This is a genomic window from Nocardia sp. NPDC050799 (genome assembly GCF_040654015.1).
GTDB lineage: Bacteria > Actinomycetota > Actinomycetes > Mycobacteriales > Mycobacteriaceae > Nocardia.
The window spans coordinates 57,672-115,342 of sequence record NZ_JBFAHF010000008.1 but is presented as its reverse complement, the minus strand read 5'-3'; the positions used below and the strand labels follow the sequence as shown (position 1 = coordinate 115,342).

47 protein-coding genes and 1 pseudogene (2 of these 48 cut by a window edge) are annotated in these 57,671 nt (G+C 67.4%); 24 read left to right on the top strand and 24 right to left on the bottom strand.

The annotated features are described in order from the left end of the window. Nucleotides 1–4 carry the end of an AIM24 family protein gene (locus AB0H42_RS10925; protein WP_357053116.1) on the top strand. The gene continues 689 nt to the left of window position 1, outside the view, so 4 of the gene's 693 nt are visible here — the last part of the coding sequence; the start codon falls outside the window, past its left edge; the stop codon is at nucleotides 2–4. Then, entirely contained in the window at nucleotides 1–765 is a 765-nt protein-coding gene (locus tag AB0H42_RS10920) for an AIM24 family protein (protein ID WP_357053113.1), read from the top strand. Before AB0H42_RS10925 ends, AB0H42_RS10920 begins: the two co-directional genes overlap by 4 nt. An 82-nt stretch (nucleotides 766–847) precedes the next feature. Then, nucleotides 848–1,795, top strand: coding sequence for a DUF389 domain-containing protein (locus AB0H42_RS10915; protein WP_357053110.1), 948 nt, complete (start codon nucleotides 848–850; stop codon nucleotides 1,793–1,795). On the opposite strand, the gene AB0H42_RS10910 is transcribed toward AB0H42_RS10915, so the two are convergent. Genes AB0H42_RS10910 through AB0H42_RS10895 form a run of 4 tightly spaced genes read right to left on the bottom strand, consistent with a single transcriptional unit; the run spans nucleotide 1,792 to nucleotide 7,523 of the window. Beyond that, nucleotides 1,792–2,592 carry an HAD family hydrolase gene (locus AB0H42_RS10910; protein WP_357053370.1) on the bottom strand — a complete coding sequence of 267 codons (801 nt, stop codon included), beginning with the start codon at nucleotides 2,590–2,592 and terminating at the stop codon, nucleotides 1,792–1,794. The genes AB0H42_RS10915 and AB0H42_RS10910 overlap by 4 nt on opposite strands. 48 nt (nucleotides 2,593–2,640) lie before the next feature. Beyond that, nucleotides 2,641–5,085: a phosphoribosyltransferase gene (locus AB0H42_RS10905; RefSeq protein WP_357053107.1), complete on the bottom strand. Its 2,445-nt coding sequence runs from the start codon at nucleotides 5,083–5,085 to the stop codon at nucleotides 2,641–2,643. Next, entirely contained in the window at nucleotides 5,082–6,293 is a 1,212-nt protein-coding gene (locus tag AB0H42_RS10900; protein WP_357053104.1) for an HpcH/HpaI aldolase/citrate lyase family protein, read from the bottom strand. The genes AB0H42_RS10905 and AB0H42_RS10900 overlap by 4 nt, the downstream gene beginning before the upstream one ends. Nucleotides 6,294–6,305: 12 nt before the next feature. Next, nucleotides 6,306–7,523: a hypothetical protein gene (locus AB0H42_RS10895; protein WP_357053101.1), complete on the bottom strand. Its 1,218-nt coding sequence runs from the start codon at nucleotides 7,521–7,523 to the stop codon at nucleotides 6,306–6,308. A 281-nt stretch (nucleotides 7,524–7,804) separates the two neighbouring features. On the opposite strand from AB0H42_RS10895, the gene AB0H42_RS10890 reads away from it, so the two are divergent. Both AB0H42_RS10890 and AB0H42_RS10885 read left to right on the top strand, forming a co-directional pair. Beyond that, on the top strand, nucleotides 7,805–8,380 hold the full coding sequence (locus AB0H42_RS10890) for a TerD family protein (protein WP_357053367.1): 576 nt from the start codon (nucleotides 7,805–7,807) through the stop codon (nucleotides 8,378–8,380). A gap of 200 nt (nucleotides 8,381–8,580) precedes the next feature. Then, nucleotides 8,581–9,693, top strand: a complete 1,113-nt coding sequence (locus AB0H42_RS10885) for a DUF475 domain-containing protein (RefSeq protein ID WP_357053098.1) — start codon at nucleotides 8,581–8,583, stop codon at nucleotides 9,691–9,693. A 141-nt stretch (nucleotides 9,694–9,834) separates the two neighbouring features. Here AB0H42_RS10885 and AB0H42_RS10880 read toward each other — a convergent pair whose 3' ends face one another. Further along, nucleotides 9,835–10,557: a hypothetical protein gene (locus tag AB0H42_RS10880; RefSeq protein WP_357053095.1), complete on the bottom strand. Its 723-nt coding sequence runs from the start codon at nucleotides 10,555–10,557 to the stop codon at nucleotides 9,835–9,837. Nucleotides 10,558–10,821: 264 nt separating this feature from the next. Here AB0H42_RS10880 and AB0H42_RS10875 point away from each other — a divergent pair, with 264 nt between their 5' ends. Next, entirely contained in the window at nucleotides 10,822–11,379 is a 558-nt protein-coding gene (locus AB0H42_RS10875) for a sugar O-acetyltransferase (RefSeq protein ID WP_357053092.1), read from the top strand. A 158-nt stretch (nucleotides 11,380–11,537) separates the two neighbouring features. On the opposite strand, the gene AB0H42_RS10870 is transcribed toward AB0H42_RS10875, so the two are convergent. The 5 genes from AB0H42_RS10870 to rpsF form a co-directional block, all read right to left on the bottom strand. Then, nucleotides 11,538–14,195 (bottom strand): replicative DNA helicase, encoded by a 2,658-nt coding sequence (locus AB0H42_RS10870; RefSeq protein ID WP_357053089.1) that lies wholly within the window; start codon nucleotides 14,193–14,195, stop codon nucleotides 11,538–11,540. 678 nt (nucleotides 14,196–14,873) lie between these two features. Next, nucleotides 14,874–15,329, bottom strand: a complete 456-nt coding sequence (rplI, locus tag AB0H42_RS10865) for a 50S ribosomal protein L9 (RefSeq protein ID WP_357053087.1) — start codon at nucleotides 15,327–15,329, stop codon at nucleotides 14,874–14,876. 18 nt (nucleotides 15,330–15,347) lie between these two features. Beyond that, nucleotides 15,348–15,599 carry a 30S ribosomal protein S18 gene (gene rpsR, locus AB0H42_RS10860; protein ID WP_030524534.1) on the bottom strand — a complete coding sequence of 84 codons (252 nt, stop codon included), beginning with the start codon at nucleotides 15,597–15,599 and terminating at the stop codon, nucleotides 15,348–15,350. A 55-nt stretch (nucleotides 15,600–15,654) separates the two neighbouring features. Continuing rightward, nucleotides 15,655–16,194, bottom strand: coding sequence for a single-stranded DNA-binding protein (locus tag AB0H42_RS10855; RefSeq protein WP_030524533.1), 540 nt, complete (start codon nucleotides 16,192–16,194; stop codon nucleotides 15,655–15,657). A gap of 96 nt (nucleotides 16,195–16,290) precedes the next feature. Next, complete coding sequence (rpsF, locus tag AB0H42_RS10850; protein WP_357053364.1) at nucleotides 16,291–16,578, bottom strand: 30S ribosomal protein S6; 288 nt, start codon at nucleotides 16,576–16,578, stop codon at nucleotides 16,291–16,293. 388 nt (nucleotides 16,579–16,966) lie between these two features. Here rpsF and AB0H42_RS10845 point away from each other — a divergent pair, with 388 nt between their 5' ends. The 3 genes from AB0H42_RS10845 to AB0H42_RS10835 all read left to right on the top strand — a co-directional run bounded on the left by AB0H42_RS10845 (nucleotide 16,967) and on the right by AB0H42_RS10835 (nucleotide 21,617). Continuing rightward, nucleotides 16,967–18,271 (top strand): hypothetical protein, encoded by a 1,305-nt coding sequence (locus AB0H42_RS10845; RefSeq protein WP_357053361.1) that lies wholly within the window; start codon nucleotides 16,967–16,969, stop codon nucleotides 18,269–18,271. A gap of 181 nt (nucleotides 18,272–18,452) precedes the next feature. Further along, nucleotides 18,453–19,580 carry a nitronate monooxygenase family protein gene (locus AB0H42_RS10840; protein ID WP_357053084.1) on the top strand — a complete coding sequence of 376 codons (1,128 nt, stop codon included), beginning with the start codon at nucleotides 18,453–18,455 and terminating at the stop codon, nucleotides 19,578–19,580. Between the two features lie 618 nt (nucleotides 19,581–20,198). Next, nucleotides 20,199–21,617 carry an aminoglycoside phosphotransferase family protein gene (locus AB0H42_RS10835; RefSeq protein ID WP_357053081.1) on the top strand — a complete coding sequence of 473 codons (1,419 nt, stop codon included), beginning with the start codon at nucleotides 20,199–20,201 and terminating at the stop codon, nucleotides 21,615–21,617. 225 nt (nucleotides 21,618–21,842) lie between these two features. Here AB0H42_RS10835 and AB0H42_RS10830 read toward each other — a convergent pair whose 3' ends face one another. Then, complete coding sequence (locus tag AB0H42_RS10830; protein WP_357053078.1) at nucleotides 21,843–22,634, bottom strand: winged helix-turn-helix domain-containing protein; 792 nt, start codon at nucleotides 22,632–22,634, stop codon at nucleotides 21,843–21,845. Between the two features lie 98 nt (nucleotides 22,635–22,732). Here AB0H42_RS10830 and AB0H42_RS10825 point away from each other — a divergent pair, with 98 nt between their 5' ends. Beyond that, nucleotides 22,733–24,106: an AarF/ABC1/UbiB kinase family protein gene (locus AB0H42_RS10825; protein WP_357053076.1), complete on the top strand. Its 1,374-nt coding sequence runs from the start codon at nucleotides 22,733–22,735 to the stop codon at nucleotides 24,104–24,106. A gap of 98 nt (nucleotides 24,107–24,204) precedes the next feature. Here AB0H42_RS10825 and AB0H42_RS10820 read toward each other — a convergent pair whose 3' ends face one another. Next, complete coding sequence (locus AB0H42_RS10820) at nucleotides 24,205–24,804, bottom strand: GDSL-type esterase/lipase family protein (RefSeq protein ID WP_357053073.1); 600 nt, start codon at nucleotides 24,802–24,804, stop codon at nucleotides 24,205–24,207. A 118-nt stretch (nucleotides 24,805–24,922) separates the two neighbouring features. Here AB0H42_RS10820 and AB0H42_RS10815 point away from each other — a divergent pair, with 118 nt between their 5' ends. Next, nucleotides 24,923–27,307: a lysylphosphatidylglycerol synthase transmembrane domain-containing protein gene (locus AB0H42_RS10815; RefSeq protein ID WP_357053070.1), complete on the top strand. Its 2,385-nt coding sequence runs from the start codon at nucleotides 24,923–24,925 to the stop codon at nucleotides 27,305–27,307. A gap of 285 nt (nucleotides 27,308–27,592) precedes the next feature. Here the strand turns inward: AB0H42_RS10815 and AB0H42_RS10810 are convergent, their stop codons facing one another. Next, entirely contained in the window at nucleotides 27,593–28,186 is a 594-nt protein-coding gene (locus AB0H42_RS10810; protein WP_357053067.1) for a cysteine hydrolase, read from the bottom strand. A gap of 142 nt (nucleotides 28,187–28,328) precedes the next feature. Beyond that, entirely contained in the window at nucleotides 28,329–29,897 is a 1,569-nt protein-coding gene (fadD5, locus tag AB0H42_RS10805) for a fatty-acid--CoA ligase FadD5 (protein WP_357053358.1), read from the bottom strand. Nucleotides 29,898–30,228: 331 nt separating this feature from the next. Between fadD5 and AB0H42_RS10800 the strand changes: the two genes are divergently transcribed. Beyond that, nucleotides 30,229–31,206, top strand: a complete 978-nt coding sequence (locus AB0H42_RS10800; protein ID WP_030524523.1) for a nitronate monooxygenase — start codon at nucleotides 30,229–30,231, stop codon at nucleotides 31,204–31,206. A 125-nt stretch (nucleotides 31,207–31,331) separates the two neighbouring features. Here AB0H42_RS10800 and AB0H42_RS10795 read toward each other — a convergent pair whose 3' ends face one another. Next, on the bottom strand, nucleotides 31,332–32,285 hold the full coding sequence (locus tag AB0H42_RS10795; RefSeq protein ID WP_357053064.1) for an MBL fold metallo-hydrolase: 954 nt from the start codon (nucleotides 32,283–32,285) through the stop codon (nucleotides 31,332–31,334). A gap of 526 nt (nucleotides 32,286–32,811) precedes the next feature. Between AB0H42_RS10795 and AB0H42_RS10790 the strand changes: the two genes are divergently transcribed. Further along, entirely contained in the window at nucleotides 32,812–34,812 is a 2,001-nt protein-coding gene (locus AB0H42_RS10790) for an acyltransferase domain-containing protein (protein WP_357053061.1), read from the top strand. A gap of 99 nt (nucleotides 34,813–34,911) precedes the next feature. On the opposite strand, the gene AB0H42_RS10785 is transcribed toward AB0H42_RS10790, so the two are convergent. Continuing rightward, a complete protein-coding gene (locus AB0H42_RS10785) occupies nucleotides 34,912–35,316 on the bottom strand; it encodes an RNA-binding S4 domain-containing protein (protein WP_357053058.1) in 405 nt (134 codons plus the stop codon). A 3-nt stretch (nucleotides 35,317–35,319) separates the two neighbouring features. After that, nucleotides 35,320–35,895, bottom strand: a complete 576-nt coding sequence (locus AB0H42_RS10780) for an NlpC/P60 family protein (protein WP_357053056.1) — start codon at nucleotides 35,893–35,895, stop codon at nucleotides 35,320–35,322. 464 nt (nucleotides 35,896–36,359) lie between these two features. Between AB0H42_RS10780 and AB0H42_RS10775 the strand changes: the two genes are divergently transcribed. From AB0H42_RS10775 to AB0H42_RS10755, 5 genes are all read left to right on the top strand, one after another. Continuing rightward, nucleotides 36,360–37,547: an ATP-binding protein gene (locus AB0H42_RS10775; RefSeq protein WP_357053052.1), complete on the top strand. Its 1,188-nt coding sequence runs from the start codon at nucleotides 36,360–36,362 to the stop codon at nucleotides 37,545–37,547. Between the two features lie 399 nt (nucleotides 37,548–37,946). Next, nucleotides 37,947–38,237, top strand: a complete 291-nt coding sequence (locus AB0H42_RS10770) for a hypothetical protein (RefSeq protein ID WP_357053049.1) — start codon at nucleotides 37,947–37,949, stop codon at nucleotides 38,235–38,237. A 287-nt stretch (nucleotides 38,238–38,524) separates the two neighbouring features. Then, the gene (locus AB0H42_RS10765; RefSeq protein WP_357053046.1) at nucleotides 38,525–39,358 is read left to right on the top strand and encodes a hypothetical protein; all 834 of its coding nucleotides are present in this window, start codon (nucleotides 38,525–38,527) and stop codon (nucleotides 39,356–39,358) included. Nucleotides 39,359–39,373: 15 nt separating this feature from the next. Next, nucleotides 39,374–41,344, top strand: coding sequence for a fumarate reductase/succinate dehydrogenase flavoprotein subunit (locus AB0H42_RS10760; protein WP_357053043.1), 1,971 nt, complete (start codon nucleotides 39,374–39,376; stop codon nucleotides 41,342–41,344). A gap of 4 nt (nucleotides 41,345–41,348) precedes the next feature. Then, complete coding sequence (locus AB0H42_RS10755; protein ID WP_357053040.1) at nucleotides 41,349–42,095, top strand: succinate dehydrogenase/fumarate reductase iron-sulfur subunit; 747 nt, start codon at nucleotides 41,349–41,351, stop codon at nucleotides 42,093–42,095. Between the two features lie 16 nt (nucleotides 42,096–42,111). Here the strand turns inward: AB0H42_RS10755 and AB0H42_RS10750 are convergent, their stop codons facing one another. Both AB0H42_RS10750 and AB0H42_RS10745 read right to left on the bottom strand, forming a co-directional pair. Next, nucleotides 42,112–42,309, bottom strand: coding sequence for a hypothetical protein (locus AB0H42_RS10750; RefSeq protein ID WP_030524513.1), 198 nt, complete (start codon nucleotides 42,307–42,309; stop codon nucleotides 42,112–42,114). A gap of 74 nt (nucleotides 42,310–42,383) precedes the next feature. Next, entirely contained in the window at nucleotides 42,384–42,620 is a 237-nt protein-coding gene (locus tag AB0H42_RS10745) for a DUF397 domain-containing protein (RefSeq protein ID WP_357053037.1), read from the bottom strand. A 281-nt stretch (nucleotides 42,621–42,901) separates the two neighbouring features. Between AB0H42_RS10745 and AB0H42_RS10740 the strand changes: the two genes are divergently transcribed. Beyond that, entirely contained in the window at nucleotides 42,902–43,102 is a 201-nt protein-coding gene (locus AB0H42_RS10740; protein WP_030524511.1) for a hypothetical protein, read from the top strand. A gap of 100 nt (nucleotides 43,103–43,202) precedes the next feature. Here AB0H42_RS10740 and AB0H42_RS10735 read toward each other — a convergent pair whose 3' ends face one another. Continuing rightward, complete coding sequence (locus AB0H42_RS10735) at nucleotides 43,203–44,147, bottom strand: DNA-3-methyladenine glycosylase 2 family protein (protein ID WP_357053034.1); 945 nt, start codon at nucleotides 44,145–44,147, stop codon at nucleotides 43,203–43,205. A gap of 278 nt (nucleotides 44,148–44,425) precedes the next feature. Then, nucleotides 44,426–47,233 carry an FAD-binding and (Fe-S)-binding domain-containing protein gene (locus AB0H42_RS10730; protein WP_357053031.1) on the bottom strand — a complete coding sequence of 936 codons (2,808 nt, stop codon included), beginning with the start codon at nucleotides 47,231–47,233 and terminating at the stop codon, nucleotides 44,426–44,428. Nucleotides 47,234–47,453: 220 nt separating this feature from the next. Between AB0H42_RS10730 and AB0H42_RS10725 the strand changes: the two genes are divergently transcribed. Then, nucleotides 47,454–48,566 carry a DNA polymerase IV gene (locus AB0H42_RS10725; protein WP_357053028.1) on the top strand — a complete coding sequence of 371 codons (1,113 nt, stop codon included), beginning with the start codon at nucleotides 47,454–47,456 and terminating at the stop codon, nucleotides 48,564–48,566. Nucleotides 48,567–48,641: 75 nt separating this feature from the next. Further along, nucleotides 48,642–50,522 carry an ABC transporter ATP-binding protein gene (locus AB0H42_RS10720; RefSeq protein WP_357053025.1) on the top strand — a complete coding sequence of 627 codons (1,881 nt, stop codon included), beginning with the start codon at nucleotides 48,642–48,644 and terminating at the stop codon, nucleotides 50,520–50,522. Between the two features lie 18 nt (nucleotides 50,523–50,540). On the opposite strand, the pseudogene AB0H42_RS10715 reads toward AB0H42_RS10720, so the two are convergent. Both AB0H42_RS10715 and lon read right to left on the bottom strand, forming a co-directional pair. Further along, a pseudogene (locus tag AB0H42_RS10715) lies at nucleotides 50,541–52,071 on the bottom strand (molybdopterin-dependent oxidoreductase). A 523-nt stretch (nucleotides 52,072–52,594) separates the two neighbouring features. Continuing rightward, nucleotides 52,595–55,000, bottom strand: coding sequence for an endopeptidase La (gene lon, locus AB0H42_RS10710; RefSeq protein WP_357053022.1), 2,406 nt, complete (start codon nucleotides 54,998–55,000; stop codon nucleotides 52,595–52,597). A 112-nt stretch (nucleotides 55,001–55,112) separates the two neighbouring features. Between lon and AB0H42_RS10705 the strand changes: the two genes are divergently transcribed. Together AB0H42_RS10705 and AB0H42_RS10700 are read left to right on the top strand one after the other, a co-directional pair. Further along, nucleotides 55,113–55,451: a hypothetical protein gene (locus AB0H42_RS10705; RefSeq protein WP_357053019.1), complete on the top strand. Its 339-nt coding sequence runs from the start codon at nucleotides 55,113–55,115 to the stop codon at nucleotides 55,449–55,451. 83 nt (nucleotides 55,452–55,534) lie between these two features. After that, on the top strand, nucleotides 55,535–56,383 hold the full coding sequence (locus AB0H42_RS10700; protein ID WP_357053016.1) for an alpha/beta hydrolase: 849 nt from the start codon (nucleotides 55,535–55,537) through the stop codon (nucleotides 56,381–56,383). 104 nt (nucleotides 56,384–56,487) lie between these two features. Here the strand turns inward: AB0H42_RS10700 and AB0H42_RS10695 are convergent, their stop codons facing one another. Then, nucleotides 56,488–57,144 (bottom strand): hypothetical protein, encoded by a 657-nt coding sequence (locus tag AB0H42_RS10695; RefSeq protein ID WP_357053013.1) that lies wholly within the window; start codon nucleotides 57,142–57,144, stop codon nucleotides 56,488–56,490. A gap of 485 nt (nucleotides 57,145–57,629) precedes the next feature. Here AB0H42_RS10695 and AB0H42_RS10690 point away from each other — a divergent pair, with 485 nt between their 5' ends. Continuing rightward, nucleotides 57,630–57,671: the beginning of a hypothetical protein gene (locus AB0H42_RS10690; protein WP_357053010.1), read on the top strand. It continues 1,314 nt past the right edge of the window; 42 of the gene's 1,356 nt are visible here — the first part of the coding sequence; the start codon lies at nucleotides 57,630–57,632; the stop codon falls past the right edge of the window.

Here is a 57,671-nt window from a genome sequence, read left to right as displayed (position 1 = left end):
GTGAGCGAGATCCTCAACCCGATGAACCTCGGGGAAAGCGATAACGTCCCCGGCAACAGCTACGCGTACTGCATCGATCTGAACAAGCCGTGGTTCATGCGCAAGGGCGCGATGATCGCCTACTACGGGCAGATGCGGTTCCAGGCGCTCACCCACGGCCTGCAGGGCCAACTCCTGCACATGGTGGCGAATCAGTTCTCGGCCCCGCTGTTCACCGGCGACTACGTGGTGGCCGAGGGGCAGGGCAAACTGCTGATCGGTGACCGCGGCTACGACATCAACTCCTACGATCTCGACGACGGCAACCTCACCATCCGCGCGGCGAACCTGCTGGCCTTCGAGCCCGGGCTGTCGCTGAATCAATCAATCGTGCCCGGTTTCCTGACACTGATCGGCACCGGGAAGTTCCTGGCCTCTTCGAACGGCCCGGTGATCTTCGCCGAACCGCCGCTGCGGGTGGATCCGGAATCACTGGTGGGCTGGGCGGATTGCCCGTCTCCCAGCCATCACTACGATCAGCGGTGGGTATCGGGTTATCTGGCGGCCGGGGCGGCCGCGTTCGGTGTGACCTCCGGTGAGGAACGCCAGTTCGATTTCACCGGCGCGGGAACCGTTCTCATCCAGTCGAGCGAGAAGGTCCTCAGCGATTCCGCCCTCATCCGCACCATCGAGGGGCAGCTGCAGGGCGGGATCACCGCGCCCGGCCTGCAGCGGCTGCAGGGGGTCATCGCCCAGCAGCTCGCCGGTCAGCAGCAGGGTTACTGAGCGGACGGCCGCGACCGGGCCCGTCCGGCTGCGGACCGCTGCACCGCCCGGGCAGACTTGGCACGTGCTGCATGTGCGGATAATGTCGCCGGCCGAACTGACCGACGATGTGGTGGCGATCCTCGAGTCCGACGACGCGGTGAGCGGACTGGCGGTCCTACGCGGGAGCTCGCTACGGCCGAAAGGCGATGTGGTGTTCGCGGATCTGGCCCGCGAAGCCGCCAACGATGTCCTCGAACGCCTGCGTGCGATCGACCTGCACCATCGCGGCAGTATCGAATTGGAGCAGATATCCACCTGGATGTCCCTGTCCGGATATCTGGCCGAGCTGCGGGCTCCGGGCTACAGCGCCGATTCGGTCGTCTGGGCCGATGTCACCCAGCGCTCCTACGAGGAGACCGAATTCAACTGGACCTATGCGAGTTTCATGACGCTGGCGACGGCACTGGCCAGTATCGCCATCGTGGTCGATTCACAGATCCTGGTGATCGGCGCGATGGTGCTCGGTCCGGAGTTCGGGGCCATCGCCGCGCTGGGTGTGGCGCTGGTCCGGCGCCGTGCCGCGCTGTTCGGTCGGGCCGTCGCCACGCTGGCAATGGGTTTCGGTGCCGCCATCGCGATCACGTTCGCGCTCGTCCTGGTCGGCCGGTTGTTCGGCTGGATAACCGTCGACGTCGTCACCGGGGACCGGCCGGAGACCTCGTTCATCTACACACCGGACAAATGGTCGTTCATCGTCGCGTTGATCGCGGCAGCGGCCGGGGTGCTGTCGCTGACCTCCGCCAAATCGGGTGCGCTGGTGGGAGTGTTCATCTCGGTGACCACTGTTCCGGCCGCGGGCAATATCGCGCTCGGCCTGGCCTTCGGCGCGGGTTCGGCCATCTGGGGTAGCGCGTTGCAGCTGGTGGTGAACCTGGCCGGGATGGCGATAGCGGGCTGGGCGACACTGGCGCTGCAGGATGCCGTGTGGTCGCGGATCTCGCTGCGGCGAGCGCGCGCCGAGGCGCGGGCCCGGCGGCGCATGCTCTAACCCACCGTCCCGGCGGCCACCGGACCCGTGAGCGCGGCGGCGAACCAGCCGAGAATTTCTTCCCCCGCCTCGATTCCGGTGGCGGCGGTGACGGTCAGGCCCGGCCGGGTCCAGCCGAGTTCTTCGAGCTCACCGTGCCGTGGCCGGATGGCGTGATCGGCCGCGGCGAGCATTTCGGCGTCCAGCGCGCCGTCGCCGGCGGCCAGCGTCGGCGCCACCGCGTCCAACGCGCCGGACTCGACGAGCCGGGTCCGGACCTCGGCCACCGCCCGGCTCTTGCACACCGCCGTCGGCATCGTGTAGATCTTGCGACCCTGCCGCGACGCCGTCCAGCCACGCTCCCGGCACCAGGCGTCCCAGTCGGCCAGGAAATCCGGGGGAGTCGCGGCGAGGTCCACCACCAGATAGCAGAACAGGCCGTCGGCCTCGCGGAACTTGAGCACCCACGAGTCGTCGATCCGAGCCCGCAGCGCGGTCTCGACCTCGGCGAGACCGGCCCCGCCGGCCCGGACCGCCGCCTCGATCCCCCGGCGCCACCGCGCATCCGGTACCCCGTCGACCAGGATGTTTCCACCGTTGCTCGTGACGGCGTAGGGCCACGGCGCCCCGGGCAGCCGGATCCGGCCGAACTGCTCGATGGTCCGGGTGGTGGTGGGTAGAACCACCGCCGCGACCGCGAGTTCCCGCAGCCGGCCGGCGGCGGCCGCGGTCATATACGACAGCGGAGAGCCGTCGAGATGCTCCACACATACTGTCGCCGCGGCGACGGTGCCGGCGGCCGCGGCGGAGTAGATCATCGTGCGATCGAGATCCGTGGCGACCAGCAGTGGTTTCGGAGACGACATCTACCGCTGCACATCCTTGATCAGACCCATGCACGAATAGGCCAGGTCCGGCACGACCTCCACCGGCACCGCCCGGGCCTGCGCCAGCAGCCGGATATGGGCGTGCTCGGGCGCGTCGGGTTGCCGGACCAGGACCCGCCACGGCAGCCGGCGCAGCAGGACCCGGGTGGTCTCCCCGACGCCCGGCTTCACGAAGTTCACGCTGTCGATCCCGTATTCGGCGCGCACCCGTTCCACCGACGCCCAGCCTGCCCAGGTGGGGGCGCGGTCCCCGGAACGCACCGCCGCGACCTGCGCGCTCACCCGCGGCCGGACCGTCTCGAACGCCCCGGTGACGGTATCGATCAGTCGCGCGGAGACATCCTCGGCGGCCAGGTCGGCGTAGAACTTGGCGCCGTGGAAATCCCCCGGGCCGATGAGGTCCCGGTTGAGCACCGTCCGCGACACCAGCCCGGACACAGTGGAGTTGAGGCAGGCCGAGGCGATCAGGAAATCGTCGCGGGTGCCGTAGGTGCGCACGCAGTGCCCGGGGTCGGCGAGTACGGCGAGGTCGTCGTCGAAGCGGGCGCCACCCGCCGCGTGGTACTCGTCGAGGGCCGCGGTCAGTTCCCGGGCGATCGCACCCTTACCGGTCCAGCCGTCCACGAACACCACGGACTCGGGATCATGATGATGGGCCAGATAGTCCAAGGCCACGGTGTCGATCCCGCGATCGCGCACGATCGACACCGCGTAGTGCGGGATATCCAGCGCGGGGCGCTGCCCGTACCCGGCGGCCAGCCAGCGGCGGATCAGGAGGCCGACGGGGGTACCCGCCCGGGCCAGCGAGGCCAGCACGATATCGGTGCCGCGTTCGGCGGCCACCAGTTCGGCCACCGTACCCACCGCCAGGGCCAGCCGCTCGGCACTGTCGGCCAGTACCCGGTCGAACAGTTCCCGGTAGGCGGCGTCGGGTTGGTATTCGATGGGTAGCGATTCGGCGTAGTGCGCGATTCCGGACTGGATCCGCTGCTCACGGAAGGCGGTATCGGCCTCCAGGTCGGCGCCGGACAGATCCTTCAGCAGCCACGCCACATCGGCCCGGTCGTAGGAACCGAATTCGGGGCCGAACAGCGGTGCGGGTCCGGCGAACCTGCCCGAGCGCGCGGCGGCCAGCGTGCGCGGATCGGCCTCCCGGATGATCGCCACCACCACATCGGAACCGGCGGCGGTGAGGACATCGACCAGCCCGCCCGGGGCATGGAGCCGCTCACCGTCGGCGGGCGAATCGGCCACGAACACCAGCACCGGGTCCGCGCCCGGCTCGTCGGGCCAGCCCGCGTTGTAGAGGTAGCGCGGTGTGTCCTCGCCGGCTTCGGGAGCCGGGAACCGGAACCCGCGGCGCAGCGGATAACCGGGCTCGTCCAGGACGTACGCCGGGGAACGCGTGGTGGTCTGGTACCGCACCGGCACCCCGGACTCGGCGATTCCCACGGCCAGGCACAGCGGCAGGTACATCAGCTCTTCGTGGGCGAGCACGATCACCGGGCGACCGGGGTACTCGGTGACCAGGTGGTCCCGCAGCATTTTCCCCGCGACGGCGGTGGCCTGCTCGAACCCGGCCCGGTCGGCGCGCAGGAACCCGTGCCGGCCGCCCTCGGGCACATCCCGCGGCCAGGGCAGTTCCAGCCGAGCCGGCACACCGCGACGCTCCGCCACCGGATTGAGTTCGGCTGCGGGCAGTTCCGAGACGGTGGCCACCAAGCCCTCGGGCAGCACGGTGGCGCCCGATGCCAGGCACACCGTATCGATTCGCGCGCCCAGCGCCGCGGCCGCCGCGGCGAACCGGTCGCGGTCGGTGTCGGTGCGCATATCGACCAGCGTGGCCAGCACATAGTGTGTCCGCGGCGCGAACTCGTGCAGTGCCTCGATGGCATCCAGCGCGGTCGCACCGGTGGAAATCTCGTCGTCCACCAGTACCAGCGGCAGTCCCGCGGTGAACACGTCCCCGGGCATCGGCTGCAGCAGATGCGAGGTGGCGTGCGAATGTCCTTCCTCGAATCCGGTGAGCATCACGGCGCCCGGCACCACCCGGCGGGTCGAATGCAGGTAGCACGCCGCATCGATCCGCGTGGCCACACAGTGTCCGAGCCCGGTCGCGGTCTCGGCGAACCCGAGTACCACGGCATCCTGTTCGCCGAGTACCGCGCGCACCAGATCACCGAGGCGGTCACCTGCGTCCCGGACCCGGACGGGATCGGTCGGCAGGTGTTTGCCCAGCACCGTGGAGACCAGCAGATGCGCGCGCCGCGGATTCTTGCGCAACCCCGGCTGCACCAGATCGGCGATCTCCGGTTCGGCCGCGAGAGTGTCGGGGGTATCCCCGTGCCGGAACGCTTTCCGATGCCGCAGTTCGATACCGAGAGCGCGGGTCGCCCAATACGACTCGCCGGACCCGTCGCTCATACCTTGACCAGCGCCGATAGCAGATCCACGAAGGACACCCCTTTCTTGGCCACCCCGAAGACCCGGGCCCGGGTCAGGGTGTTGCGCGCCCAATTGCGATGTGGCCGCATCTCGTTCATCTTGTTGCGGTAGCCGGACGCGGCGACCCCACCGACCTCGACCTGCAGAATGTCGAGGGCATCGGAGTATTCCTCATGCGTGACCACCGACAGCGCGTGCACGGCCGCCACATGCGAGGGATGGATAACGGTTTTGCCCTGGATACCGTTGGCACGGTCCAGCGTGATCTCGCGCAGCAGACCGTCCAGATCCCGGCTCACCAGATAGCTGCGGAACGGTACCGCGTCGGATTCCTCGAACGGCGCGGTGCGCAGCAGCGGCCGGAACATCCGTTCGTGGTCGGCGAAGTACTCCCAGACCGGCCCGGTGATCACGAAACCCGTGCCGTCGGCCCGGCCCAGGTAGTTCACGATATCGGCGATCACATCCGCGATGACCCGCACGTCGTAGATGGTCAGGTCACGGTCGCGGCGGATACCGAACGTCGCGCACATATCGGTGGCGCCGATCCGCACGGCCAGGATCCGTTCCCGGACCTCGGCCAGGCAGGCCGCGATCTGGGTGAGTTCGGAATCCCTGGTCTGCCGGTGTACCAGCGCCGCGGATTCGAGCACCGGCATCCCGTAGAGCGGCCGATCCGTACGAGCGGCGGCGGCGGTCAGCGCGGCGAGGTACTTCGGCGCCGAGGAACTGTCGAACTTGGGGAACACGAAACCCGTCAGTACCTGCGCGCCCGCGCCCAGCCGGTCGAGCAGTTCGGGCACGGTATCGGCGTCCCGGACGCGGACGAACAGCATCGGGTTGGGATCCGGGCGAGCGGCGAGTTCGTCGAGCGTGCGCACGGTCTGCTGCTTCGCGAACTCGACCTCGTGGTCGGCGACGGCGTCCTCGAGGTCGATCACCATCGAGCACACTCCGCGGTCGGCCCGGCGCACGATCGTCGCCGTCAGATCAGCCCGGGTGGCCGGTACGTACAGGGTGGCGCCGAGCGCCATCGCCAGTATCTCCCGATCGGCGCAGTCGTCGAACGGCTCCGGTTGCCGGTGGAACAGCGCTCTGGCGTCCGGTCCCTGCAGATATCTGAAGTGTCGGCGCGGTACCTGCTTGTACAGGGAAATTTCCTGCCGGACGGCCGTGCCTGCGGTCATCGAGCCCCCGTCTCATCCTCGTCGTTGTCCCGGTGGTGGTTGTTTCCGCATTCGCTCGACCACCCCGGCAATGAATTCGGTGATGGTGTCGAGTTCGTTCACATACGCCCAATAGTCGGGGTGCCGCCCGGTGAGGGATGCGGCCACCCGGTCGAGGCGCTCGACCTGAGCGTCCAGTACCGAGCCCCATTCGGCGACCAGCCCCCGTGACACCGCCAGCATCTGGGCGTCCCGGAGGCGGAACCGTACGGCCTCGGCGCGTTGGCGCGGATCTTCGCGGACCGCCCGCAACTCGGCCAGCCGCTTGGTCACGGCGTCGACCAGTTGTTCGGCGTCGGCGAGGTGGCCGCGCGCGGTGGTGGTCAGTTCAAGGGCCTGCTCCGGGGTGTTCTCGGCCGCGGCGGCACGGGCCCCGGCCAGGGCTTGTGCCGCGGCGGCGATATGACGCTCGCTGCTTCGCTCATTGTCGGCCAGATCCGCCGAACTCGCAGCATTGAACTCCCGCAGCAGCGCCGAATGCGCGGGTCCGATCCGCTCGGCCCGAGTGCGGACCGCGGCGAGCCGGGTGGTGACCGAGGAGATGGCGTTGCGCGCGGCCGGGGCCCGAGAAGGGGCCTGGGCCAACGATTCCGACAAATCGGCCGTAACGGAAGCCAGCCGGTTCGCCGCCGCCCGTGCCCGGCCGCGTTCGTCCGGCGGCACCGCGGTCAGTGTGAGCATTGCCTCATCCACCGCCGCGGTGCCCGCGCGCACCGAGGAATACTCGGCGTATTCCGATTCGGCCGCCTGCCTGCGCACCCGTGCCGCATCGGCGGCGACCCGCTCGACCAGTTCGGGAACTGCTCGCCGCACCGCGATCGCTTCCTCGAGCGCGGCCCGGTCGTCGTGGTAGAAGCGGTCGACCCGCTGCGCGACGGAGCCCAGCTGCCGGACCACCGCGTCCACCCGCTGTTGCCGGTCCGACCGGCGCGTCCCGGACTGTTCGTCCTGGTCCAGCTCACCGGTGAGCTGCAGATATGCCGCAGCGGCGGTATAGCAGTCTTCACGCACCGAAGCCCAGCGACGGCCCAGCCCCCGTTCCGGGAACATCTCCTCGGCGGCCACGGTGGCCGCCTCCGCGGCCGACTGCCGCCGGTCCATATCCAGAAATGCCGTCGTCAGCGCCGACCGTGCCTGTTCGAACCACGGATCCTCCCCCGCCCGGAACCATCCACGCCTGCGGCCTGCCACAGACCCGATGGTATGAGATCCCACCGCCCGCGCGCCGCCACACCGCGTACCGCCGGGCTCCGCGCGCACACTGTCGAACACCGTGACGGCGACGGAGCGGCGCGGGCCCGCACTCCGAAAGCGTTCGATCTCAAACCATCCGGGCCCGCCGCCCACGCGTGCCGGTGACCGGCTTGCCCGAGTTTGTACGCAAGTTCACCGAAACCCACTACTGTCGTATTCCGTACCCGGCGGTTACCGACATGCTGGGAATCACAGACGACTACGAAAGGGAATCCCGCATGGGTGTCAGTTTGTCCAAGGGCGGCAACGTCTCGCTGAGCAAGGCGGCTCCGGGCCTCACTGCGGTCGCCGTCGGCCTGGGCTGGGATGTGCGCACCACCACGGGCACCGATTTCGATCTGGACGCCAGCGCGATCGCCACCGGAGCCGACAAGAAGGTCGTCTCCGACCAGCACTTCGTGTTCTTCAACAACCTCAAGTCCCCCGACGGCGCCATCGAGCATGTCGGAGACAACACCACCGGTGAGGGCGAAGGCGACGACGAGGTCATCAATGTCGACCTCGCCAACACTCCGGCGAATATCGAGAGCATCTTCTTCCCCGTCTCGATCTACGAGGCGGACGGCCGTTCGCAGTCGTTCGGTCAGGTGCGCAACGCCTACATCCGCGTCGTGAACCGGGCGAACGGCGAGGAGCTGGCCCGCTACGACCTGTCCGAGGACGCCTCCACCGAGACCGCCATGGTCTTCGGTGAGCTGTACCGCAACGGGGCCGAGTGGAAGTTCCGCGCCATCGGCCAGGGTTACGCGTCCGGCCTGGCCGGTATCGCGCGTGACTACGGTGTGAACGTCTGACGATCCACACCTCCGGGTAGCGTGAGGGGGTCCGGTGACGGGCCCCCTCGTTCTCTGTCCCAGAGGCGTCAGGGGACAAATTGGACAAATAGGCGGTAGACGGCAACGCTGGTGACTGGTCGTCGATACCGCCGACCAGGTTTCTCGTACAGGCCGGGATACCGACCGCAGTCCGGCCACCGCACACGAAAGGTCCCAGCGTGGTCCTGCGCATATTCGGTTTATCCTTAGTAGTCACGGTGCTGTCGCTGGGGGTGGCATTCCTCTACGGCGGCCCGACCGCCCTGGCGCTCTGCCTCATCCTCGGCATCCTCGAGGTATCGCTGTCGTTCGACAACGCCGTCATCAACGCCACCATCTTGGAGAAGATGAGTGAGTTCTGGCAGAAGATCTTCCTCACCATCGGCATCCTGATCGCCGTCTTCGGTATGCGGCTGGTCTTCCCGCTGGCCATCGTGTGGGTCACCGCGGGACTGAACCCCGTCGAAGCCTTCGACCTCGCGCTGAACCCACCCCCCGGCGACGCCGCCTTCTTCCCCGACGGCTCCCCCAGCTACGAGACCCTGCTCACCGACGCACACCCGCAGATCGCGGCGTTCGGCGGCATGTTCCTGGCGATGCTGTTCCTGAACTTCATCCTCGCCGACCGCGAAATCACCTGGCTGTCCTGGCTGGAACGCCCCCTGGCCAAGGCCGGCAAGCTGGACATGGCCTCGGTGGTCGTCGCCGGGATCGGCCTGGTGCTGGCCGCGGAGTTCCTCGCCCACGACGATGACCGCTCCACCGTGCTGCTGGCCGGTCTGCTCGGCATGATCATCTACATCGCCGTCGACGGTCTGGGTTCGATGTTCAACGCCGAGGAACGCGCCGAAGAAGCCGCCGGCGGCCCGTCCGGGCTGGCCAAGGCCACCGGTAAGGCCGGGTTCTTCCTGTTCCTCTACCTCGAGGTCCTCGACGCCTCGTTCTCGTTCGACGGTGTGATCGGCGCCTTCGCCATCACCGCCGACCCGATCATCATCGCCCTGGGCCTCGGCCTGATCGGCGCCATGTTCGTCCGGTCGATCACCGTCTACCTGGTGCGCAAGGGCACGCTGAACGAATACGTCTACCTCGAGCACGGCGCCCACTGGGCCATCGGCGCACTGGCCCTGATCCTGCTGATCACGGTGGGCGATATTCACGTCCACGAGCTCGTCACCGGGCTCATCGGTATCGCCTTCATCGGCGCGGCGGTGCTCTCCAGCATCCGGCGCAACCGCAAGGATGACGATACGAAACCCGCCGAGGCCTCGGAGCCGGCCCCGGTGGGCTGACACGACACGCCCCGAACGGCGGTGGGAGCGGACCCGAGGGTCGGCTCCCACTGCCGTTTCATCGGGTAGGAGCGGCAACGCGCTCCTACCCGCGGCCGGCCGGACGGACCTCGCCGCGCGCGACCCGGCCGGCCCGGGCCGTCAAGTTCCCGGTGCCCCCGCCTCGTGCCGCGCAGCGTCGTACTGCTCGAAGTACGCCTTACCCACCGCGAACATGCCGCGCTGCGGCAACCGGAAATCACCGAGCGCTGTCTGCTCGGCCAACGGCCCGGACGGCCCGATATCGACCCCGTCGATCCGGGCCACCGTATGCTCGACCGTCCACAGCATCCGCGGCTCGAGCCGGAACCATTGCCCGTTCGGTGTGGTGCCGCGCAACCGCACCCGTCCCACGCCGAGCGCCGGGCCCGCCACCCGTGACATGACCGACAGCACCGCAGTGTTTCGCCACAGCGCTGCGGGCAGCACGCTGCCCAGCGCCGTCATCGCCGTCGTCGCGGGCGACCGCCCCAGCTCGATATCCCATACCAGCGTGCCGGCCACCTGCACCGTCAACGCGAAGGGGCCCGTCCAGGTCACGGAGATATCCGCGACCCGCGCGTCCACGAGCGCGGCACCGTAGTACCGCACACAACTGGTCTCCGGCGCGACACTGCTGTAGATGACCCATTCCCGATCCGGGTTCCGGTGCCAGACCGATTCGTATCCGGACCCCACCGAGCTGGCGGCGAAATGCCGGAAGGCCAGGTAGTGGCCGCTCGCGAACGGCTGACCCATCACTCCGTACCCGGCGAACCGCTCCGCATCCGCACCCGCGGGCAGCGCCGGTTCGGTTCCGGCGATCGTTCGCGGACTCTCGACCATTGCCGTCCTCCTCGACGAGCGGACGTTACACCCCTAGCTTACGTCCGTGAGCTGGGAAAACACCTACTCCGACAGCGGATCGTCCCCACTGCGCCGCTTCGGGGACGCCAGGTGTGACCCTGCGGCACCGCGCACAACAAAACACCGCGCGCCGGTACTTCGCGCGACCCGGATCGCGCCGCCCACAGCCCTTCCGCTGCACGGCACCGCCGAGCGGCCGGCAGGTCGCGGCACGCACCGCACCGGTCCGGCAGTATCGAGTCCATGGCGACCGATAAGGAACGTATGTTGGGCGGCGATCTCTATCGCGGCAACGACCCGGAACTCGTCGCAGAACGCCGCGCCTGTCACGCGCTGACCGCCCGCTACAACGACACCGCCCCCGATGCGGAGACCGAACGGCAGGAAATCCTCGGCAAACTGCTGGGCGAGTGTGGTGCCGACACCGTGATCATGCCGCCGTTCCGCTGCGACTACGGTTACCTGACCAGAATCGGCAGCAACACCTTCCTCAATTACGACACCGTGGTCCTCGACTGCGCCCCCGTCACCATCGGCAATGATGTGGCGATCGGCCCCCGCGCCCAGATCCTCACCCCGCTACACCCCATGGAGGACCACGAACTCCGGCGGGCCGGCTGGGAATCCGCCGCGCCCATCAGCATCGGCGACAACACCTGGCTGGGCGGCGGCGTCATCGTCTGCGCCGGAGTCACCATCGGCGCGAACTCGGTGATCGGCGCCGGTAGCGTGGTCACCCGCGATATCCCGCCCCGTGTCTTCGCCGCCGGCAACCCCTGCCGCGTCATCCGGAATCTCTAGCCCGAATCCGCGGGAGGCCAGTTGGGCACGGGGATACGGTGCAATGAACCAGGCGCCGGCGAACGGAACCATGCTGCCGCGCTTGTCGTCGAGGCCGGCCAGCGCCGCGTCGACGTCGGAGTCGAGTGTCATGTCGGTTCGTCCGCCTCATCCGGTGTTCAGCCGCGGGCCATATCGACGAAGCGCGACAGATGCAGCTGGTGAGCGACGGTGATGGTTGCCGTGGGCCCGTTACGGTGTTTACCGACGATGAGGTCCGCTTCGCCGCCGCGTGGGTCGTCGCGTTCGAACGCATCCGGCCGGTGTAGCAGGATGACCATATCGGCGTCCTGTTCGAGACTGTTGTGCAGCGATACCCCATTCGCGACGAAATTGTGGGTACCGGGGACTGTGCCGTCGAATACTTCCTGTTCACCGAGGCTGGTGATCTCCACGATCCTGTCCCAGAAGACGTCGTTCGTCGCCAGCATCTCGATATCGGCGTCTTCCAGCACCTCCGCGACGCGGGCGAGTCGAGAGCGGCTGGGCGAGCGCTTCCACATCGTAGATCCGCAGAATCTGGAGTTCATCGCAGCCGCAAATTCACGGTGTGTCATCTCTTTGGTCGCGAGTAACGTGCGGACCTTCGACCAGACCTCCTTGGGCACCGTATCTACGTTGACATTCCCCGCCACGGACGCCAGGTGGCCGAGTGCGATACGGCCGGTCACCCCACGAGTTCCGTGCACGCCGATATCCCGGAGGAAAACGGTCTGGTTCTCGGCACCGTCCACTGTCAGGTGCCAGCACACGCGGTAGCCGGGCTTCCGAGCCGCTTTTATCCGGCCGTGCACCCCGAGGCGCAGGAGGAGTCGATCGAGGTCGTCGATAAGCCGACGGCTGGTGGAGGCGTAATAGATGCGCGCCTGGCGTCCCGAGGAATCCCAGCGGACCGAACCGTCGGTTGCCCACAGGTGCCGGATGAACAACGCGACTTGGTCTGTCGGTAATGCAAATACTTGTCGTGGGATGAACTTCTCATAGCTGCGCAGTCCGAAGAGCCCGAGATCTTCCAACCAGACGGCGATAGGATTCCGCTTTCCTCGGGCGAGGCGGTACGGCGCAGGCAGCCGCAGTGTCGTCACCCGAGCTGCCGGGTACTCGTCTCGGACAGCAGTGATACCGAAATGCCGTGCTGCCTCGGTTACGGCCGCGAGGTTTTCTTCGTCGATACTCGCGTACCGGATCGGCTGCCGACGGACACATGAACCATCGCCGATCATATGAGCCAGCAGCACCACCTCCGCGTCCGGCATTCGCTCGGCGCAGACCGGCTCCGGCATAGTACGCGGGGTCGCAACACGGTCGTCAATGGACAGTCGCTCCAACGGTATCCAGCCGTCGACAGTGAGGAAGGGGTGATTTCCGGTTGCCTCGACCTGACGTCCAGAGGCCAAGCGAACAAGGAAAACCTCTTTGTGGCCGCTGGGGAACACTTTGACCATCGGCCGCGCAACCAGCCGCATACGCTCGTCGAGCGACCAGACCAAGGGCTGTTTTCCACTGGCCAGCAACTCACCGAGAGTCTCCTCTGCGCCGTTGTCCGCCCGAAGTATCCGGGCAGAAGCCGGCAGACATCCCGATTCGCGCAGGTCAGAGACTTGTGGGCGCTTATCGGTGCGCTGTTCCGGACCACGGTTGAGCTGACTGATCGCGATGACGGGAACTTCCAGCTCCTTGGCCAGCAGCTTCAGATTACGGGAGAAGTCCGAAACCTCCTGCTGCCGGGATTCGACCTTCTTACCCGAGGTCATCAGCTGGAGGTAGTCCACCACAACCAGTTTCAGGTCGTGGCGCTGTTTCAGCCGCCGCGCCTTGGCCCGGATCTCCATCATGGTGAGGTTCGGCGAATCGTCCACGAACAGCGGTGCTTCGCTGATCTCGCTCATCCGCCGCGCCAATTTGGTCCAGTCGTCGTCGCTCATCCGGCCGGCCCGCATATCCCCGAGCTTGATCTTCGCCTCGGCCGACAGCAGGCGCATGACGATCTCGGTCCGGCTCATCTCCAGCGAGAAGATCACGCTCGCCAGCCCGTGCCGAATCGAGGCACTGCGCATGAAATCCATTCCCAGAGTCGATTTGCCCACCCCAGGTCTCGCCGCGACGATGATCATCTGGCCCGGGTGCAGGCCGTTGGTGAGTTCGTCGAGTTCGGAGAATCCGGTTGGTACACCGAGGGAGATACCGCCCCGGGAGGCGATGGAGTCGATCTCGTCCATGGTGGGCTGGAGGAGCTCTTCCAGCGGGAGGAAATCTTCGGAGGTCCGGCGTTCGGTGACCTCGTAGACCTCGGCCTGGGCGCGGTCGACCACCTCGGCGACGTCCTGGCCGTCGGCGCCCGCGTAGCCGTACTGCACGATGCGGGTGCCGGCTTCCACCAGGCGGCGCAGGATCGCCTTCTCGGCCACGATCTCTGCGTAGAAACCGGCGTTCGCCGCGGTGGGGACGGTCTGGGTGAGGGTGACCAGGTAGGGGGCACCGCCGATTCTCTTCAGTTCACCGCGGCGGTCCAGGCCGGCGGCGACGGTGACCGGGTCGGCGGGTTCGCCACGCCCGTAGAGATCGAGGATGGCGTCGTATACGGCCTGATGGGCGGGCCGGTAGAAATCACCGGAGCGCAGTACTTCGACCACGTCCGCGATGGCGTCCTTGCTGAGCAGCATGCCGCCGAGCACCGACTGTTCGGCCGCCATATCGTGTGGCGGCTGGCGCCCGAAATCCTCGCCGGGGGGCTCCGGCGGGAAGTCCGTGTGCCCGCGGTCATCGACGACTGCCATCCGACTCGACCGTCCTCTCCTTCTGACCGGACGCACCCTTTGACGACCGGTTCTACCCCACGGGTCCGACAAGTTCGCCGGTATGCCGAGGCGCCGGTGACCAGTGGTCAGGCGTACCAGCTATCACCCAGAGAGAACCGAACCCCCGCATCGTGGCGTGGTGTCACACATGGTGCTGCGATGAACCTAGGCGAGGTTCTATCCACATGCCAACCGCGCCTGTGCACAGACCTGTGGATAACCTGGGGATAGTTCACCTCCGGTTGTGCACAACTTGTGGACAACTTGGGGAAAACGCAGGTCAGCCCGGGAAAATGCCCAGCTAGATCTAGATTTTTCGCGGCCACGCAGTGTGGATAAACAAAGTATCGGCGTGTCGGAGATGTTGAACATCCGGGCGTGTTGAGTTAACGGACAGGCGAACAGATATGAGCTGCGTCACATTACGTCCGGTTGGTTTTGTGATCGATCCACAGGACTCACATCTTGTGGATAAGACACCCCCAACTCGAAGCGGCGCCGCCTGCACATATGCAGGCGCCTGCCAGCACAAGAATTTCAGCAACCGTCGAGCTAACCAGCGATTGCTATGGCAAAGCACAACCGGCCGGGGATCACGTCTACCCATGGCCGAGCGGACGTGATCCCCGGTTCCGGGGTATGTATACGTGGGCCGACTCAGCCGGCGGCCACGACCTCCAGCGCAAATTTCGCGGCGACGTCCGGGTGCAGATGGACGGTCACCTGATGCTTACCGGTGGCCTTGATATGCGACTTCGGCAGTTCGATGCTGCGCTTGTCCAGCACCGGGCCCCCGGCCGACTTGATGGCGGCGGCGACATCGGACTGGGTGACCGAACCGAAGAGTTTTCCGGTGCCCGCGGTCTTGACCGACAGCGAAACCCCGTCGAGACCCTCGATGGCCTGCTTCAGTTCGTTGGCATGGCCGAGATCGCGCACCCGGCGGGCCTCCTGGGCCCGGCGGATTCCCTCGACCTGCTTCTGCGCACCGCGGCTGGCGACGATGGCCAGTCCACGGGGCAGCAGGTAGTTACGGCCGTAGCCGTCCTTGACCTCGACGGTGTCGCCGGGAGCGCCGAGGTTGTCCACATCGGCAGTCAGAATGAGCTTCATATGCTTGACCGACCTTTCTCAGCGAGCCGTCGAAACGTAGGGCAGCAGCGCCATCTCCCGCGAGTTCTTCACCGCGATGGCGATATCGCGCTGGTGCTGTACGCAGTTGCCGGTGACCCGGCGAGCGCGGATCTTGCCACGCTCACTGACGTACTTGCGCAGCAGCGGCACATCTTTGTAGTTGATGTCGACGATGCCGGACTTGCTCTCCTTGCAGAAAGCGCAAGCCTTCTTCTTGAGCACCTTTTCGCGCGCCGGTGCCTTGGCCATTTTCGTTCACTCCGTATTCTTGGTGGCCCACTGTCGCGGGCCGATGCGGGCCGTCTCAGAACGGCGGTTCATCGTCCGTCCGCCCGCCCCCGAAGGAGCCGGCCGCGGGCGCGCTACCCCAAGGGTCATCCGCAGCGCCCTGCTCGGACCGTCCACCGCCACCGTTTCCGGCGTTGTAGTTACCACCACCGCCGCTGTTGGAACCGAATCCACCGCCCCCGCCACCGCGACTGGTCTTGTTGACCTTGGCCGTGGCGTACCGCAGCGACGGGCCGACCTCGTCGACCTCGAGCTCGACGACCGTGCGCTTCTCGCCCTCACGGGTTTCGAAGGAGCGCTGCTTGAGCCGTCCGCTGACGATCACACGGGATCCCCTGGTCAGGCTCTCGGCGACGTTCTCCGCGGCCTCGCGCCAGATATTGCAGCGCAGGAACAGCGCTTCGCCGTCTTTCCACTCGTTGGTATTACGGTCGAAAATGCGGGGTGTCGAGGCCACGGTGAAATTGGCCACCGCCGCGCCCGCGGGCGTGAATCGGAGCTCGGGATCGGCCGTCAGATTTCCGATGACCGTGATTACCGTATCGCCAGCTGCCATGGGGGGTTCCTCCTGCTCGGTGTGCAGTCCAGGTGCACTCGCCTGTTGCGCTAGAGCCTAGAGACAGACTCCGACGAAACGGCGGTAGCGCCGGAACTACTTGTCGTTGCGCAGAACCTTGGTGCGCAGCACCTGCTCGTTGAGGCCCAGCTGGCGGTCGAGTTCGTTCACCGTGGCGGGCTCGGCGGTCAGATCGATCACCGCGTAGATGCCTTCGGCCTGTTTACGAATCTCGTAGGCGAGGCGCTTACGGCCCCAGATATCGACCTTGTCGATTTTGCCGCCCTCGGTGCGGACAACGCCGAGCAGATTTTCCAGGGACGGTCCGACGGTGCGCTCGTCCATGCTCGGATCGAGGATGACCATTACTTCATAATGACGCACGAACCAATCACCTCCTGTGGTCTGGGTTCGGCCACGGACGGTCCGTGGCAGGAGGGTCGTCGCGTCAGCAACCGGGCAAGAGTACCCGAGCGGGCCGCCGGAAACGAAATCGATCTTCGGCACTGTGACGACCTTGCCGCCGAAGTCGCGAAATGGGATTCCACGCTCGCCGCGAGGTCGATTTCGACTATTCCTCGTATACCTTCCGACCTGGCCGAACGCGGGCACCACCGGCGGCCGCGGCGGATACGATCGCGCGGCGGCACGTGGCGGATCCCACTAGTGTGTCGGTATGTCGATCGGACCGGCCGTATGTGTGCCCGGGGCCGATCGCGTCGGCCGCGGTACCGCCGTCCTCACGGTTGTGCTGTTGTGCGGCGCGACCCTCATGGTGGCATTTCTCAACAAGGCGCGCTGCGCCGGAGCGCCCTTCCGCGCCGACGGTCGCAGTGCCGCTTTCGATTACGTCAAGGACGCCCGGGTCTGTTATTCCGATATCCAGTTCCTCTGGCTGGGCCGCGATATCGATCAGCATATTTTCCCCTACGTGCACGGCGGCATCACCGCAGACGGCACCCTTACCGGCGGTGCCGTGGAATATCCGGTGCTGAGCGGGCTGCTGATGTGGCTCGGCGCGCTGGGCGCCCACAACGACGCGGCCTTCCTGCTCCGTTCGGCACTGCTGCTGGCACCGTTCGCACTGGTCACCGCCTGGCTGCTGGCCCGTTTGGCCGGTCGGGCCGCGCTGCTGTGGGCCGCGGGACCACCGCTGGTGCTGTACGCGTTCCACAACTGGGAACTTCCGGTGGTGTGCACGACGGTGGCGGCCGCCGCGGTGATGGCGGCGACCCGCTGCCCGTTACGTGTCCGCGGGGCGACGGCGGCGATGCTGCTGGGCCTGGGGTTCTGTTTCAAGATCTATCCGGCGATCTTCGTGATCCCGCTGCTGCTGTATGTGCTGACCGGCGGGGAGCGGGGGCGCGCCGGCCGGGGCGAACGCACCCGGCTGGATGTGGCCGGCGCGCTGGGCACCGCGGCCGCCGCATGCGGCACGGTGGTGGCGGTCAATCTGCCGTTCGCGCTGGCCGGTTTCGACGGCTGGCGTGCCTCGATCGAGTTCCAGCAGCAGCGCGAGGCCGATATCACCACCAATTCGATCTGGTACTGGGGCCTGCGGCCGCTGTTCGGCTCCGACCCGCTGAGCAGCGCCGCGTTCACCGAAATCGTATCGATCGTTTCGCCGACGCTGATCATCGTGTCGTTCGCCGTGGCCTTGGGGGCGGGATGGTGGCAGTACACCCACTCCGGCGTGTACCCGTGGCTCGGCGTCAGCGGGGCGATGCTGTGCGGGTTCCTGCTGTTCCACAAGGTGCATTCGCCGCAGTACACCCTGTGGCTGATCCCGTTCCTGGTGCTGCTGGCGGTGCCGTGGCCGGTCGTGTGGAGCTATCTGGTCGCCGATATAGCGATCGGGGTGGGCGTCTTCCGCTACTTCTACACGATGGGGACCGGGCATTCGGTCGAGCTGATGGAGGCGGTGGTCCGGTTCGGCGTCTGGGGCCGGGCCACCCTGCTGGTGGTGTTGTTCTGGGTGTTCCTGCGGGTCCCGGCGCGGGCACCGCGGGGACACGCCGCCGTGGATCCGGAAGAGGCGACGCCGGTGCGGGAGGTCGGACCGAGGGCGCGTGGTTGAACCGGTTCCAATAAAACTAGAACGTGTTACATTCAAGGTATGACACCCGTCGCGTTCCACTGCGCCGACCACCGTTGTCGGAGGTGTTCGCCGTATTCGGGCCGCCCGGGTGACAGCGGCCGGATCAGCCGCCGCGCGGCAATTATGTAACTTGTTCCAGGCATAGGGAGACAGCACCGCCATGCGTACCGATATCTGTGACCGGCTGGGGATCGAGTTCCCCATCTTCGCCTTCACCCACTGCCGCGATGTGGCGGCCGCGGTCAGCAACGCCGGCGGTCTCGGCGTACTCGGCGCGGTCGGGTTCACCGCCGAACAGCTCGAGGTCGAACTGGCCTGGCTGGACGAACACGTGGGCGACAAGCCCTATGGCGTCGACCTCGTCATCCCTTCCAAATATGAGGGCAAGGGCATCGACGGCCTGTCCCCCGAACAGCTCGAGACCGAACTCGCCAAACACGTTCCCCAGGGGCATCGCGACTTCGCCGAAAAGATCCTCGCCGACCACGGTGTGCCGAAGCTCCCTGAAGAAGAGGTCCACCCGCAGCTGCTCGGCTGGACCGCCACCACCGCCGCGCCGCAGGTCGAGGTGATCCTGCGGCATCCGAAAGCGAAGCTGGTCGCCAACGCGCTCGGCACCCCGCCGCCGGAGTTCGTCTCCCAGATCCAGGAATCCGGCCGGCTGATCGGCGCGCTGTGCGGTTCGGTGAAACACGCGCTCAACCACAAGGAGGCCGGCCTGGACTTCGTGGTCTGCCAGGGCACCGAGGGCGGCGGTCACTGCGGCGAGGTCTCCTCGCTGGTGCTGTGGCCGCAGGTCATCGACGCTGTGGGCGATCTGCCGGTCCTCGCGGCCGGTGGAATCGGCGACGGCCGCCAGGTCGCCGCCGCCATGGCGATGGGCGCCGCAGGCGCGTGGACCGGCTCCATCTGGCTGACCGTGGAAGAGGCCAATGTGCCACCCGCTCAGATGAAGACCTACATCGACGCCACCAGCCACGACACCATCCGCTCCCGCGCCTGGACCGGAAAACCGGCCCGCATGCTGCGCAACGACTGGACCGATGCCTGGGAGTCCGCCGACACCCCCGACCCGCTGCCCATGCCGCTGCAGATGATGGTGGCCCTGGACGGCGTGAAGCGCGGCCACCGCTACCCGGAAGCCGCCAAGGACGTGAACTTCAACCCGGTCGGCCAGGTGGTCGGCATGATGAACAAGACGGAACGCTCGGCCGACGTCATGAACCGGCTGGTCGAGGAGTACGTCACGGCCTGCGAACGGCTGAACAAGCTCAACGGCGATATCTGAGCTCCCCGGCGGCGCGGGGCCGATACCTGATCAGGCCCTGCCGGTGCGCACCCGAGAATCACTTTTCGGGTGCGCACCGGCGGAAAGCCTTTTTCTGTGTGGGGCTCAGGACCCGGTGGCGTCGGAGGCACGTACCGGCAAACTCTGGATGTCCGTGCCCTGATGCGTACCGAGCCGGGCAGCAAGAGGATGGGGCAGGTTACTCGGCCGCGGGGCGGTAGTCGGTACCGACGTTCGGCAGGACGGAAGGTTGCAAGGTTGCCTGAGCCGGTCGTAGGCGTCACGGACGCCGCTGACAAGTACTTGCCGGAGCCGAACGCAACGGACTGAGCAGGGCGCGACATCACCAGCCCGCGCGCTACCGGCGATGGGCGGACTCGTGCGCGGCTGAAGCATATTCCTTGCCGGCAACCCCATCGGCTCCGAATTGGTTACGTTAGAGTACTTTCGTTCCGCACATGTGGCTGCCTGGGTTGATCACAGAGATTCGGGGCCCTATCCAGCTGAAGGACCTTTCGTGTGCAGGCATCGATAACGTCACGGGAGTCGGGAAAGCTGACGAGTCCGGTACCTCGCCGGCCGACCCGGTGATCTTTCGAATCGCTCTTGTCATTGTCGGTGCCCGCTGCGGGCCGGCGGCGACTCCGGCACACAGCGATCGGCCGGCACGGCGCGCTGCCCGCGCATCAGCCGACTCGCACCGGTCGGCCCGGAACCTGGTCCACCAGCGAACTCGCCTTTCGCGTCTGTCCGGAGCCGGCGGAAGTCGGTTTTGCCTACCTCGATGTCGCTGTCCGACAGCGGCGGGAATCGTTGGATAGGTCCGGCAGCGGCGAGATCGCCGCCACAATGATCGAGGCAGCCAAACGTCTCGCTGAGACGATGGCCGAAAAGGCGGCCCCGCGGGTAAGCGATGCCCATCACCGAGTCCCACACGGGATTCGGTACGGCCTCGACCGGACCACGCGTAGTGATGAGCAATCCGCAGCCGAACTCTACCGGCTCGGGTCTGCCGGGCACGCGGACCGCGGCACCGGCCGCGACCGGTTCGAAATCTCCGAAGAAGAAGCCCGGAATTTGTATCGACAAGTTCGGGATCTACTACCGGATGCGGCGGGAAACATGAACCGGGTGAATACTGTCCACACGAGTGCAGGGCGGGCGGTGGTCAGGCGTGGGTTGGACCAACCAGTGGTGACCATGGTGAAGAAATGGATGCCGGAGAACGCGGCCATCGCCTACGCGCGCTCGTGTGGTGTACGGACACCCCGGATCCTCTATTCCGGGACGGATCCGTCGACCGGCCGAAGGTTCACGATCATGCAGTACGTGCCCGGTGAGACGCGGGCATTCAACGATCCCGAGATGATGAATTGGTTGCCCGATCTCCTGGATCAGGTGCAGTTGATATCCTCCCGCCCCTTACCGGCGGGAATGAATCTAGATACTCCCGCGTGGCAGCAACAGATGATCCGGCACGCCGACGACGACTATCGCAGCCTGCCACCGGAGCGACGGTCCAGGCTGGACCGACTCGGCATCGGGCCACTGTCGGACTATGTCCGGCCCGACGTCAGCCGCTCGGCAGAGCCGACTGTCTTCGCCCACAACGACCTCTTTCCATCCAACCTCCGGCTCGACAACCAAGGGAAGCTGTGGATCCTCGACTGGGAAGTCGCCGGACCCGGGGATCCGCTCTACAACGCACAATTCTTCCTCCAGCGCATGGGTTCCGAAGTCGATGATGCAACTCGCGCCCAGGCCACCGATATGTGGCTCGATCGAATAACACCGGCGAACTCAGCAGTCGACACCGGTGCAATCCTGAGCACGTATCGCTCGATGGAAGACTGGCGAGGAATGGTGATCTGCTCCGAGCGCATGCCCCGTGAAGTATCCGCCGACCCGGACCGCTTCGATTTCTGGGTCGACTGGTACGACTCGGTATTGTCCCGGAACCCCGAGTTTTGGCCCGACATTCCGAAAAGCGAGGTGCGCGCCATACTCCGCGGATGGGTCCCGGATAACGAGACGTAGATCGGCCGAAATCGAGCGGATCCAGCAACGACGCCACTCCGCGCGCTCGACTCGGGACGCGCGGTACAGTGCCTCGGACTCGGCAGTAGCACGAATCGATCCGAGCATATGACGCCGGAAGGCATTCGGAGTCGTCGGTACAACGCACAGTTCCCGGACTCGACCCGGCGTCGTCCGGTCGAAACACGGGTCGCCATCCGAGCGCCCCTGATACACCAACCACGATCAGGCGGTGGCCGCGTGAACCTCTTCGGCTTCGTCCTCGGCGCCGATCAGTTCCTCGAAGCGGGCGACGACCTTGTTGTGGTACATCCCGAACAGGTCCTCGAAGAGCGCCAGCTGGGCCGGGGTGGGTCCGGATTCCGATTCCCAGACCGCGATCAGTGCCCGCCACACCAGGACGTGCAGGTCGGCGGCACCGGCGAAGTAGGCGTCGACGGCCTCGGGCACTTCGAGGACCATTTCGCCGATGGAGTTCAGGATGGCGCGCTGCATACTCGATTCGAGGGCTACGAGGAGTTTGCGGACCACCCCGATCTCGATGGCGAGAATTCGCCGATAGTCGGGAACGTCCAGCCGCGCCAGCGTTTCCAGGGAGTCGATCTCGGCTTTCAGTTCGGCGAGGTCGACCCCGGCCGCGGCGGCGACACCGTGGGCGAGACCGGTGTAGGAGAGCAGTGCGTCCATCACGATGCCGCGCTCGACCTCGACGATATCGCGGAACATCTCGATCGCGACCTCGGGCATCGGGATGGACAACCGGAACAGGTGCCGGTAGACGTCCAGGCCGCCGGCCGCGCGGACCTCCCGGATGGTGAAACCCTTACCGCGCCGTGCCTCGACGAATCCGTAGGACTCCAGCCTACCGAGGGTGAGCTGGGCGGTGGCCCGGTTCATCTCGAATTCCTCGGCGACCTGCCGGACGGAGGGCATCAGCTCACCCGGCTGATATTCCCCTGCGGCGACCCGCCGTGCCAGTTCGTCTGCGACGTCGGCGACCACCGTGCGGGATCCCATGGATGCACCTTTCTCGGCAGCTGATAGTCCCAGACAGTCTATGCGCAAATATGCCAGACTGCACAGGAGAACTGGCGAATCGCTTCTGGGGATGAGGTATGAGCAGTCGACGTGATCCTGGCGCGCCGCCGGTGCGCCGGGCGCTGCGCAGCGCCAAGCTCGTAGCACTACCGATCGCGTTCGCGGGCCGGCAGGCGGCGGGCGCGGGCCGCCGGGCGCTCGGCCGTTCGGCGCAGGAGGTGAACCGGGATATCCAGTCCCGGACCGCCGAGCACATGTTCGCGGTGCTGGGTGAACTGAAGGGCTGCGCGGCCAAACTCGGCCAGCTGCTGGCGATCTATCAGCTGGCGCTGCCTCGCGAAATAGCTGCCCCGTACCAGGTCGCGCTGGCTCGGCTACAGGATTCGGCGCCGGTGATGCTGCCCGCCACTGTGCACGCCGTGCTGGCCGAGCATCTGGGGCCGAACTGGCGGGAGCTGTTTCGCGAGTTCGACGATCGGCGGGCGGCCGCCGCGTCGATCGGCCAGGTGCATCGCGGGGTCTGGCACGACGGGCGCGCAGTCGCGGTGAAGGTCATGTATCCCGGCGCCCGGGCGGCGGTGGAGTCGGATCTGGTGCAGTTGCGGCGCATTTCGACATTGGCGTCGGTGTTCCTGCCGGGCGCGGATGTGAAATCGGTGACCGAGGCACTCTGTGAGAGTGTGCGGGCGGAACTGGATTACGCGGCCGAGGCCGATAATCAGCGGGCGTTCGCGCGGGCGTATGCCGACAGCGCCGAATTCCGGGTGCCCGAGGTGCTGGATCAGCGCGGCGACGTGCTGGTCTCGGAATGGCTCGACGGGATTCCGGCCATCCGGCTCATCGAGTCCGGGAGCCGGGCGCAGCGGGACCGGGTCGGCGAGCTGATGATGCGGTTCGTGCTGACCGGATGGGAGCAGCACGGACTGCTGTACTGCGACCCGCATCCCGGTAATCTGCGGTTGCTCGCCGACGGGCGACTGGGGGTGGTGGATTTCGGTGCATGCGCGCCGTGGCCGCATCCGGGGTTCACCCGGCTGGTGATCGAGATGTGCGACGCGATCTTCAACGGCGGCCCGGCGGCGCTGGAGACGGCGGTGCGGACGCACGGGTTCGCGCTGCCGGGCCGGGCTTTCGACGCGGTGGCGCTCGACGCGGCCCTGTCGGCCTGCGCGGAGCCGGTGCGGCACCCGCGGTTCCGTATCACCACACCGTGGTTGCGCAAGCAGGTATTGCGTACCACTGCCCTGCGGTTGACGAATGTGATGCGGGAGCTGACCCTGCCGCCGGACTGCACTCCGTTCGCGCGGGCCGCGCTCACTATGGTCGGCACCTTGAGCCAGCTGGAATGCGAATGCGATTTCGGCGACGAACTGGAGCGGTCGGTGCCCGAACTCGGGGAGGTCTTCGCGGTCATGCGGAGCGCTCCGGCACCGGGCATCTCGGCGAACTGACACCCGGTGGCCGGATACGGACGACTCACCGTCTGGGACATTTTCCGGTGAGGAAACCCATTTTGCGGAAAAACTATCCTATTTATCCAACGGGGCGCTCAGTAACCCAACCATCGGCGCCACGAGGGCAGCAGCCGCTCGGCGAACGCGGCATATCCCTCCGCGGCGGGATGTGCCCCGTCCCCGGCCCGCACCTGCGCCCGCCAGACCGAATCCCCGGCCAGCAGCCGGAACGACGCCGCATACGGCACCCCGAACTCGGCACACGTCTGCTCGAAGCGCCTATCCAGCTCCTCGATCCGCCGATTGTGCCCGGTCTCGTCGACCGGCGGCGGCCCCACCACCAGCACCGGCCACTCCTGCGCCTGCGCGGTGGTGAGCAGCACGGACAGATTCGTCACCGAGTTCTGTGTCTCGACCAGTGGCAGGCCCGCGGCGACCACGGTGTCGTTCACTCCGAAGGAGAACACCACCCGCGCGTCCGACCCCGCCGGCAGGCGCACCAGGCATTCCGCGGACCATCGCGCGACGATATCGGCCGAGGTGTGCCCGCGCACCCCGAGGTTGTACGTCGTCCACGCCGCTCCGGCGGCGCGGGCGTGCGCGGTCAGCCGGCCGGTCCAGCCCAGAGCCTGCGGGTCACCCACCCCGGCGACAAAAGAATCTCCTATGAAACAGATGCGTTGATCACCACTCACCCCTGAATTCTGACAGCGTGTTGGTGTGTATCGTCCGGCTCGGGCTCCTGCATACTCACCCGCTGGTGGGCGTGACCGGCCCGTCAGCGTCACCTCGATCCGAAAGTACCGATACGACATGCGAGTCGATGGGCGGGAGATCCCGGTCACGGGCAATCTCCTCCAGCCGCTCACGCGGCGGACCAGCGATATTCTCCGTGTCGTCTTCGCGGCCTGCGGCGTGGCCGTCGTCATCGCCGGCTCCCTGATCACCCGGCCCGAATGGCTGGCGCTGGAACGTTCGGTCTCCAATATCGTCGGATTCCTCAACCCCGACCAGTCGAACCTGGTGTATCTGCTGTACGGGATCGCCATCCTGATCCTGCCGTTCGCCATCCTGGTGGAACTGGCGTTCGGACAGCAGTGGAAACTGCTCGCCGGTTACGCCACCGCCGGGCTCACCGCGGTACTGCTGCTGTCCATCACACCGAGTGGGTTGTCGGCACCGCAGTGGCACCTACAGGTCCCGGAGAATTTGGACGACAAGACCTTCCTGCAGCAGTTCCTGGACGACCCCCGCTGGATCGCCATGCTGGCCGCGGTGCTCACCGTCTCCAGCCCGTGGCTGCCGGTGCGGCCGCGACGCTGGTTGTGGGTACTGCTGCTGGCCTTCGCGCCGATCCACCTGGTGGTCAGCACGGTGGTTCCGGCCCGCGCCATGTTCGGCCTGGTGGTCGGCTGGCTGGTCGGGGCGGTGATCGTGCTGCTGGTGGGGACCCCCGCGCTGGAGGTACCGCTGGACGCCGCGGTGCGCCGGTTGGCCCACCGCGGCTACACCGTCACCCGGTTCACCGTCGTACGGCCGGCGGGACCCGGCGCGCTGTTGCTCTCGGCGACCGTGGAGGAGCGCGAGCGGGCGCTGGTGGTCGAGCTGTACGGCAAGAATCAGCGTTCGCTGAGCGCGCTGCGCCAGTTGTGGCGGTTGCTGACCTTCCGTTCCAGCGAGACCGCGCCGCTGCACGGATCCATGCATCGCGCGGTCGAACATCGCGCGCTGATGGCCGTCGCGCTGGCCGAACTCGGCCTTGCTGCGCACCGGCCGGTCACGGTGGCGGGACTGCCGCGTGGCTGGATGCTCTACGCGCATACGCTGCCGGCCGGGCGGTCGATCGAACAGGACCCTGCCGATACCGCGGCGCTGGATTCAGTGTGGCAGGCGCTGACGGTTCTCCGCGAGCACGGGATCGCGCACGGTGAGCTGCGGCCCGCCGAGATCCGGGTCGGACCCGGCGGTGCGCTGTTCGGCGGTTTCACCGCGGCGGAACTGTGCGCCTCCGACGCGCAGCTGCAATCCGATATCGCCCAGCTACTGGTTTCGATGACGGCGGTTTTCGGCGCCGAGGCGGCGGTGCGGTCGGCGATCGGCGTGCTCGGCGAGCAGACCGTGCTCACCGCGTCGCGCCGGCTCACCAAATTCGCCATGCCGGGCGGGATCCGTAAATCCATCCCGGACTGGAAGTCGGTGGTGTCGGCCGCCCGCGAAGAGGTCCGCACCCAGACCGGCGAGGACCGGATCGAGGCCGAACAGATCACCCGGTTCAACCGCAAAAGCCTCATCCAGCTGGTCCTGCTGATCGGCCTGGTCTACGTGGCCTATCCGTTCATCAGCGCGGTACCGACCTTCTTCACCCAGCTCAGAGAGGCCAATTGGTGGTGGGCCCTGGCCGGCCTGGCGCTGTCCTCGCTGACCTACCTCGGTACGGCCGCGGCACTGTGGGCGTGCGCGTCCAGTGTGGTGAAGTACTGGCCGCTGGTCCTGATGCAGATCGCGAACACCTTCGCCGCCACCACCACCCCCGCGCGCGTGGGTGGGCTGGCCCTGAGCGTGCGCTTCCTGCAGAAGGGCGGGGTCGGTGCGGTGCGGGCCACGGCCGCGGTGGCACTGCAGCAGGCCGTACAGGTCTGCACGCATATCGGGCTGCTGGTGCTGTTCAGTGTGGCCGCCGGCACCTCGGCGGACCTGTCGCATTTCGTCCCCTCGCCGACGATCCTCTATCTGATCGCCGGCGTCGGGGTGGGGATCGTCGGCACCTTCATGTTCGTGCCGAAACTGCGGCGCTGGCTGAACAATTCGGTGCTCCCGCAGGTACAAGAGGTGGTCGGCGAGCTGGCGCTGCTGGCCCGCGACCCGAAACGCTGCGTGATCATCGTGATCGGCTGCGCGGCACTGACCCTCGGGCAGTCGCTCGCGCTGTTCGCCAGCGTCCAGGCGTTCGGCGGCGGCACGACCTTCGTCACCGTCACCATCGTCACGATGATCGGCGGCACCCTGGCCTCGGCCGCGCCGACACCGGGCGGCGTCGGCGCGGTCGAGGCCGCGCTGATCGGCGGTCTGGCCGCGTTCGGTCTCCCCGCCGCGGTGGCGGTACCGTCGGTGCTGCTCTACCGGGTGCTCACCTGCTGGATCCCGGTGTTCTGCGGCTGGCAGGTGATGCGCTGGATGACCGAGAAGAACATGATCTGAGCTGTGTTCATATGCGCGCTTGCGGCGCGCGGGCCGGGGCCCTGTGACCCGGTTCTCCACTCCGCCACTCAGTCGCTTCGCTCATTCGCTCTGTCGCTCCGGAACCGGAGGCGGGCCCCGACCGTGCAGACCCTCCGGAGCAGACGGAAAGTGCACGCAGACGTGCACCTCGACCAACCTGGTGAGGCCCACTGCACTGTCAGTGCGCAACGGTCGCCGGTCTCTGGACTGCCGGCCACACACGCTCAGTCGCACCGGAGCCGGTCGGGCGCCGGCCACGGCGTGTCAATCGAGATCGTCGAAGGCGTCCGCGGTGGTGCGGAGGCCGGCGCTGACGAGCGCGATATTTGCGAGGGAGGCCGTGTGTACCTGGGGGTCGGCGGCGGCCACACAGTCGGCGACCGTGTAGACGGTGAAGCCGAGGTCGGTGCCGTGGCGTGCGGTCTGCTCGACGGTGAGGTTGGTGGCGACACCGGTCAGGAACAGGGTGTCGATATCGTTCTCGGCCAGCCAGCGCGGCAGATCGTTACCGGCCAGCCCCGACAGTTTCTGGTTGTCGACGATCCGGTCGGCCTGTCCGGCGATCTCATCGATCAGTTGGCTTCCCGATGCGTCCGGACGGAACTCGTGCTGGGCCGCCCCGACCGACTGCATGAACCCGGTATTTCGCACCAGCCGCCCTTCCCCTTCCGGGACGGTGAACCGCGTGCAGATGATCGGCAGTCCCAGCTCCGCCGCCTGTTTGTGGAAGTCCGCAGCCCGCTGCACCACTCCGCTGGCGGCCACCGGTTCGGCCAGCATCGGGCCGAAGAACCCTTCCGGCCGAATGACGTTGACCTGCCAGTGCAGGGCGAGGACTGCAGCATGTTGATCCGACATGGCGTAGATAATCGACCATGCGCGCCCGGGGCGCACCACTGCCCGGGAAAAGTCCTGGCCACCGGGCGCGCCGGAGTTTCCCGCGCAGGTGCGCGCCGGATCGGCGGAACCGATCCGGCGCATGATTCACGTGAAACGTTGTCTACGAATCGAACTTGCGCAGTTCGACTTTCACGACCTTGCCGCTGGCGTTGCGCGGCAGTTCCGCCACGAGCACCAGCTCTTTCGGATGCTTGTAGCGGGCCAGGTTCTCGTTGAGGAACGATTCCAGTTCCGCGAGGGTGAGATCGTCGGCCGGATCGTTGAGCGCGACCACCGCGACCGGCACCTCGCCCCACTTCTCGTGCGCTTTGCCGATCACCGCGGCCTCGCGGATCTTCGGATGCGCGAAGAGGACGTTCTCCACCTCGGCGCAGTAGATGTTCTCGCCACCGGAGATGATCATGTCCTTCTTCCGGTCCACGACGTAGATGAAGCCCTCGTCGTCCTGGCGGACCAGGTCACCGGAGTGGAACCACCCGCCGACGAACGCATCCGCGGTCGCCTCCGGCTTGTTCCAGTAGCCCGACATCATGGTGGGGCCGCGGTAGACGATCTCACCGACCTCGCCGGGCGCCACATCGTTCATCTCGTCGTCGACGATGCGGGCCTGGATGGTGGGGATGACCTTGCCGACCGAACCGAGTTTGCGGATGGCGTCCTTGCCTTCGAGCACGCAGGTGATCGGCGACATCTCGGTCTGCCCGAACACCGCGACATTGAAGGCATCGGGGAACGCGTCGGCCATCGCTTTCAGCACGGTGTCCGAGGCGGGGGCGGCACCCCAGCTCAGCGCCCGCAGCGCGAGTTTGCGCTGCTTGACGGTCGGCTCGTCACAGATCAACTGCCACTGGGCGGGCACACAGAACGCGGAGGTGGCCTGTTCGGCCTCCACGGCGTCGAGGAATTCGGTCGCGCTGAAGGCGCCCAGCGGGTGCAGCACCGTCTTGGCGCCGAGCAGGAAGGCCGGTGCCAGGCTGCCGAGACCGGCGATATGGAACAGCGGGGAGGTGCAGAAGCCGATCGACTCCTGCTCCAGCTGCAGCGCGCGGATACAGGTGAGCGCCTGGGAATTCATATTGCCGTAGGAGAGGACGGCGCCTTTGGGACTGCCGGTGGTGCCCGAGGTGTACATGATGAGGCACGGTGTGTCCTCGGCGATATCGAGCGGGATGTGCGCATCCCCCGTCTCGGCGATCGCGTCCTCGAAGCCGACGACCCCGTCACCACTGCTGCCGCCGATGACGAAGCAGTGCTCGAGGCCGGGTGCCTGCCCCTGTACCGCGGTGGCCAGCGGCTGCAGCACGGTATCGGTGACCACGGCCTTGGCACCGCTGTCGCCGACGATATAGGCGACCTCGGGCGGGGTGAGCCGGAAGTTCACCGGGACCGCGATCGCGCCCAGGGCATTGATCCCGAACACGGCCTCCAGGTATTCGGGGTAGTTGAGGGCCAGGATGAGCACCCGGTCGCCGAAGCCGACGCCGCGGCGCGCGAGAGCATCGGCGAATTTCTGCGACCGTTCATGCAGTTGCCGCCACGTGGTGTCGGCACCGCGGAAGCGCAGCGCCACCTCGTCGGGCCGCATCACCGCATGCGTGGCGAGCTGGTTGTTCCAGTGGTTGCGACGCGATCTGATCGGCTCGGCGAGGGCCTGCGCACCGGTGGACATCCCACGTACTCCTCTCGGTACCGCGCGTGCCGCCGGAGTGTCCGGCGCCACACGCAGTGTGAACATGTCGGCAGAATAACAATTCACATCAGCACCGGCAAGGAAATCGGTGCCGAATAGCGGTTAATCTCGAGGAACCTGACCAGGGAGAGAGTTCGCGCTCGTTGAAGCGCGTATTTGGGGCGATACCTGCTGCTCCGCATGTCACCCAGCTACACGAGATCCCATCACATATGCGAATCACGACTCACTTCCAGGGTTGATCGGGCGCTGACACCCGTGGCACCATGCAGCAGACGCGGACTATCCGCGAAAGTAGAGGAGAGCACCGATGCTGCGGACCAGGTTCACCGAGACCTTCGGTATCGAACATCCGATCGTGCAGGGCGGGATGATGTGGGTCGGCCGGGCCGAACTCGTCGCAGCCGTGGCCAACGCCGGTGGGCTCGGTTTCATCACCGCACTGACCCAGCCCACGCCCGACGACCTCCGACGCGAGATCGAGCGCACGCGCGAACTCACCGACAAGCCGTTCGGCGTGAACCTGACCATCCTGCCCTCGATCAACCCACCGCCGTACGAAGAGTACGCGCGGGCGATCGTGGACAGCGGGATCAAGATCGTGGAGACCGCCGGCAGCAACCCCGAGCCCTTCCTGCCCACCTACCGCGAAGCCGGGATCAAGGTGGTGCACAAGTGCACCAGCGTCCGGCACGCCCTCAAAGCCCAGAAGATCGGCGTGGACGCGGTCAGCATCGACGGCTTCGAATGCGCCGGGCACCCCGGCGAAGACGATGTACCGGGCCTGGTGCTGATCCCCGCGGCGGCCCGCGCGCTGACCATCCCGATCATCGCCTCCGGCGGTATCGCCGACGCCCGCGGCCTGGTCGCGGCGCTGGCGCTGGGTGCCGACGGCGTCAACATGGGGACCCGGTTCCTGTGCACCGAGGAGTCCTCCATCGACCGGAAGGTCAAGGAGCAGATCGTCGCCAACTCCGAGCGCGATACCAAGCTGATCTTCCGCACCATGCACAACACCGCCCGGGTCGCCGACAACGAGGTGAGCCGTAAGGTGGTCGAAATCGAGAAGGCCGGCGGCAAGTTCGAGGATGTCCGCGAACTGGTGTCCGGTGCCCGCGGCCGGCGTGTTTTCGAAGAGGGCGACCTCGACGCCGGTATCTGGTCGGTCGGCCTCTGTCAGGGCCTGATCGAGGACATTCCGACCTGCGCCGAACTCATCGGTCGCATGGTCGGCGAGGCCGAGGAACTGATCAGCGCGCGGCTGGCCGGTTTCGTCGCTTCGGCCTGATCGGACCGGTTCCACCGCATCGGAACCCTGTTGCCTCGTCGGACCAATGGCGATTCGATCCGACGCAGGAAACGCGGGAAGCCATCCGGGAAAGGCTGGCTTCCCGCACTCTCCGGCCCGGGGGTTCAGCGCGCCGCGAGCGCGGCCACCGCGTCGTAGTCGTGGGCAGCGACCACCTCGATACCGTCGGGTAGCGCGTGCAGCCGATGGATGGTCTCGAAGGCGATATCGCGGTCGGCGTCGAACAATTGCCCGGGCATGGGCGCCTTCTCCCGGATCAGTTCGATCTGCAGCCGGTTCCACACCGAGTCACCGGCGAGCAGCACCCGGCGCCCGTCACTCGTGGCCAGCAGTACGCCGATACTGCCCGGGGTGTGCCCGGCCAGGTCCACGAGTAGCACCGAACCGTCCCCGAACAGATCCAGGCTGCGCGCGAAGGTGAGCACCGGCGGACCGTCGAGCTCCAGCGGTTCCAGCGGCCGCCCCTCCAGCGGCCCCCGCACCACCCCGGTCGGGGCGTGCGGACCCCGCAGCGCCCAGCTCAGTTCCGCGGACGGCAACCGCACCGGTACCGAATCCGGCAGTTCGAGCACTCCGGAAATATGGTCCCAGTGCAGGTGGGTGGGCAGTACGAAGTCGACGGCGACGGGGTCGAGATCGTGTGCGGCCAGCGCGTCCGCCAGTCCGAGGACCGGTTCGTCCGGCGCCACCAGCGACGGAATCGGGAAGGGCAGCCCCGGCAGCACCCGCCGGTGCACATGCGCGCACAGTGCCGGGTCCACGACGAACCGCGCCGACGGATGCTCGACGATATAGGCGCCCATCGCCATGGGCAGATGCCCGAGACTGCGCACGCCCTCCGCGACGATGGTCGTCGGCGCCGACATCCGCCCCTGTACGAGCACGGTCAACTCCACACTCGCCCGGGCCGCCGGCAGCGGGGCGGACTCCAACCGCCCCAGGAAGTCGGTATCGGCCCGCCGCGGGCGCAGCAGCCGCGCCGGGGTGGCGGCCAGTGCCGCACAGCAGCGCAGCAGAGTCGGGAGAGTGGGGGTTCGTCCGTCCACGAAATCGGCCACACGGCAACGGTACCGGCCGGGCCCGCGAACCAGTAGAGACAGCGTGGGCGGGTCCCCCCGCGATCTGCCGGCGACCGGGTGCCGCGTAGGTCGACGCGGGCGCCGTATCGGTGCGCGCCTCGATCTCGGCCTGCACCGTTCTGCCTTGCTCTGTGTGGTTCGGTTTCGGCGACCGCAGGCCTATCGACATCACCCGAATGTGACCGTGTCCCCGCGCCGCGTATTCCCACGCCACCACGACTACGACCTACCTGCCGGCCTCCGGCGGCGCGCTGCATTCGGTGATAGATCGCATCGGCACGGCCGCGATCAGGTGGGCACGCGCCGAGCTGCGGCGAGCGCGGTGGTCGCGGCCGCCGCGCAGACGTCCCTTCGGCCGATCGGTCCAGACCGTTTACGGTGGAAGCCACACGGCGCCAACAGGTTCGGAAAACCGAATACCCGGGTTCCTCCGGCATAATCGAGTCGTGAGGCCATCCGCTCGCCACGGCCGCCAGGCAGTCCGGCTTTCCACAGTGTCACTACGATGATCGGCTCCCCCCAGGGAGTGCTCTTCCTGTTCCCGGGCGAAGGCGGGGAGCACGAGCGAATGGGCCGCATGCTGGCCGGCCGCTATCCGGTCTTCGCGGATGCGATCACCGCGGCCGGTGACGCGGTCGCCGCCGCGGGCGGTCCCCGGGTTTGGACTCCCCGATACGGCTTCCGCCCGCCCGGCGGTTCCGATGCCGCCCCGAATATCGTCAAGCCGCAATTACCTGCGGAGTTCATCCAACCAGCTCTGTTCGTCTACCAGGTCGCACTCGCCGAACTGCTGACCGCGTGGGGCGTCCGGCCGGATGCCGCCGTCGGTCACGGTCCCGGCGAGATCGCCGCGGCGGTGACCGCCGGGGTGCTGCCGCTGGCCGACGCCGCGAAAGTGGTGGTGGCGCGCGGTCGCGCGACGGGCCGGCTGGCGGGTTCGAGCGCGACGGCCGAACTGCTGACTTCGGAGTCCGAGGCGATCCGCCTGGTGCAACCACTGGAGGGGAAGGTTTCCGTCGCCGCGGTCAACGGTCCGCGGTCGGTACTGGTCACCGGCACTTCTCGCTATGTGGACGTGGTGGTGCGCCGCGCCGAACGCCGCGGTATCACCACCGCCAGGACCCCACGGGATCATCCCGCGCACACCCCGGCCATGACCGCGGCGATACCGCGGTTCCTCGACGACCTCGGCCCGCTCCGCCCGGCGGTCCCGCGCCTACCGCTGTATTCCAGCACGTACGCGGGCACCGTCGTCGACGCGGCCGATATGCCCGCCCGATACTGGGCCGAAAATCTCACCGGCCGAGTGGAACTCGACGCGGCACTGCGGCGCGCAGCCGACGACGGGATGGCAATGATCCTGGAGGTCGGGCCCGGACCCCTGCTCGCGGCGGCCGTCCGGGCTATACCGCGGTTCACGCACACCACCTACGGCGCCGCGGACAGCGCGGACGAGGGCACCGCTTTCCTCACCTGTCTCGCCCAGTTCCACGCGGCACGAGCGCTGGGGGCGGCGCCGACAGCGGCCGGGCAGGCGAACGACCGCGACGGCCTCGAGGAGCAACCGGCTTCAGGAGACGGCACCTCGCCGATCGCCCCGGCCGCGCGGCGTGTAGGGCCGTTCGGAATCGGAATGGACTTCCCGGCAACATCTTTCGACGACCGTGAGACGGCTGCGAGATCGGACCGCTCACCGCGGTCGGCCGCACCCACGGCCGCGGCCGAGCCCGACCGGCGATCGAATGGGGAGGATTTGCGGGCGGAGGTCACGGGTGCCGGAACGCTGGCATCGATTCGGCTCGCCGATGACCCCCCACCCACAGATATCATCGCATGGACGCGGGTGGTCGATGCCAATAGGGCTATCCGCTTCATGGCCGGGCGAGTGGCCCTCGATCCGCCGATGGTGATCGATCGGACCGGAACTTATGTCGTCAGTGGTGGTCTGGGCGCCCTCGGTTCGGTGATGGTGCGCCGTCTGCTCGCCGCGGGAGCTCGCGATGTGGTGGTACCGACACGTTCACCACGGCCGGTTCCGCCGCTGCTGGAGGGGTTCGAAGAGCGAATCGTGGTGGTGCGCTGCGATACCGCCGACCGACACGACCTGGACAACGCGCTGCGTGATATCCGGGAGACCGGCTGCACCATTCGCGGAATCATCCATGCGGCACAGGTTTTCGAGGACACCGTGGTCGATGCCGCCGTATCCGGTGATATCGCAGCGATTTCGGCGGCCACCGAACCGCACGCGGGGGGCGCGAACCCGAATTCGGATCAGGATCCGGCACTCGACGCGGGCCGGCTGGCACGCCGATTCGCCCGGATCTCGGCATCGGCAGCCCATCTCATCGAACTCACCGCGGCCGATCCGGTCACTTTTATCGCCGTGTTCTCCACGCCGGTGGTCGGAGCACCCCGACCGGCCGGGACGACGATCGACGACCCCTGGGCATATACGGGTACCGCCGACGCCCCGGCGCCCGCCGCCGGTACCCGCGAGCGCTGAGAACTCCGGCGCGACCCGAGCACGTGGGCCGAGCCGGACGGTAGAGATCGGATCTACCGTTCAGCGAGCAGATGGACAACGGCCCCGGGGAAAGCGGGTTCAGTGATCGGTCCGGCCGAGCAGCCGGTCGGTTTCGCGACGTTCCCGTTTCGTCGGACGCCCGGTCCCTCGGTCTCGTTGCGGCAGGGCCGCGAGGACTTCCTTGGGGGGAGGCGGTGGACTGCGGTCGATCAGGCATTGGGCGGCGATCGGAGCACCTACCCGTTTTGTGATCACCCGTTCCACGACGACGATCCGCTCGACACCGCTGTTCCGGATCCGGATCTCGTCGCCCGGACGTACCGGTTGTGCGGGTTTGGCTGTCACACCGTTCACACGCACATGTCCGCCTCGACAGGCGGCTGCGGCGGCCGACCGAGTTTTGAACAAACGGACAGCCCAGACCCAGGAGTCGACCCGGGCCTGGGTCCTACCGTCGTTCGGCTCGGTAGCGGCTCGGTTCACCCGCTATATGATACGACGCGCGGTGACCACATCGTCAGCGGAGAGGTGGGTGTAGGTAACCGGCTCGCCGGACTGAACCGCGTTCAGCAGCAGGCCGTCACCTGCGTAAATCCCAGCGTGACCGCCGCCATTCGTGATGACGATATCGCCGGGCTTCAGGTTGGAGAAGGCCACAGGCGCGCCCACGTGGGACTGTTCGAAGCTGGTACGCGGCAGTTTGATACCGGCCTGCTTGTACGCCCACTGGACCAGGCCGGAGCAGTCGAAGTTGGCCGGGCCGGCCGCACCCCAGGAGTACATGGCGCCGACCTTGGTCTTGGCGGCGTCGAGGGCGATATCGCCGAGGGACTGCTGAACCGGGGCGGGCGGCGCGAAGTTGGGCAGTGCGGGAGCGGCGGGCATGGCGTGCGGAGCCTGCTCGAGGACCTGGTTCAGCTGCTGGTTGAGCTGATCCGCCTGGTTGGCGAACTGATCCGGCACTTCGACGTCGAACTTGCCGATACCGGGAACGTCGATCGTGGTCGTCGCGGCCGAGGCGATCGCGGGCATCGTGCCCGTAGTCGCGGCCAGCGTGCCCATGACCAGCGCGCCCTTGACAGAATTAGGCAGCTTGGATTCTCGCTGCAAGCTGTGCTTACCCACCGAGCTACGTCTCCGATCCTCGTGCTCTCCCGTCGCTCCGGTCGCGCGTCCTACTCGATTCGCGGCGGCCGGCTGCGGCGGTGACCAAATGGCGCCGCCTCACTTACGAAACGACTCGACTCCACTAAGTCACAAGAAGGTTACGATGCCGCCCGGGTGTTGTCCAGCCGAACGCGTGTCCTTTTCGCGCCAACAGGGAGTTCATGTGTAAAAGCACCGGCGCGCCAGTGTTTTTCGGTTCGGCGACAGGTCACGCGGAGGTCTCGTCCGGGCGTGTCCGCCCGGCCCTCACCCGGTGCCACGGCGCGGCGGCCGCGGAACGCCGGACACCCGCCGGGCCTCTCTAGAACTCGGCATAGATAGGGACAGATTTTCCGATCGGTTCGCTACGGTGTGAGGGTATGGACCCCGTGCGGAACCCGTATGCGCCCGGCGCTGGTCAGCGTCCACCGGAACTCGCCGGACGCGGCAAACAGCTCGACGCGTTCGATGTCGTCCTCGAACGGATCGCCCGGGGGCGTCCGGAGCGCAGCGTGATGCTCACCGGGCTGCGCGGTGTGGGGAAGACGGTACTGCTCAACCAGTTGCGCTCGGCCGCGGTCTCCCGGGGCTGGGGTACCGGCAAGATAGAGGCCCGCCCGGACCAGGAATTGCGCCGGCCGTTGTCCTCGGCGCTGCACACGGCCGCGCGGGCCATCGCCAAAACACACCACAACCAGGAACGAATCGACGATTTCCTGGGCATCCTCAAAGCGTTCGCGCTGCGTGCGACGGCGGACAGGGGTATGCGGGAGCGATGGCAGCCGGGTATCGACGTACCGGCCGTCACCGGCCGCGCCGACTCCGGCGATATCGAGATCGACCTGGTGGAACTGTTGATGGAGGCCGCGGCGCTGGCCCAGGATGTCGGCGCGGGTATCGCCGTCTTCATCGACGAGATGCAGGATCTGGGTCCGGCCGATATCTCGGCCATCTGCGGTGCCTGCCACGAGCTCAGCCAGGACACCGCGCCGTTGATCGTGGTGGGGGCGGGTCTACCGCATCTGCCGGCGGTGCTCTCGGCGTCCAAGAGCTATTCCGAACGCCTGTTCAGCTATCACCGCATCGACCGGCTGGACCGGGAGTCGGCCGACCGCGCGCTGATCGCGCCGGCCGAGCGCGAGGACGTGAAATTCTCCGACGAGGCGCTCACCGCGCTCTACCGCAAAGCCGACGGGTATCCGTATTTCGTGCAGGCCTACGGCAAGGCGACCTGGGACCAGGCGCCGGGCAGCCCGGTCACCGCCGAGGATGTCGAGGTGGCGGCGCCGACCGCCGAAGAGGAGCTGGCGGTCGGGTTCTTCGGCTCCCGGTACGAACGGGCGACCCCGGCCGAACGCGAATACATGCGCGCGATGGCCGACCTGTCCGGTGACGACGGGCCGGTCGCCACGTCGGCGGTGGCTGCCGAACTGGGCCGCAAGCCCGCCTCGCTGTCCCCGGCCCGCGACGGACTGATCAAGAAGGGCCTCATCTACTCCGCGGAGCGCGGCACCATCGGATTCACCGTCCCGCATTTCGGGCGCTACCTGCGCAGCGTCACCACCTGACGGGCCGCGCTAGCGATCTATCGGACCCGCTAGAAGATTCCTTAGAGAGACGTAGATAGTCCGATACCGCCCTTGGCCGAATCCTTATGCCGCTCTCCAGCGTGCCGACCAGAGCTGCCCATACAACCATCGACCCGAGATCGAGCGTTGTATACGTAACTCTCGCCAAGCAGCTAGACAGCCGTATACGCCCGCAGAGCGCCGCACCGGCTCCTGGCCGAGTTGTACACACCGGCTCCCAACCGAAACCCGATCTTGATCATCGGACGAGCCGGAATCGGGATTTTGCCGTACTGTGTTGTAGATCACCTTGTGTGGTCGGTCACAAGCACGCCGGACGGCCGGCGCAGTCCGGGCGGCGTTCGACACCGCGACCGGTTAGCAACTCAGGAGGTATCCATGACACGTAGCGACATCGCGGAACTCCGATACGCCGTAAACCAGCTTCGCCACTCCATCGGGGTGCTGCGCACCCATTATGGAGATGCCGGCTCCGTGCGCCGGCTGGAGAACGACCTGGAACGGCTCTGCATCGATGCCGATGAACTGGAGAAGAGCCCGCCACCGCAGGTGGCGGCCCGCCGCGGACAGGAACCCATCTACGTCCCGGACAGCAAATCCGACGAATCGGCGTGGATGGGCGCCCAGGATGAGGGCCTCGGCTTCCACTCGCGGCCGCGCACCCAGTAACCGGCCGGGGTTCACCGCCGGATAACCGAACACCGGACATCGGGCCGCAAGCCGATGATCTTCGGACGGCCGGTCGCCGCACAGGCGACCGGCCGCCTTCGTTTGCGATGTGTTCACCCGAGCAAGATCGTCAGTAAATGTGGCGCAAATCACCCACCCCCGAGCGCATCGAGATTCCGCAGACCCTGCTCATTCGATAGCGGGCCGGGCGTATGGTGCTCAGCATCACATTCGATCGCGGAGGTACCCATGACCACCCGCACCGCCGATCAGCGAGGCATCGACCAGTGAGTGCCACAACGACCACAACCGCTCCCGAAGCGGGTACAGGCGTATTCAGTAGGACCCGGGCCCGGATCACCACCCGGACCCTACGCACGGATCGGTGGTGGCTACCGCCGCTGATCACGGTGATCGGACTGGCCGCTTTCGTCGTCTATGCGACCATCAGATCCTTTGTGCGCACGGCGTATTGGGTACCCGACTACCACTATCTGACGCCGTTCTACTCCCCCTGCCTGAGCACCTCGTGCGTCGAGGGCGCGAGTCACTTCGGTACCCCGTTCGGCGACCTGCCGATATTCCTGCCGCTCGGGTTCCTGGTGCTGCCGTTCCTGCTCGGGTTCCGGCTCACCTGCTACTACTACCGCAAGGCCTACTACCGGTCGGTGTGGTTCTCACCGCCGGCCTGCGCGGTCGCCGAACCCCATGCGAAGTACACCGGGGAGACCCGGCTGCCGCTGATCATCCAGAACGCCCACCGCTACTTCTTCTATGTCGCGGTGCTCATCTCGCTGATCAACACCTACGACGCGGTGATCGCCTACCACGGTAAAACCGGCGGCTTCGGGATGGGTCTGGGCAGCCTGATCATCACCGGCAATGTGATCCTGCTGTGGGCCTACACCCTGTCCTGCCATTCCTGCCGGCATATCGCGGGCGGACGGCTCAAACACTTCTCCGCACATCCGGTGCGGTACTGGTTCTGGACACAGGTCTCCACGCTCAACACCAGGCATATGCAGCTCGCCTGGACCACGCTGGGCACCCTCGTACTCACCGACTTCTACGTGATGTTGGTTGCCAGCGGCACGATTTCCGATCTTCGCATCATCGACTGAGGAGTTTGCACGGCTATGCCCGAAGTGGAGCGGCACACCTACGACGTCGTGGTGATCGGGGCCGGCGGCGCCGGACTACGCGCGGTGATCGAAGCCCGGGAACACGGCCTCTCGGTGGCAGTGGTGTGCAAATCGCTGTTCGGTAAGGCCCATACCGTGATGGCCGAGGGCGGCTGCGCGGCGGCGATGGGCAACGCCAACGAGAAGGACACCTGGGAGACCCATTTTCGCGACACCATGCGCGGCGGCAAATTCCTGAACAACTGGCGGATGGCCGAACTGCACGCCCGGGAGGCCCCCGACCGCGTCTGGGAGTTGGAGACCTACGGCGCCCTGTTCGACCGGACCGCCGACGGCCGGATCAGCCAGCGCAACTTCGGTGGGCACACCTACCCGCGGCTGGCGCATGTGGGCGACCGTACGGGGCTCGAACTGATCCGCACCATGCAGCAGAAGATCGTCTCGCTGCAGCAGGAGGACTACGCGCAGACCGGTGACTACGAGTCACGGATCAAGGTTTTCGCCGAATGCACCATCACGGATCTGCTCAAGGACGGTGACCGGATCAGCGGCGCCTTCGGTTACTGGCGCGAATCCGGCCGCTTCATCCTGTTCGAGACCCCCGCGGTCATCCTGGCCACGGGCGGAATCGGCAAGTCCTACAAGGTGACCTCGAACTCCTGGGAGTACACCGGTGACGGCCACGCCCTGGCGCTGCGGGCCGGCGCCCGGCTGATCAATATGGAGTTCCTGCAGTTCCATCCCACCGGCATGGTGTGGCCGCCGAGCGTGAAAGGCATCCTCGTCACCGAGGGCGTCCGCGGTGACGGCGGCGTTCTGAAGAACGCCGACGGCAAACGGTTCATGTTCGATTACATTCCGGCGGTCTTCAAAGGGCAGTACGCCGAGAGCGAGGAAGAGGCCGATCAGTGGTTGCGCGACAACGATTCGGCACGCCGCACCCCTGATCTGCTGCCCCGCGACGAAGTGGCCCGCGCCATCAACGAAGAGGTCAAGGCCGGCCGGGGTACCGAACACGGCGGGGTCTACCTGGATATCGCCTCGCGGCTCACTCCGGAGGAGATCGTCCGCCGGTTGCCGTCGATGCACCACCAGTTCAAGGAACTGGCCGATGTGGACATCACCAAGGAACCGATGGAGGTCGGACCCACCTGTCATTACGTGATGGGCGGAATCGAAGTCGATCCGGATACCGGCGCGGCGCACGTACCGGGTCTCTTCGCCGCCGGTGAATGCTCGGGCGGAATGCACGGATCCAACCGGCTCGGCGGCAATTCCCTGTCGGACCTGCTGGTCTTCGGCCGGCGGGCAGGACTGGGGGCGGCCGACTACGTCGAAGGACTCGCCGGGCGACCGGCAGTGGCCGACGCCGATATCGCGACCGCGGCCCAGTCCGCGCTCGCCCCGTTCGATCCCCCGGCGGGTGCGTCCGGGGAGAACCCGTACACCCTGCACACCGATCTGCAGCAGACCATGAACGATTTGGTGGGCATCATCCGCAAGGAACCCGAGGTTCGGGAGGCGATTTCCCGGCTCGAGGCGCTGCGGGAACGGTTCGCGCACGTCACGATCGAGGGGCACCGGCAGTTCAACCCGGGCTGGCATCTCGCCCTCGATATGCGGAACATGCTGCTGGTCAGCCAGTGTGTGGCGCAGGCCGCGCTGTTGCGCACCGAGAGCCGCGGCGGGCACACCCGCGACGACCACCCGGGTATGGACCCGCAGTGGCGCAACAGACTACTCGTCTGTGCCACGGACGGAGCCGGAGTCGGAGCCGTCCCCGATATCTCGGTAACCGTGCAGGATCAGCTGCCGATGCGTGACGAACTACTCGCCCTCTTCGATTTCGGCGAGTTGGAAAAGTATTACACCCCAGCCGAACTCGCGACCCATCCGGCCGCGGTGGACGGCACCGCGGCAGGGTCTACGCCCGAAAACCGCGTATCGGACAGCAAGGAGGCGTGAGCGAATGAGTTACGACGCCCGGTTCCGCGTATGGCGCGGCGATACCGAAGGTGGAGAACTACGGGATTTCACGGTGGCGGTGAACGAGGGCGAAGTGGTTCTCGACATCATCCACCGCCTGCAGGCGACCCAGGCGCCCGACCTCGCCGTCCGCTGGAATTGCAAGGCGGGCAAGTGTGGTTCGTGCTCGGCCGAGGTGAACGGCAAGCCGCGGCTGCTCTGCATGACCCGGATGTCCACCTTCACGCCGGAAGATGTTGTCACTGTGACACCGCTGCGCACCTTCCCGGTGGTTCGCGACCTGGTGACCGATGTTTCTTACAACTATAAGAAGGCCCGCGAGATCCCGTCGTTCACACCGCCGCCGGATCTGGAGCCCGGGCAGTACCGGATGCAGCAGGTGGATGTGCAGCGCTCGCAGGAGTTCCGCAAATGCATCGAATGCTTCCTGTGCCAGAACACCTGCCATGTGGTGCGCGATCACGACGAGAACAAAGAGGCGTTCGCCGGCCCGCGGTATCTCATGCGGATCGCGGAGCTGGAGATGCATCCGCTGGATGTGGCCGATCGCCGGGACGCCGCGCAGGAGGAGCACGGGCTCGGCTACTGCAACATCACCAAATGCTGCACCGAGGTATGCCCGGAAAATATCAAGATTACGGACAATGCGCTGATACCGATGAAGGAGCGCGTCGCCGACCGGAAATACGATCCGATCGTCTGGCTCGGTAACAAGCTCTTCCGGCGCTGACCGTCGCCCGACCGTCTCACAGCATCGCGACCACACCGGTCGCGACCAGCCCCACAAGCACCCCGACGAACAATGCCGAGAACACCGAGCCGGTGAGTACGAAAACGCCCACCGCCGATGCCGCAAAGAGCAGGCCGACGATCAACCGCGCGACGCCGTCGCCGGGCCCGAATTTGCGGAGCCGGGGACGGGAATTCTTGATCCCTGGGTCCACATATTGTTGTCTACCCGTTACCTGTTGGACCCAAACGCCGTGCTCGCGGGCAGGTCGACCCGGGTGAGCAAGAATTACGGCCGGTCGAACTCGCCGTCGCGTACGCCGGCGGTGAAGGCCGCCCACTCACCCGGGGTGAAGACCAGTACCGGCCCGTCGGGATTCTTGCCGTCGCGCATTCCGACATGACCGTCGGCCAGCATCGCGATCTCGACGCTGTGGGTCCCCGGCGTAGCGGCGCCGTCCCCGGTCGCGCCACTCACCCAGCGGGCGCCGGACAGGTCCACATTCGTACCGTTGTCGATGCTCATCCAGGTTCTCCTTCACCGCCGCGGAAATCGTCGTGTTCCGAGTCGAGCGTCCCGGCGCTGCGCGCCACAAGCATGTAGCGCGATGCTACGCGCAGCCCCGGCTGGGGCGGGTTTACACCCGTCTACAGGAAATTTCGCGAATCGGTACCGGCAAAATCGCCGAATCGCACCCGTTATCGGACCTTCTCGGCCTATGGTGGGCTGTTGGTCGTATGTGCACACCCGGAAAACCACCGCGGACAACAGGAGTCGACCGCGGGTTCAGAAGGAGGTCGTGTGTGATGCGGTTGAATCTGGACGCCCCGATCCCCACCCTGCTCGCCTGCGGTGCCGATCCCGGCGTGATGACCCCCGAACAAGCCCATTCGGCAATGCAGTTGCACCTGGACTGCACCGTCGACGAGTGCCGGGTCCGCCGGCGCGCCCGAGCCACCCTGGTGGAATCGGGCCGCTGTGTACTGGACAACCGCGCCCTCCAATAGCGACCGGGTTCACCGCCGTACCGGCCGCTCACCGGCCGGATCCCTACGGTTCTCCGAAACAGGAACCTCGGATCTCCCGGGCCGCGAACTCTCTTACCGGTCAGTGCCACCGGTGATCGGTCACCGGTGCGCGCGGGCCGAACCGCGGCTTACGAGCTTGCCCACTGATCTCGAGCAGACGGATGGTGCGATAGCGATGCGGACGTACCGGTTCGAGGTAGTCGACCATCTCGGCGTCGTCCATATCGCGGCCGAGCAGGGTCCAGCCGACGATCGACGCCAGATGGAAATCACCCACCGACAGCGCGTCGGCATCACCGAAAGCGCGCTGCGCGGTCTCCGCGGCGGTCCATTCCCCGATACCGGGGATCGTGCGGAGCCGGCGTGCGGCTTCGGCCGGCGGCAGCGCGGTCATCCGCTCCAGCGATTCGGCGAGACGAGCCACCCGCACGATGGTCCGGCTGCGCTGCGGCCCGACATCGGCCCCGTGGAAGCTCCATGAGGGAATCCGGCTCCAGGCCGCCGCGTCCGGCGGTACCAGCATGCCCGCCGGGGCCGGGCCGGGTGGCGGACTGCCGAAGAGGTGCATCAGGCGGCGCCACGCGGCATGGGCGGAGACGATGGTCACCTTCTGTTCCAGGACCGCCGGGATCAGCGCTTCGAGTACCCGGCCGGTGCGCAGCATCCGCAGCCCGGGATACCGCTGGTGCGCGGCCGCCACCGTGGGGTGGATCGGTACGAAATCGTCGACCCTCTGGTCCAGGCACAGCATGCGATCGAGCCCGTCGAGGAACTCCGCGGCGCCCGGCCCCCACGCGTCCGCGGTGACGGTGAGCGGATCGTCCTGGACCAGCCGGTAGGTGACCGGCCCGGTCGGCATTCGCGAGGTGTGCCAGTGCGCCCCGTCCGGGGTGATCTGGTGACAGGGGTCGCCGGGCCCGCGGCGCAACGGCGCGAGGGTATGGGCGAGGTGGACCGGGGCGTCGGCGGACAGGGTCCGCGTCGCCCACGCATCGCCGGTGGATCCGGCTGTTCGGACAGGCACCATGCCATTGTGCGCTGCCCGAAGTAACGCCGTTCGATCGCCCGGCGATGAAGACGCAGTTGAGCAAATATGTGGTTTTTGCCGTTACTGGAGGTTTCTATGATCACCGAAGCGCTCAATTGGTTACTCGATCTCTGGGGCTCGGTTTTCGCCGGTAGCTCCGGCTACGAGATTCCACCCGGGACCCTCCCATTCGGGAGCTGAGCCTGTACGAAGAGCGGCCGGTCTTTCGGGATCGGCCGCTCTTCGATGTCACGAAATCCTCGGTTTACCCGGAATCAACTGTCTTCCAGCAGAATCTGTGCGAGATGCCGGCCCCGCCGGGCGGTGAGCTGGGCGGCCTGGGTCCGGCAGGAGAATCCGTCGGCGACCACGACGGCATTCGGTTCGGCATTCTCCATCGCCGGCAGTATTCCGTTGCCCGCCACCGCCACCGATATCTCGTAATGGCCTTTCTGCATTCCGAAATTACCCGCCAGCCCACAGCATCCTGCGATCTCTGTCACATTCACCCCCATCTGGGCAAATATCCGGCGATCAGCATCGAAGCCGAGCACCGAATGGTGGTGACAATGCGGCTGGACGACCAGCGAACGGCCGGGGTAGCGAGGTGGGCGCCAGTCCGGTCGCGCGGTGAGGAACTCGGCGAGCGTGCGGACCGCGGCCGCGACCGGCCGGGAACGCGGATCCTCGGGCAGTAACTCCGGCAGATCGGCCCGCAACGCGGCGGTGCACGACGGTTCGAGACCGATCACCGCGCCACCGGCGCGCACATGGTCGTCGAGGGCATCGAGCGTGGCGCGCAGCCGCGCCCGGGCGCCGTCCAGCTGCCCGGTGCTGATCCAGGTCAGTCCACAGCACACCTGCCGGCGCGGCACGACCACCCGATAACCGAGCGAATTGAGCAGGCGCACCGCCGCCACCGCGATATCCGGATCGAAGGCATTGGTGAAGGTGTCCACCCACAGCATCACCGTCGTCGCGTCCGGCTTCGCCACCTGCTGCTTCGCCGCTTCCCGGCGCCAGATCCGCCGGAAAGATCGCGGCGCGAGCTCCGGCACCTCCCGGCGTGGATCCATCCCGGCGGCCCGCATCCCGAGCCGGCGCAACGGTCCGGCGCCGGCCAGCGCGTTGACCAGCCACGGCACCCGGGTCGCCCCGCCCAGCCAGCGGGGGAGCCGGCCCAGTGTGTAGTGGTCGCGAGGGCGCAGCCGACCGCGGTAGCGGCGGTAGAGCATCTCGGATTTATAGGTCGCCATATCGACGCCCGCCGGGCAATCCGTACCGCAGGCGCGGCAGGACAGGCACAGGTCCAGCGATTCGGCCACCGCGGGCGCGGCCCAGTCCAGCTCTCCCCGGACCACCTCTTGTAACACCCGGGCCCGGCCTCGGGTGGTGTCCTTCTCGTCGGCCGTCGCCAGATAGGAGGGGCACATGAAACCACCCGTGCCACGCGTATCGGCCCGGCATTTGCCCACCCCGACACAGCGGTGCACGGCGGTGGCCAGATCCCCGGCATCACCGGCGAAGGCGAAGCCGCCCGCGCGCGGCAGCGGCGGCAGACCCACCAGTCGCAGATCGGCGTCGAGCGGGCGCGGATGCACCAGCACACCCGGATTGAGAAGGTTCGCCGGATCGAACAACGCCTTGTAACCCGCGAAGACCGCGCGTACCTCGGGTGAGTACATGATCTCCAGTAGTTCCGATCGGGCCCGGCCGTCGCCGTGCTCCCCGCTCAGTGAACCGCCGTGGCCCACCACAAGGTGTGCCGCGTCGGTCAGGAAGGCCCGGAACCGTTCCGGCGCGGCGGCAATGGGCAGATCCAGCCGCACATGGATACAGCCGTCGCCGATATGCCCGTAGAGCAGTCCGTCGACCTTGTGCTCGCGGGTCAGCTCGTCGAAATCGCGCAGGTAGGCCCCGAGCCGGGCGGGCGGAACCGCCGCGTCCTCCCAGCCCGGCCAGGCCGGCTCACCGTCGCGGGTCCGGCCGGCGAGGCCGGCGCCGTCGGCCCGGATCCGCCACAGCGCGGCCGCGGCGCCGGGGTCTTCGATGATCCGGCTGTCCAGCGCACCCGCCGCCCCGCACAGTCGGCGGGCGACGGCGTGGGTAGCGGCCGCGTTCTCCCCCGCCAGCTCCACGAACAACCAGCCGGTGCCACGCGGCAGATCGGGGACCCGCCGACCGTGTGCGCGCACCATCTCGACGAGCCGGGCATCGATACCCTCGACCGCCACCGGCGCGACCGAGACCACCGCGGCGATATCGTCGGCGGCGGTCGCCAGATCCGGATAGCCGAGCACGACCAGCAGGGTCGCCGCCGGGATCGGCACCAATTCCACCTCGGCCTCCAGCAGCACACCGCAGGTGCCCTCGGCCCCGACGAACGAGCCGGCCACCGAGCCGCCGCGTTCCGGCAGCAGATATTCGAGTCCGTAGCCCGACGCCTGCCGCTCGAACCGGCCCAGGTCGGTGCGTAGCACAGCGAGGGATTTCGCGGTGAGCTCCGGTAGCCCGGGGACCTCGTCCAGCGAATCGGCGAGGCGGCGGGACGCGCCGGTACCGTCGATGATCCGCAGCTCCCGGACCCGGTCGGAGGTACGACCCCACGCGATGGCGTGCGGACCGCAGGCATTGTTGCCGATCATGCCGCCGAGAGTGCAGCGGTTCTGGGTGGACGGATCCGGGCCGAAGCGCAGCCCGTGCTCCCGGGCCCGGCGCTGCAGATCCGACAGCACGACACCCGGCTGCACCCGGGCGGTCCGCCGATCCGGATCGATCTCGGCGATACCGGTCATATGCCTGCTGAAATCGAGGACGATGCCGGGACCGACCGCATTGCCCGCGACCGAGGTGCCGCCGCCCCGCGGGGTCACGACCGTACCCTCGCTCCGCGCGACCTCCAGTACGGCCGCCACATCCTCGTCGGTTCGGGGAAAGACCACCGCTTCGGGCAGCACCCGGTAGTTCGAGGCGTCCGACGAGTACTCCACCCGGCGACGGTGGGAGATGTCCACCGCCTCGATACCGATCCGCGCGCGCAGCTGCCGTGCGAGTGTGTCCCGTCGTGCGTCGTGGTCGGTCACATGATCCAGCCTAGGCGGGCGGCCCGGAATTCCTTTCCGACTCGGCGGATCCGAACGGCTCGGCCGTCGATGGGCAACCCCGCACCACCGCCGCGGGCCGGCATCACAGCGCACATTGCGAACACCACGCCCCGGCCCGCGATCGGGCCATTCGGCTCGTGCCGAGCCGCACTGCCCCGATATCCCCCTTCTTGTCACCCGGTAGGAGTAAGACAGTGTCGTGGCCAGATGGCTGTTGCACGTCGACCTCGACCAGTTCCAGGCCGCGGTGGAGTACCGGCGCCATCCCGAACTACGCGGGCAGCCGGTGATCGTGGGCGGAAACGGCGACCCGGACGAGCCCCGCAAAGTGGTGACCTGCGCGTCGTATCCGGCGCGCGGCTACGGGGTGCGGGCGGGTATGGCGTTGCGGTCGGCGGCGCGAAAATGCCCGGAGGCGGTCTTCCTGCCCTTGGACGTCCCCTGCTACGAGGAGGCGTCCGAGGAGGTCATGGCTCGGCTGCGCACGTTCACCGATCAGGTGGAGGTCTGGGGGTGGGACGAGGCGTTCGTGGCGGTCGATACCGAGGAGCCCGAGGAAGCTGCTCGGGCGATCCGGGCTGCGGTGAAAGAACTGGATCTCACCTGCGCGATCGGCATCGGAGACAACAAGCTCACCGCGAAACTGGCTACCGGTTTCGCGAAATCGGTCGGGAAACCCGGTGTCGCCGCGACCGACCATCCGGGAGCGCACGACGGTATGTTCCGGCTCACCGCCGCCAACTGGTCCGAGGTGATGGCCCATCGTCCGACGAACGCGCTCTGGGGGATCGGTAGCCGGATCGCGGCCCGGCTGGCCGAGCTCGATATCCATACCGTCGGGGATCTGATGACCGCCGATCGGTCCCGGCTCGCGGCCGAGTTCGGTCCGACGAACGGTCCCGCGCTGTGGGTGATGAGTCGCGGCGCCGGTGATACCGAGGTGGTGACGAAACCGCCTGCGGCGGTCGGGCGCAGTAGATCGCAGACCTTCCCGCGGGATCTCGGCGATCCGGCCGAGATCGGCGCCCAGGTGGCCCGGCTGGCGGCGGAGGTCGCGGCGGAGATCATCGAGGCCGGCCGGACGGCCACCCGGGTCTCGGTTACCGTGCGCACCAGCACCTTCTATACCCGCAGCAAGCAGTCCAAACTGCCGGAGCCGACCACCGATATCCCCACGATCGTCGATACGGCGCTGCGGGTGCTGGACCGCTTTCCGCTGGATCGTCCGATCCGGTTGCTCGGTGTCCGTCTCGAACTCGCCCCGGTCGCACAGGCACCTGGAACCGATGGATCCCGGCCACCCGGCGCTTGACCTGAACAATGGTTCAGCTTTTAGTGTCGGTGCACCGGAGTTCAATCGTGCTCCGGAGCGGAAGGACATTGTCAGATGAGCATGGAATCGGTGGCCTGGGACCAGATGTACCGGCGCATGCACGCACCCGGAGAGACGCGGTCGTTCAGTCTCACCACGGCACGGCGCATCCTGCGCTTCGCCCGGCCGCATCAGCGGCGGCTGATCGCCTTCCTCGTCCTCAGTGTGGCCGCGGCGGTGCTGGTGGTCGCCACGCCGCTGCTCGCGGGCCGGGTGGTCGACGATATCTTCGCGGGGTCGCCGCCGCGGACAGTGATACTGCTGGCGCTGGCCATCGCCGGGCTGGCCGTCCTCGACTCCGGTTTCGGCCTGGCCATCCGCTGGCTGTCGGCGCGGATCGGTGAGGGCCTGATCCTCGACCTGCGGACCGCGGTCTTCGACCACGTCCAGCGGATGCCGATCGCCTTCTTCACCCGGACCCGGACCGGCGCGCTGGTCAGCCGGTTGAACAACGATGTGATCGGGGCGCAGCGCGCCTTCAGCGACACCCTCTCGGGCGTGGTCGCCAATATCGTCACCGTGGCGCTCACCCTGGTGGTGATGCTCCAATTGTCTTGGCAGATCACCTTGCTCGCACTGCTCCTGCTACCGGTATTCGTGATCCCGGCCCGGCGGATGGGCGACCGGCTGGCCGATATCCAGCGGGAGGCAGCGGGGTTGAACGCGGCGATGAGCACGCAGATGACCGAGCGTTTCTCCGCGCCGGGGGCGACTCTGGTGAAACTCTTCGGCCGCCCGGCCCAGGAATCGGCCGAGTTCGCGCTGCGGGCGCGGCGGGTCCGCGATATCGGCGTGCGCACCGCCATGCTGCAGACCGTTTTCGTCACGGCGCTGACGCTGGTTTCCGCGCTGGCCGTCGCGCTGGTCTACGGTCTCGGCGGCTGGTACGCGCTGCGCGGGCAGCTGGACGCGGGTGCCGTGGTGGCCCTGTCACTCCTGCTCACCAGGCTGTACTCCCCGCTCACCGCGCTGGCCAGTGCCCGGATGGAGATCATGTCCGCGCTGGTCAGTTTCGAGCGGGTCTTCGAGGTCCTCGATCTGAAACCGCTCATCGAGGACGCACCCGGGGCGCGGCCGGTGCCCGCCGGGCCCATCACGGTGGAACTCGACGAGGTGCACTTCGGATACCCCGCCGCCGACAAGGTCTCGCTGGCCTCGCTGGAAGAGGTGGCGACACTGGACACCCGCGGCGGTGAGGAAGTGCTGCACGGGGTGTCACTGCGCGCCGAACCCGGCCGGATGATCGCCCTGGTCGGCTCCTCCGGCGCCGGCAAATCGACCATCGCGCAGCTGGTCTCCCGGCTCTACGATGTGGATTCGGGCGCGGTCCGGCTGGGCGGCACCGATATCCGCGAACTCACCACGGAGTCGATCCAGGAAACCGTCGGCCTGGTCACCCAGGACGGCCATCTCTTCCACGACACCATCCGGGCCAACCTGCTGCTGGCCGCCCCCGACGCCGGCGAGGAACAGCTGTGGGACGCGCTGGAGCGGGCCCGCCTGAGCGATCTGATCGCGACCCTGCCCGACGGGCTGGACACGGTGGTCGGGGAACGCGGCTACCGCCTCTCCGGCGGTGAGCGCCAGCGTCTCACCATCGCCCGGCTGCTGCTCAAACAGCCACGGGTGGTGATCCTGGACGAGGCGACCGCCTCCCTCGACTCGACCTCCGAGGCCGCGGTGCAGGCGGCACTGACCGAAGCGCTGCAAGGCCGTACCGCCCTGGTGATCGCCCACCGGCTCTCCACCGTGCGAGCGGCCGATCAGATTCTGGTGGTCGAATCCGGTCGCATCGTGGAACGGGGAACGCATACCGAACTGCTCGCCGCGGGCGGGCGCTACGCCGAGCTGTACCGGACCCAGTTCGCTCGGGAACCGGCGCCGGTGGCGGCGTAGCGGACCGGACGGTCATCGTCACCCGACGGTGACCGTCCGGCTGTGCCAACCCGTCGCGCCGTCCGGGACCGGGTCGGCGCGCTCCTCGGTCTGCACCCGGCCCGCCCCGTCCATGGCTCGTACCCGCAGGGTGTGTGAGCCGGGTGGCGCGTCCCAGCGCCAGGTCCACTGGCGCCAGGTGTCCAGCGAATACTCCGGCGCCAGGTCGGCCGGCCGCCAGGGACCGTCGTCGACCTGCACCTCCACCGCGGCGATCCCGCGGTGCTGAGCCCAGGCGACCCCGGCCACCACCACCGGACCCGGAGCGATACGGCCGAAAGCAGCCGGAACATCTATGCGGGAGGTAGTTTTGATCGGGCCGAACGCCGACCAGCCGCGCCGGGTCCAGTAGGCCTGGGCGCGATCGAACCGGGTGATCTCCAGCGACCAGCCATTTCGTGGCGCTGACGTATCCGTAGAGGCCGGGCACCACCATCCGGGCCGGGTAACCGTGCTCGACCGGCAGCGGTTCGCCGTTCATACCCACCGCGAGCAGGGCGTCGCGACCGTCGGTGAGGGCCGCGACGGGCGTGCCGGCGGTGAAACCGTCGGCGCTGGTGGACAGCACCATATCCGCGTCCGGCCGGACCCCGGCCTCGGCGAGAAGGCCGGCGAGGGGGTATCCGATCCAGGTCGCGTTGCCGACCAGGTCACCACCGACCTCGTTGGACACACAGGTCAGCGTGATCATCTTCTCCACGGCGGGCCGCCGCAGCAGATCGTCCATGGTGAGCCGGATTTCGCGCTCCACCATGCCGTGAATCCGCAGCTGCCAGTCGTCGCTGGTCAACGCGGGTAGCCGCAGGGCGGTATCGATCCGGTAGAAGGTGTCGTTGGGGGTGCGGAACGCGGTGAGTCCCGGGACGGGCGGGTCGGTCCCCGGCGGGACGGGCGCGGCCGCCACCTGTGGACGCGGGACCACGAACCGGCGCAGATCCGCGGTCACCGCGCGGGCACGTTCGCCGGCCCACCGCCCGGCCGCGGCGGATCCGGCAGCCAGCACAAGGGCCCCGGCGGCCAACCCCAGGAACCGCCGCCGCGAGGCATCGGTCCCGTCCCCGCCCGCGGCCTCCCCCGCGGATTCGCCCTCCGACGCCGGGCCGCGCGGCGCCCGGCTGATGAGGACCCGCAGGGTGAGTATCCCGGCGCCGGCACCGAGCAGGATCGGCACGGCGAACGTGGCGGTCGCGTTCGGCCGCTGCAGTACGGCGATACAGACGGCCACCGACAGCCCGGCCAGCAGCACGCTGCCGTAGGGCCGGCGCCGTTCCAGTAATCCCGCCGTCACGGCGAGTGCCACCATGGCCGCACCCATGCTCAGGAACAGCACGAGCTTGTCGCGAGTACCGAACTGTTCGATCGCGAACTCGCGCAGCGCCTGCGGCGTGTGGTCGACCACGGTCGCCCCGGTGGCCAGGAAGGGCGAAGCGTCCGGGGCGATCAGGGCCGCGACGAGTTCACCGACGCCGAGCACGACCGCGGCGGCCGACAAACCGCTCAGTCCCGCCACGAAGCGGCCGATCGTGCGCCGATCTTGCTGATCCGGCCCCGGAGAACCGGTCGAACTCGTCGTGTCCTGCATCAGCGTCCTCGTTCCTCCACCGGCGCGGGGCGCCCCGGCGGCCGGGAAATCGTCACGTGGCCCTCTGCGGATGGTGTCACTCCTGGCCGTGGCAGGGAAGATGCCGGTGCGCGGCATCGCCGAAACGCACGGGCTCGGCCCAGCGCCACAGCCGCCAGTGGTTCACCGGTGGGTGCTGACCCACCGTCGGGCTCCAGCGTGATCGCGAGCCGGTCCGAACCGGTGAACTCGGTGACGTAGGGATCGCTCGCGTCCGGAAGGCCGGTCAGCGCACCGGCCGACCGCGGTGTCCCACTGATACTCGCTGCCGGGAGGCGGTGCGGGTGTCGCGTCGGCCTCGCGGTAGGTGCGCCCGCTGTAATCGGCGAGCGCGCCCGCCTCGCGCCGGGTGGAGGTCAGTACGAAAGGGCCGCGGCACCCGAACGGGGTTGCCGCGGCCCTGGATCGTGGATCAGGCGCTGGCCGCCAGAGCCGGGCCGTCGAGAGCCGGTTCCCGCACCGGTTCGATGGCGTAGGCCAGGATCTCGGCGACATCGCCCACCGGACGGACGTCGAGTTCGGACAGCACATCGGCGGGAACATCGTCGAGGTCCGGCTCGTTGCGGGCCGGGATGAACACTGTCTTCAGGCCGGCACGCTGCGCGGCGAGCAGTTTCTGCTTCACCCCGCCGATCGGCAGCACCCGGCCGTTCAACGTGACCTCGCCCGTCATACCGACATCGGAGCGCACCGGGCGGCCCAGTGCCAGCGACACCAGCGCGGTGACCATGGTGACACCGGCGGACGGTCCGTCCTTGGGTACGGCGCCGGCGGGCACGTGGACGTGCAGGTTGCCGTCCAGCACCGTCGATTCGATGCCGATCTCGCCCAGGTGCGACCGCACGTAGGTCAGCGCGATCTGCGCCGATTCCTTCATCACGTCGCCCAGTTGGCCGGTCAGTGTCAGGGCCCGGTCACCCTCGGCGGTGTTGGCCTCGATGTAGAGGACATCGCCGCCAAGTCCGGTGACCGCCAGACCGGTCGACACCCCCGGTACCGCGGTGCGTTCCGCCGAATCCGGAGTGAAGCGCGGCCGCCCGAGATAATCCTTCAGATCCGCGATATCGATGGTCAGTGGTGGTGCCGTGGCCTCGGTGTGCCCGGACGCTGTATCCGTCTCGACGCCCACGTCGGCGCCCGGTGCGGCACCGGTCTCGGACAGGCGCGTCGCCGCCTTGCGCAATGCCTTGGCGATCAGCCGCTCCAGCTGCCGGACCCCGGCCTCCCTGGTGTAGTTCGCCGCGACCTCGCGCAGCGCCGCGTCGGTGACCTGTACCTCCGCGCCGGTCAGCGCGTTGCGTTCCAGCTGCCGGGGTAGCAGGAAGTCGCGGGCGATGGCCACCTTGTCGTCCTCGGTGTACCCGTCGACCGTGATCACTTCCATCCGGTCCAGCAGCGGGCCGGGGATGGTGTCCATGACATTGGCCGTGGCCAGGAACAGCACATCGGACAGGTCCAGGTCCATATCCAGGTAGTGGTCGCGGAAGGTGTGGTTCTGCGCGGGGTCGAGTACCTCGAGCAGGGCCGCCGCGGGGTCGCCCCGGAAATCGGAACCGATCTTGTCGACCTCGTCCAGCAGGACGACCGGGTTCATCGAACCGGCCTCCTTGACGGCCCGCACGATCCGCCCGGGCATGGCGCCCACATAGGTGCGCCGGTGACCACGGATCTCCGCCTCGTCCCGCACACCGCCCAGGGCGACCCGGACGAACTTGCGGCCCAGCGCGCGGGCGACCGATTCACCGAGCGAGGTCTTACCGACCCCGGGCGGGCCGGCCAGCACCAGCACCGCGCCGGACCCGCGTCCGCCCACGACCTCCAGGCCGCGTTGCGCACGCCGCGCCCGGACCGCCAGGTACTCGACCATCCGGTCCTTCACCTCGTCCAGGCCGTGGTGGTCGGCGTCGAGCACAGCCCGGGCCGCCGCCACATCGGTGGAATCCTCGGTCTTCACCTGCCACGGCAGTTCCAGGACGGTGTCCAGCCAGGTGCGGATCCACCCGGATTCCGGGCTCTGATCGCTGGAGCGCTCCAACCGGCCGACCTCGCGCAGCGCCGCCTCCCGCACATTGCCGGGCAGATCGGCCTGTTCCACGCGGCTGCGGTAGTCGTCGGCGCCGTCCGGTTCGTCTTCGCCGAGTTCCTTGCGGATTGCGTTGAGCTGCTGGCGCAACAGGAATTCGCGCTGGCTCTTCTCCATGTTCTCGCGGACCTCGTCGCCGATCTTCTCGGTGACCTCGGCCTCGGCGATATGCGCCCGGGTCCATTCGATCAGCCGGTTCAGCCGCTGCGCGACATCCGGGGTCTCGAGCAGTTCGCGTTTCTGCTCATCGCTGAGATACGCGGCATAGCCGGCGGTATCGGCGATGGCGGACGGATCGGTGAGCTGGTTGAAGGCGTCGATCATCTGCCACGCCTCGCGCTTCTGCAGCACCGAGACGACCAGCTTCTTGTACTCGGCCGCCAGTTCCCGGGTGCGTCCGTCGGCGGCGGGGGTTTCGACCGGTTCGGCCTCCACCCACAGTGCGGCGCCGGGGCCGGTGACCCCGTGACCGATCTTCACGCGCCGTTCCGCCTTCAGCACCGCGGCGGGCGTACCCCCGCGCATCCGGCCGATCTGTTCGATGGTGGCGATCACACCGTAGACGGCGTAACCCTCGGACAGGCGCGGCGCCAGCAGCACGGTCCCGGTCTGTGCGGCCTGCGCGGCGTCGATGGCCGCCTGCGCGGATTCGTCCAGTTCGATCGGTACGACCATCCCGGGCAGCACGATGGGATCGGTCAGGAACAGCACCGGAAGATTCAGTGGTGTAGTCACGAACACAACCTCCAATAGTTGAGCTACACCCACTCAACTTGGTCGGGTTCGTCTTTGTTCCACCCCGCGCCCTTGTTCGCCCACGGCGAAGAAGACGAAGAAGTGTTGTTGGTTGCTCGGCCAGGCTGTGGTCGACGTGGTCTCGCAGCCGGTGTGCCCGGATGCCGAGACGGAGCGGCGACTGACCACGGAGAACGGCCAGGACAGTGTGGTGGCGTTGCCGTTTCTGCCGGCGGCCGAGTATTTCGAGTTCGTCGGTGCGGCACCGGCGCCGGTCGCCGTTACTGCCGGAAAAGAGTGGGAACCTCCATTCTGTGGGGTCGAGACCGGCGCCGCGCCTGGGGCAGGCACCGCGACCGGAATACAACTACGGAGCTGGTCGATGGCGCCGCGTGAGGACCGAAAGGTCAAGGAGGCGGCCGCTGCGAAAGCGACCGGAGAGGAGACATGATGGAGCACTCGGACTTGCCCATCGAGCAGGGAGGGGGAAGCGCCGCAGCGCGTCACCGGTGGGTCACCGTGGATAGTGTGCGGGTGTTCTACCGCGAAGCCGGCCCAGCCCACGCGCCGGTCCTGCTGCTGCCGCACGGCTATCCCGCGTCATCGTTCGCATTCCGCAATCTGATGCCGGCGCTGGCCGACAGGTGGCGCACTATCGCCCCCGACCTGCCCGGGTTCGGCTACAGCGGCACTCCCGACGCATCGGAGTTCTCCTACACCTTCGACGGCTACGCCGACTTCCTCCGCCGGTTCACCGAGGTCCTCCACCTGCCCCGTTATGCAATCTATCTGCACGATTACGGATCACAGTTCGGCTTCCGCCTCGCGATCGCAGCACCGCAGAAGGTCACCGCATTGATCATCTCCAACGGCGACATCTACGAAGACCAGCACGGACCCAAGTACGCGCCCCTCAAGAAATTCTGGGACAACCCGACCGACGAAGGCCGAGACGAGCTTGCCGCGCACGTCAGCCCGGACGGGTTTCGTGACGAGTACGTCGGCGAGATCGACGACGACCTCGCCGACCTGCTCACCCCGGACCTGTGGACCCTGGCCTGGGCGCAACTCGGCACGCCGCAGCGTCGCGAGAACCTCACCAGCCTCCTGGCAGACCAGCGTCACACCGTGCCCGGGTTTCCTCGCCAGCAGGCCTACCTACGCGAACACCGGCCACCGACCCTGATCGTGTGGGGACCTCAAGACGGATACATGCCCGCCGGCGCCGCCCACGCCTATCACCGCGACCACCCCGACGCCGAACTGCATCTGCTCCGCGGCGGCCACTGGCTTCTAGAAACCAACCTCGACGACGTCGTACCGCTCATCCGCGACTTCCTCCACCGCACCCTGCAGGACTACGACATCGATTTCCGCGGCTGACGAGCTCAGCTCACCGGCACGACAGGCCCTGTTCACTACGAAGAAGAAGTGGCCGAGCGTGTCTGCAAGGGCCGGCAGCCGGGCGGGAGGCGATCATTCACCGGCTATCGACACGCAGGCTGTATTCCAAGGTAGTTCACGACGGTTGGTGCAGGATCGGCCAGATCGTCCACCCGCAGATAGCGCAATGCTGCCGCTCGACGGATATGTTCTGTCGCGTCGGTCAGCGCCGGGTCGGGCTGGCCGTCGACGACGCGTATCCCGCTGCCGGGAATGTGTTCGATGTTGAACACGTGGGAGTCGCCGAGGTCGACGCGCCGGCCCGGGGGCCAGTCCGCAATGACGATCCCGCGTGAACCGGGCTGCCGGAACGCCTCGTACAGCTCGCTGCGCCGGTTCACCGCCGTGAACCGGCGCGCCCAGGCGATTTCGGTAATACTGTGCGGGAACCCGGCCTCGAACGGAAACGGCACCTGCCCTGCCTCGACGTCGCGTCCTCGCCGACGCAGCTCGTAGGCGGTCGCCACGGCCACGCAGTTGTTGCTCCGTCGCGGATCGGCCGGGTCGAAATGCGGATTCACCCTGACCAGGCACTCGTCGATCTCTCGGTTGATTCGCTCGGACCGCGACAGCCGCGGCTCGAACCATGTGAAGCGGCCTGCCTCCGGATGGGACGAGTCACCCCCCCTCGATCCCCTGGGTTGCGTGTAGGCGGCCCACTGCGTTGCCGAACAGTGGTCCACGTCACCGAGTTCGTCCACCGCCCTCCACAACCGCCCACCCCGCCCGCCCCATCACTTGCGCGATAACCGGCGCCTCACGGTCGGCGAGTGCACAAGCGACCTCGGCGGCAGCGCGTCGGATAGTCGAGATCAGCTCGTTGTTCACCTGCACAGTTGCCGGACCCGTCCATATCGAAACCATTTGGTCTTTTTTCGGAAAAAACGTCCCGGGTGTTAACAGCGATGCCATTGTGCCCAGCACTCCGGCCGGGTCCACTGAAGCGCGATCCTCCCCTCCCGCCGTAATACTCAGTGCCCGGCGAATTTCTCCGCCAGCCACCACGCGCCGCCGTCGCTGGTGATCTTCGCGTCGATCACCAGCGGCCGGGCCCGGCCGACTCGTCGGTACCGCTCGACCCGACCCGAGGGCCGCGGTGGGCCGGTGAGCCCTGATTGACACCCGGGACGGGCCGATGACAATGTGATGATCTCGAATACCCGATCCGGCCCTAGGGGAGCGCGCGATGATCACACTCTCGTCCGGAGTGTTGATCAACTGGGAAGAA

What these genes read in the sequence shown, in the direction of transcription:
- AB0H42_RS10830 (WP_357053078.1), bottom strand. Translation starts at nt 22,634, where the DNA reads ATGGGATCCCGCACGGTGGTCGCCGACGTCGCAGACGAACTGGCACGG.
- rplI (WP_357053087.1), bottom strand. Translation starts at nt 15,329, where the DNA reads ATGAAGCTCATTCTGACTGCCGATGTGGACAACCTCGGCGCTCCCGGC.
- AB0H42_RS10775 (WP_357053052.1), top strand. Translation starts at nt 36,360, where the DNA reads ATGGACCCCGTGCGGAACCCGTATGCGCCCGGCGCTGGTCAGCGTCCA.
- AB0H42_RS10720 (WP_357053025.1), top strand. Translation starts at nt 48,642, where the DNA reads ATGAGCATGGAATCGGTGGCCTGGGACCAGATGTACCGGCGCATGCAC.
- AB0H42_RS10745 (WP_357053037.1), bottom strand. Translation starts at nt 42,620, where the DNA reads ATGAGCATCGACAACGGTACGAATGTGGACCTGTCCGGCGCCCGCTGG.
- AB0H42_RS10800 (WP_030524523.1), top strand. Translation starts at nt 30,229, where the DNA reads ATGCTGCGGACCAGGTTCACCGAGACCTTCGGTATCGAACATCCGATC.
- AB0H42_RS10845 (WP_357053361.1), top strand. Translation starts at nt 16,967, where the DNA reads ATGGTGGCATTTCTCAACAAGGCGCGCTGCGCCGGAGCGCCCTTCCGC.
- AB0H42_RS10770 (WP_357053049.1), top strand. Translation starts at nt 37,947, where the DNA reads ATGACACGTAGCGACATCGCGGAACTCCGATACGCCGTAAACCAGCTT.
- AB0H42_RS10825 (WP_357053076.1), top strand. Translation starts at nt 22,733, where the DNA reads ATGAGCAGTCGACGTGATCCTGGCGCGCCGCCGGTGCGCCGGGCGCTG.
- AB0H42_RS10855 (WP_030524533.1), bottom strand. Translation starts at nt 16,194, where the DNA reads ATGGCAGCTGGCGATACGGTAATCACGGTCATCGGAAATCTGACGGCC.
- AB0H42_RS10915 (WP_357053110.1), top strand. Translation starts at nt 848, where the DNA reads ATGTCGCCGGCCGAACTGACCGACGATGTGGTGGCGATCCTCGAGTCC.
- AB0H42_RS10840 (WP_357053084.1), top strand. Translation starts at nt 18,453, where the DNA reads ATGCGTACCGATATCTGTGACCGGCTGGGGATCGAGTTCCCCATCTTC.
- AB0H42_RS10890 (WP_357053367.1), top strand. Translation starts at nt 7,805, where the DNA reads ATGGGTGTCAGTTTGTCCAAGGGCGGCAACGTCTCGCTGAGCAAGGCG.
- AB0H42_RS10755 (WP_357053040.1), top strand. Translation starts at nt 41,349, where the DNA reads ATGAGTTACGACGCCCGGTTCCGCGTATGGCGCGGCGATACCGAAGGT.
- AB0H42_RS10900 (WP_357053104.1), bottom strand. Translation starts at nt 6,293, where the DNA reads ATGACCGCAGGCACGGCCGTCCGGCAGGAAATTTCCCTGTACAAGCAG.
- AB0H42_RS10880 (WP_357053095.1), bottom strand. Translation starts at nt 10,557, where the DNA reads ATGGTCGAGAGTCCGCGAACGATCGCCGGAACCGAACCGGCGCTGCCC.
- AB0H42_RS10870 (WP_357053089.1), bottom strand. Translation starts at nt 14,195, where the DNA reads ATGGCAGTCGTCGATGACCGCGGGCACACGGACTTCCCGCCGGAGCCC.
- fadD5 (WP_357053358.1), bottom strand. Translation starts at nt 29,897, where the DNA reads ATGTCCACCGGTGCGCAGGCCCTCGCCGAGCCGATCAGATCGCGTCGC.
- AB0H42_RS10905 (WP_357053107.1), bottom strand. Translation starts at nt 5,085, where the DNA reads ATGAGCGACGGGTCCGGCGAGTCGTATTGGGCGACCCGCGCTCTCGGT.
- AB0H42_RS10815 (WP_357053070.1), top strand. Translation starts at nt 24,923, where the DNA reads ATGCGAGTCGATGGGCGGGAGATCCCGGTCACGGGCAATCTCCTCCAG.
- AB0H42_RS10740 (WP_030524511.1), top strand. Translation starts at nt 42,902, where the DNA reads ATGCGGTTGAATCTGGACGCCCCGATCCCCACCCTGCTCGCCTGCGGT.
- AB0H42_RS10810 (WP_357053067.1), bottom strand. Translation starts at nt 28,186, where the DNA reads ATGTCGGATCAACATGCTGCAGTCCTCGCCCTGCACTGGCAGGTCAAC.
- AB0H42_RS10790 (WP_357053061.1), top strand. Translation starts at nt 32,812, where the DNA reads ATGATCGGCTCCCCCCAGGGAGTGCTCTTCCTGTTCCCGGGCGAAGGC.
- AB0H42_RS10760 (WP_357053043.1), top strand. Translation starts at nt 39,374, where the DNA reads ATGCCCGAAGTGGAGCGGCACACCTACGACGTCGTGGTGATCGGGGCC.
- AB0H42_RS10910 (WP_357053370.1), bottom strand. Translation starts at nt 2,592, where the DNA reads ATGATCTACTCCGCCGCGGCCGCCGGCACCGTCGCCGCGGCGACAGTA.
- AB0H42_RS10875 (WP_357053092.1), top strand. Translation starts at nt 10,822, where the DNA reads ATGGCGACCGATAAGGAACGTATGTTGGGCGGCGATCTCTATCGCGGC.
- AB0H42_RS10780 (WP_357053056.1), bottom strand. Translation starts at nt 35,895, where the DNA reads ATGGGCACGCTGGCCGCGACTACGGGCACGATGCCCGCGATCGCCTCG.
- rpsR (WP_030524534.1), bottom strand. Translation starts at nt 15,599, where the DNA reads ATGGCCAAGGCACCGGCGCGCGAAAAGGTGCTCAAGAAGAAGGCTTGC.